The organism is Mesorhizobium sp. B3-1-9, assembly GCF_006439595.1.
Classification (GTDB): Bacteria; Pseudomonadota; Alphaproteobacteria; order Rhizobiales; family Rhizobiaceae; genus Mesorhizobium.
Window position 1 is genome coordinate 283,490 of record NZ_VFTJ01000001.1, and the last position, 56,196, is coordinate 339,685.

Genomic DNA, 56,196 nt, shown 5'->3' on the forward strand with positions numbered 1-56,196 from the left:
GCGCAGGCGTCGTCGTCTCCTGGCCGTCGGTATCTGTGGGCATGTGCATGTTCATGTGGCAACGCTAGCAGAAGTGGCAGCCCGGTTTAATGCCGGCGCCGCGAAAAGCAGGGGAAGACTGGCGGCGGCCTGCTGTGACGCGCTTGGTTGCGCCGGGCCGGCCTGGCACTCTATGGTTCCCGTGGGGAAAGGGCGGCGGGGGACTCGTGGATCAGGACAAGCAGGAGACGTTCGACGAGATGGTCGGCCAGGTCGGCTCGGCCGCCGAGCGCCTCTGGCTGCTGGCGACGCGGCGCGCCCATCGAACCGCGAACAAGCTCAGGGTTTCGGCGCGCAAGCGCTTTCCCTATATCCTGCCGGCGCGCGGTCCCTTGTTCGATCTCGACGGCGGCATCGAGATGTCGGCTCACATATTCAGCCGCGACCCGCTGGTGCTCTATATCCCGGTCGGCGGACCCCGTCCCCTGCATCCGCTGGCGGCCATCGGCCGGCGCCTTGCCGAGCGGCGCGCCACCTTTCTGCTGATGCCGATGTGGACGATGGAGAGGCCTGCCGTCGTCGCCCAGATGGGCCGTGATCTTGCCTGGTATGCGGCGCGCTTTCCTCTTCACGAGGTGATCTTCCTCTGCAACAACGAGGAAGAGCGCCGTCTCATCGCCGCGGTCGGCGGCAAAGCCATGTTCTCCAATCACAATCTGATGATATCGGAAGATGTTTTCCGGCCGCTGCCGGATGTGGCGGTCGAGTTCGACGCCGTCTACAATGGCCGCATCTCGCCGATGAAACGCCACTATCTTGCCTTCGAGGTCGACCGGCTGGTCCACGTCACCTATTCGATCGGCGAATTGACGCCACCCGCCGCCCGCGCCTTCATTCGCCGCCTCCAGGCGCAATCGCCGCGCCATCGCATCGCCAACCCGATCGTGGACGGTCTGCCCGGCCGGCTGGCCTCCGCCGAGGTCAACCGGGTCTACAACCAGGCCGCCGTCGGGCTGTGCCTGTCCGCCGTGGAAGGGGCAATGTATTCCAGCATGGAGTATCTGATGGCCGGATTGCCGATCGTCAGCACGCCGAGCCTCGGCGGGCGCGACGTCTATTTCGATCCGGACTATTGCCTGATCGTCGATCCGGAGCCGACGGCCGTTCGCCGCGCCGTCGAGCGGCTTCGAGATCGCGCCATACCGCGCGAGGAAATCCGCGGCAGGACGCTGGAAAAGGTTCGCGCCCAGCGGCAGGAACTCACCGCGTTCCTGTCGGCGCTTCTGCGGCGCAAGGGCAGCAGCGCTCCGCCGCTGGAGACGTGGCCGTTCTCAGGCACCGAGGGCTTGATGCGCTGGGCCACCGTGCGGGAAATTGCCGCGCTCGTCGGCGAACCGGACCGCGCCTGACCGCTTGGCCGTTTACAGCGCTGCCGTGTAGCCTTAATCCCAAGACACATAAACACGCACCTGCCTCAAGGGTGCGCGAAGGCGAGGAAATCAAAAGCATCATGGCCAGGAAAACCGAAAGCAGCGGCCCCTCCGTCAGTCCAGAGGAGGCGCTGGAATTCCACGCCATGGGACGGCCCGGCAAGCTGGAGATCGTCGCCACCAAGCCGATGGCGACGCAACGCGATCTGAGCCTCGCCTATTCGCCTGGCGTCGCCGTTCCCGTGCGTGCCATCGCCGAGGATCCGAGCCGCGCCTTCGATTATACGACGCGCGGCAATATGGTCGCCGTCATCTCGAACGGCACCGCCATTCTCGGTCTCGGCAATCTCGGCGCGCTGGCCTCGAAGCCGGTCATGGAAGGCAAGGCGGTGCTGTTCAAGCGTTTCGCCGATGTCGATTCCATCGACCTTGAAGTGGCGACCGAGGATGCCGACGAGTTCATCAACTGCGTACGCTTCCTCGGCCCCTCTTTCGGCGGCATCAATCTCGAGGACATCAAGGCGCCAGAATGCTTCATCATCGAGCAGCGGCTGCGCGAGCTGATGGACATCCCCGTCTTCCATGACGACCAGCACGGCACGGCAATCATCTCGGCCGCCGGCCTGATCAACGCGCTGGAGATCACCGGCCGCGACATGAAGACCACGAAGATGGTCTGCAACGGCGCGGGCGCCGCCGGCATCGCCTGCATCGAACTGATGAAGGCGATGGGTTTTGCGCCGGAAAACATCATCCTGTGCGACACCAAGGGCGTGGTCTTCCAGGGCCGCACCGAAGGCATGAACCAGTGGAAGTCGGCGCATGCGGTCAAGACCGAGGCGCGCAGCCTGGCCGAGGCGCTGGACGGCGCCGACGTCTTCCTCGGCCTGTCAGCCAAGGGGGCACTCACCACCGCCATGGTGCGGTCGATGGCGAAGAATCCGATCATCTTCGCCATGGCCAATCCCGACCCGGAGATAACGCCAGAGGAAGTGGCCGAGATCCGCACCGACGCCATCATGGCCACCGGCCGTTCGGACTATCCCAACCAGGTCAACAATGTGCTGGGCTTTCCCTATATCTTCCGGGGAGCGCTCGATGTGCGCGCCACCACCATCAACGACGAGATGAAGATCGCCGCGGCTCGGGCGTTGGCCGAACTGGCGCGCCAGGACGTGCCGGACGATGTCGCCGCCGCCTATCAGGGCAACCGTCCGAAATTCGGCCCCAACTACATCATCCCTGTGCCGTTCGATCCGCGCCTGATCTCGGCGATCCCGCTGGCGGTGGCGAAGGCGGCGATGGAATCCGGCGTCGCGCGCAAGCCGATCCTCGATCTCGACCGCTACGCGCAGGAACTGTCCGCCCGCCGCGATCCGATTGCATCCACCTTGCAGCGCATCTACGACCGCGTGCGCCGCCAGCCCAAGCGCATCGTCTTCGCCGAGGGCGAGGAGGAGCAGGTGATGCGCGCCGCCGTCTCCTATGTGAACCAGAAGCTCGGCACGGCGATCCTGCTCGGCCGCGACGACGTCATCAAGGACAATGCCCGCAATGCCGGCATCGACCTGAACAAGCCGGGCCTGGAGATCATCAACGCCAGGCTGTCGCGCCGCAACGGCATCTACACCGACTATCTCTACGAGCGCATGCAGCGGAAGGGCTTTCTGTTCCGCGACTGCCAGCGGCTGATCAACAACGACCGCAACCATTTCGCCGCCTGCATGGTGGCGTTGGGCGATGCCGACGGCATCGTCACCGGCGTCACCCGCAACTATTCGACCGCGCTCGACGACGTGCGCCGCGTCATCGACGCCAAGCCCGGCCACCGCGTCATCGGCGTGTCGATCGTGCTGGCGCGGGGCAGGACGGTGCTGGTCGCCGACACCGCCGTGCACGACATGCCGAACGCCGAACAGATCGCCGACATCGCCGAGGAGGCGGCCGGCTTCGCCCGCCGCATGGGCTACGAGCCGAGGCTCGCCATGCTTGCCTATTCCACCTTCGGCCATCCGCAGGGAGAACGTTCCGAGCGCGTGCAGGAGGCGGTGCGCATCCTCGACAAGCGCCGCGTCGATTTCGAATATGACGGCGAGATGGCAGCGGACGTCGCGCTGAACCCGCGCGCCATGGCGCAATATCCTTTCATCCGGCTGACCGGCCCGGCCAATGTGCTGATCATGCCGGCATTCCACTCGGCCTCGATCTCTACCAAGATGCTGCAGGAACTCGGCGGCTCGACCGTCATCGGCCCGCTGCTAGTCGGCCTCAACAAGCCGGTCCAGATCGTCTCGCTCAACGCCAAGGACTCGGACATCGTGAACATGGCGGCGATCGCCGCCTATACGGCAGGGAACTGACGAGACCGTTTCTTTGCTTGAGTCAAAACAAAAAAGGCCCGCGGCGATGCCGCGGGCCTTTCCTTTGCGATCTTTGCGTTCGATCAGAAGTTGCGCTGGAAACGGACGATACCGCCCCAGCTGTTTTCCTTGTCGGCTTTGGTGAAGTTGTAGTCGTCGGCCTGACCGAACTTGCCGTCGTGGTAGTAGTTGACTTCGGTCGTGACCGTGAAGCCCGGAACGAGCGTGTAGGCCACGTTTGCCGCGACGGCGAAGTTCTTGGCGTCGTCGGCCGAGACCTGGAGGTTGAAGGCGGTCTTCGGGTTGAACTTGTAAGTGCCGCCGCCCCAGACGGCCCAGTTGCCGCCCCAGGGCTTGTAGAAGCCGCGCCCGCTACCGTGCTCGACCAGATTGTCGTCGGTGCCGTAGCCGCCCATGATGAACAGCGACAGCTCCTTGGTGACGTTGACGTCCAGGCGAACCTTGCCGGCCACTTCCTCGTAGTTGCTGTCATAGGCGACGACGCCGGTGATCGCACCCCAGTCGCCCTTGTACTTCAGGCCGCCGACGACATGCGGGACATAGCTGTCGATCAAGCCGAGGATGCCGCCAGTGTCCGCACCTTCTTCGAGCGAGACCACGCCCGAGAAGCCGCTGCCGGCGTCGAAATAGTAGCTGACGACGTTGGTGACCTTGATGCCGTACGGGATGATCGTGTCCTGCACCACGTTGCCGGCATAGCCGATGAACTGGTCGTAAGGCGTCTCATCCACACCGACGCGCAGGCCGCCGAGCTGGACCCAACCGAATTCCAGGTTCACCGCCGACGCGCCGTTCTTGAAGTTGAAGCGGGTCTCGGTATAGGTCTTCAACGTGCCGAGCTCGGTTTCCTGGCCGGTCCAGGTCCTCAGCGCGAAACGGGCGTTCTTGTTCCAGCTGTTCTGCGAGTCGCCGTCCATGACGTCGGTCGTCTTGCGGCCGTCGAGGGTGCCGGGATCGCCGAAGCCGGCGTCATAGCGGATGTAGCCGCCGACGCGCAGGCAGGTCTCGGTGCCGGGGATGTAGAAGTAGCCGGCGCCATAGACGTCGCAGATCTTGACGTATTCGGCCGGTTCCGGCTCGGCAACGGTCACCGCGTCGGCGGCGCGCGCGCCCGAAACTGCGATCAGCGCCGCAGCGGAGCCGAGAAGAAGGCTCTTGATGTTCATTTTCTTGAATCTCCAGTCAAAGGTTCAAGACAGGCCTGACATGCCGTTCGGCTTTTGCCACCCCCGTCCCCATCGTTGAAAAAGTCGCGCACCGGCGCCGCTTCTTCACCTTGGACATGGCTTAATCGGTCGTCACGTACAACAGAGATTGTGTCTGAAAGGCGGCTTTTTGAATCTTATGAAGGTCTTGTTGCCCAAATATCACGTCATATATTTGTAAAAATGGAACATATTGCACAATCTATACAATCGAAACGCGAAGAAGGACGCGGAAACGTGCCAAATGTGCCAATATTACAGTTTTGTGACGAAAGATTTGCCGGCTAAAAGGAGCAGGCGAACGCGGAAAAAAGACTCCGGGTCAGGACAGTCCGCGGGCTGCGCGTACCACGTCCTCGACCATGTCATCCCTCAACATCTCGATGGGAACGCGGCCATTCAACTCCGGCGACGGCCGGCTCAGCCAAAACCAGGCAAGCCTCGGATTGGCGATCGCCGAAAGCACCTCGCTGATCCCCGGGACCGGCCTGCCGTCGATGAACTGGGCCAAGGGAAAGACATGTTTGCGGCCGCCCTTGCGCAGGGCAACGACCTCACCGCGTCTTTGCCAGCGATGAAGCGTGGAGCGCGGGATACGAAGCCTCTCTTCCAGATAGGTCGAGCCGGCGACCTCGCCGGCCCAATCCTCGATCAGCATGGATTGGAGGTCCGCGGCTCGCTTGGCGATCGGCTGGGGCGTCGGCCTCCCTGTCTCCGACTTCGGCGGCGAGCGCTCGAAGGCGCGGTCGGATATGGCCGCGCCGTCGCTCGCGACCTTATTCGTCATCACACGAAGAAAGTCGGACGCAAGGTCGGTCCACTCGCCCTTGAAGGAGCCGATGGCAAGGCGCTGCGCCGGCGGCAGGAAGGGCAGGGCGGCAGCCACATGGCCGGCGATCTTGCTTGCCGAAGTCAGCGCCTCGGCGTCCAGCATGACGCCATGCTGCATCAGCGCCTGTCGCACGGCTTCGGCCATAAGGCCCGCCAATGCCTCTTGTGAAATCCCGTCGGACGGGTTCTGGAATCTGGTCATGAATCTGTCTTGCGGCCCGCGCTCCTCCCCAGGCGCCGGCGGTTGCTGAAAATTCTATCGCGGAAAATAAAATATGCGACGGCAACGGGCCTCGCGGCCCGGCAACTTGCTGGTTTGCATCTTCACACCCCTGGTTTGGCGTGCCGAAATGTCAGTCGCGGAACGCCTCATTTTGCATCTTAGAAGTCCAACGTGACAGGTCCGCGACAGCCGGCCCTGTTTGGAGGCAGCCGGCGATGACGCAACGGCATCTGTTCCCACGCAATTGCGGGACCGAAAGCCGCCACTGCTTTGTCAGGATGTTCAAGAGCGGATCATCGTTTCGCGGGAGCGATGATCTGCTCCATCTGTTTGTTTCGGCACGATTTTCGACGGAAGGCTACAGCGAACACACCAAGCCCATCCGTAGGCCGATTAGAGAAGCCCGGCTTGCTCGGCCTCGCGGCGCAGGTTCTGGCGCGGGCGCGGGCCGATCTGCTGGATCACCAGCCCGGCCGCCAGCGAGCCGAGGTCGCCGCAATCCTTGAGGCTGCGCCCGGTCGTGTAGCCGTAGAGGAAGCCAGCGGCGTAGAGATCGCCGGCGCCGGTCGTGTCGACCAGTTCCTTGATCTTCGTCGCCTGGATGATGACGGTCTCGTCGCCGCGCACGATCACCGAGCCTTTTTCAGAACGGGTGACGGCGGCTATTCTGCAATCCTTGCGGATGGCGGCGAGCGCCTCCTCGAAGGAGGCGGTCTGGTAGAGTGACTTGATCTCGTGGCTGTTGGCAAAGACGATGTCGACGGTGCCCGAACGCATCAGCTCGAGGAATTCGTCGCGGTAGCGGTCGACGCAGAAGGAATCCGACAATGTCATCGACACTTCGCGGCCGGCCGCATGCGCCAGCTTCGCCGTCTGGCGGATAGCCTCCTTGGCGCGCGGCGGATCCCACAGATAGCCTTCGAAATAGGTCACCTTGGAGCCGGAGGCCTTGTCGGCCTCGACATCCTCGGGGCCAAGTTCGACGCACGCGCCGAGATAGGTGTTCATCGAACGCTCGCCGTCGGGCGTGACGAAGATCATCGAGCGCGCCGTCGGCGGTTCGCCCTCGAGCGGCCCGGTATCGAAGGCCACGCCCTGGGCATGGATGTCGTGCGTGTAGATTTCGCCCAGTGCGTCGTTCGACACCTTGCCGAAGAAGGCTGCCCGTCCGCCGAGGCTGGCGACACCAGCCGCCGTGTTGCCGGCGCTGCCGCCGGAAGCTTCGATCGCTGGTCCCATGCGGCTGTAAAGCAATTCGGCGCGCCTGGCGTCGATGAGGTTCATCGCGCCCTTGATGATGCCGTTGGTCTCGAGAAAAGCCTCGTCGCATTGCGCGATGATGTCGACAATGGCATTGCCGATGCAAAGCACGTCATATTCCGGCATCAAAATCTCCGCCAAGGACTGCCCGGCTATCTGGCATGCCGGCCGGGCGCGGGTCTAGCGAGTTGGCGCCGCTTTGCCTACCCTGAAAATCGCCATTGCCTTCCGTGACGCCGCCCTCGGCGCCGATTGTTCGCCGGCTGCGGCAGCGTTCGTATCGAACTGGCCCACAACAGTCACGACCCTGACAGCTATGGTTTCACCGCGATCCAAACATTTCCGCGGCGTCGCGGGCTAGAAGCGGATCGTTCCGGCGACAGGCTGAAGGGCGCGAACCACGAATGTCCGAAAAGACCGAAATGTCCACCGACTTGGCGCTGCTCGGCGTCCTGGCGGTGCTGTGGGGCGCTTCGTATACCTTCATCAAGATCGGCGTCGAGACGATCCCACCCGTGACCTTCATCGCCGCCCGGACGCTGATCGCCGGGGCTATTCTCTTCGCCATCATCCGCTGGCGCGGGCTTGCCATGCCCGCCGACGCGCCGACATGGCGCCGGTTCGCCTTCCAGGCCTGCCTCAACAGCGTCGTGCCGTTCACGCTGATCGCCGCCGCCGAGCGCTCGGTCGATGCCGGCCTTGCCACCATCCTCAATTCGACGTCGCCGATCTTCACCTTCCTGCTGACGGCATTGGTCACGCGCCATGAGCCCGTCACGGCGCGCAAGCTGGTCGGTGTCGGCGCCGGCATCGTCGGCATCTGTCTCATCATCGGCACGGAGGCGCTTGGCGGACTTGGCCATGAGCTGTGGGCTCAGCTTGCGATCGTCATTGCGACGATCTCCTATGCCGGGGCGGCGATTTTCGGCCGCGGCTTCAAGGGCCTCGATCCGATGATATCCGCCGCGGGTTCGATGCTTTGCGGCGCCGTGATGCTCGTGCCGCTCAGCCTGATCGTCGACCGGCCCTGGACGCTCGCGCCTTCGGCCGCGTCGATCCTGGCCCTGCTTGGACTGTCGGTCTTTTCGACGGCGCTGGCCTTCGTCATCTATTTCCGGCTGATCCACACGCTGGGCTCGGTCGGCACCACCTCCCAGGCCTATCTGCGCGTGCCGATCGGCGTCGGCATCGGCGCCATCGTCCTCGGCGAAAGCCTCGGGCCAGCGGCCTGGGTCGGCATGGCCTTTGTCGTTGCAGGCGTCGCGGCAATGACGATTCCGGCCAGGCAGGCCAGGCTCGCGCGATAATGCATGTCGCCCAAAAGTGTGAAGCGGTTTTGGGCCAAGCGACATGCTTCGAGACAAAACCCAAAGCGCGTCGACGCGACGCGCTTTGGTTGCGCCAGGGATCGAGCCGGCCTATCTGCGAAGCGTCGTTTCACGATGAGGGCCTGGACCTGCAGTGATCCTAGACGCCGCCCGCGCCGCCGCCAGCCGGCTGTTCTCGCCTGAATTCCGCTCCGTCTTCCTGAAGACGCTGGGGCTGACGCTGCTCGCTTTGGTGGCGCTCTGGCTCGGCCTCGACAGCCTGCTCGAATGGCTGGCCTGGCCCTGGCTGCAAGCGCTGCTGCCAGGTCTGCCGTCCTGGGCCGGATGGCTGGGCGGCATCATCGCCGGCATCGTTCTGGCTGTGGGCTTGGCCTTGCTCATCGCGCCGGTCACGGCGATCGTAGCCGGCCTCTTCCTCGACGAGGTCGCCGAAGTGGTCGAGCGTACCGACTATCCCAACGATCCGCCCGGCAGGCCCGTGCCCGCGCTGCATTCGCTCGTGCTGGCGATCAAATTCTTCGGCGTGGTGGTCCTCGGCAACATCGTCGCGCTGCTCTTGCTTCTGGTGCCGGGCATCAACATTGCCGTCTTCTTCATCGTCAACGGCTATCTGCTCGGCCGGGAATTCTTCGAGTTCGCCGCCATGCGTTTTCGTCCCGAACCCGAGGCCAAGGCGCTGCGCCGCAAATATGCCGGCACTGTGTTCCTCGCCGGACTGGTCATCGCCCTGTTCCTGGCGGTGCCGCTGCTCAACCTTCTGACGCCGCTTTTCGCGGCCGCCATGATGGTGCATCTGCACAAGGCGGTTTCGGCGCGGGAGCCGGTCTAGTTCTGCTCCTTGCCCTCCCGGAACAGCGCCTGCAGCTTGCCGAACGGCATCGCCGCCCGGGTGAAGCCGAAGGTGCCGTCCTGCTGGATCTCGCGGGCCGCCGTCTCCAGCATGCCATAGGCGAAATTGGTCAGCCATGGTCCGAGCGAGATGCGCTTGACGCCGCCCATGGCAAGGTCGGCGATGGTGAAGCCTGGCCGGGCCATCACATTGACCGGCCGGCTTACCGACGAGCAGATCGTGCGCACCATCCCGACGTCGCTAATGCCCGGCGCATAGAGTACGTCGGCGCCGGCTTTCTCGAAAGCCTGCAGCCGCTTGATGGTATCGTCGAGATCGCTCTTGCCCCACAGGAAATTCTCGGCCCGCGCGGTGAAGACGAAATCGTGCTTGAGCGCGCGGGCAGCCTCGACGGCCGCCGCGACGCGTTCGGTCGCCAGCGCGAAATCGTAGATCGGATTGGCGGCGTCGCCGGTGTGGTCCTCGATCGAGCAGCCGGCGAGGCCCGCGGCTTCGGCCGCGAAGATGGTTTCGGCCGCCTGCTCGGGGCTGTCGCCCTTGCCGCGCTCCAGATCGGCCGAAACCGGCAGGTCTGTCGCCGCAGTCACCTCGCGGCAATGGTGGATCATGGCGTCGAACGTCACGGCGCCGTCCGGCAGGCCGCGCGAGAAGGCAAAGCCGGCGCTGGTCGTCGCCAGCGCCTTGAAACCGAACGAAGCGAGAAGCTTGGTCGTGCCGATATCCCAGGGGTTGGGTATGACGAAGGTGGAGGCATGCAGATCGCGAAAAATCTTGCCCTTGTCCATGGCGGGTCCTCGATTGGGGGTCGTACGCGGAATTTATCGCGGTCGCTCGAACCGGGCAAACGAATGCGTCTGGCTCAGAAGCGCTCGGCGTTTTCTGCTGACAATTTCTCGAAGGCGCCAGAATCCTTGATGTAGCGCGACGCCTTGGCATCCCAGCGATAAGTGACGGAAATATCGTGCGAGACGGCCTTGGGCGCGGGTTCCTCGCAGCTTTCGCCGCTCGGCTTGGTGGCGTCGGTCACCGTCACCTTGATCGCCGAATAGGGTTTGTCGCCAGCATGCGTCTGGAAGGACAGGTCCTGCGTGCGCTTATAGGCGCAGACATTTTCGTCGAACGTGTTGATCTGGTCGATAGGCTCGAAGCGGCCGTCGCGGACCAGGATCAGGATTGTGCCGACATAGCCCTGGTTCGAATTGAAATGCGCGCTCATGGTTATGAGCGCGTCGTCATCCGGGCTGATCGCGAGCTTGCCCGGATCGCGAAAATAGGTGCTTTGGTCGGTTCCGACGTTGACGGCGTCGAGCAGCTTCGGCTTGCCCGTGATGTCGTAAAGCGCCAGCACGGCAAACCCTTCGGCGCTGTCCTGCGTCTGGCCGAGGTCGAAAAGCATCGCCAGCCGGTCCTTGCCGCCTGCCTTGACGGCGAGCACGGCGGCATTGGAAAGGCTGATGGTCTCGGGCGGCGAACCGCCCTCGTCGCCACCGAGGATGTCGCGCACCTCGATCGGCGCGCTGCCCTTGTAGAAACCGTCGTCGCCGGCCTTGAGATCGGGCACGATCATTTCGGCGAGGTCGAAATAGGTAACGTCCCGATATCCGGGAACGGCGCTGCTCAGTTCCGGAAAGCTGACGGCCTGGGCCGCCGCGGCCGTCCACAGGCACGGCAGCAGCAGGCATGCAAGCATGAAACGGCATAGTTTGGAAATCATGGACCGCGCCCCCTCGGATGCGCTCACGCTAGCACGGCGTTTTGCGGTGCGCAGCCGGGTCCGATCAGCGTATAGGCACGAGTCCGGCCAACTCCCGCATGTCATCGAACAATATGCCGCCGGCCGCCGCCAGGCCGTCGCGATCGGAGAACGGATCGGCGTGGTAGGAGAACACCCGCATGCCGGCGGCGATGCCGGCCTGGGTACCGGCGACGCTGTCCTCGATGACGATGCTGTCGGCCGGCGCGAAGCCCATCGTCTTTGCGGCATGCAGGAAGAGGTCCGGGAACGGCTTGCCGCGCCCGACCATGGTCGAGGAGAACATGGCATGCTCGAACAGCGGCAAAAGCCCGGTCTGCCCAAGCGTGATGTGCATCTTGAAGACCCGCGCCGAGGAGGCGACGCAATAGGCAATGCCGGCCTTGCGCACCGTCTCGATGAAGTCGCGCACATAGGGGATCGCCTCGACGCCATGCGTGAAAAGGTCCGGCAGGCCGGCATTCCAGCGATCGACGAAGTCGGAGCCGAGCCTGACCTCGGTCGTCTCTTCGATCTCCTTCTGCACCGAGGCCATGCTGCGGCCGGAGAAGTTCTTGCGGCAATATTCGAATGTCGTCGTAAAACCGGCGGCGGTCAGCCATTCGGCAAGGCGCCTGTTGGCAAGGTTCTCGGTGTCGACCAAGACCCCGTCGCAGTCGAAAATAACGAGTTTAGGGATTGCCATTCAAGCGGTGCCGGTCGACCCGAAACCGCCAGCGCCCCGCGTCGTGCCGCCGGCCAGCGCGCGCTCCTCGACCGCAACCTGGGTCACGGCGGCGAAGACGATCTGGGCGATGCGCAGGCCGCGCGTCACTGAAAAATCCTCGTCGCCGAGATTGACCAGCAGCACCTTCACCTCACCGCGATAGTCGCTGTCGACGGTGCCGGGCGAGTTGAGGACGGTGAGCCCATGCTTGAAGGCAAGGCCGGAACGTGGCCGCACCTGGCCTTCCATGCCCTCGGGGATTTCCAGGATCAGCCCGGTCGGCACCAGGGCTCGCTTTCCAGGCAGGATGAGCAGCGGCCGGTCTTCCGGCACCGCCGCGCGCAAATCCATGCCGGCGGCGCCCGCGCTCTCATAGGCCGGCAGAGGCAAGCCTTCACCATGCGGAAGCCTGACGAAACCGACGGTGGGGCCGATGACGGAGGAAGAATGGACAGCCGTGCGCATGAGCACACTCCTATCGGCGCGAAAGCCGATTCGGTCAACTCTGACGTAGGGCCTATCAACGGCTTTCTTTCGCGTCTGGTTCCAGGGCCCGTCAGCGCAGTTCCACCGGCACCACGGTCGTCTCCTTGATCTCCTCCATGACGAAGGAGGCCGAGACGTCCGACAGCGCCACCTTGGCGATCAGCCGCTGGTAGAGACGGTCATAGGCTTTCACGTCGGCGACACGGGCGCGCACCACATAGTCGAGATCGCCCGACATGCGGTAGACGCCGGTTATCTCCGGAAAGCCGGTCACCGCCGCGCGGAATTTCTGCAGCCAGTCCGGATCGTGGTTGGAAGTGCGGATCAGGATGAACACAGACAGGCCGAGGCCTAGCTTGTCGGCATCGACCAGCGCGACGCGACCGGTGATGACGCCATCTTCCTCCAGGCGCTTGACGCGCCGCCAGCAGGCATTGCGCGACAGCGCCACCCGCTCTGACAGCTGATCGACCGACAGCGTGCCGTCGCGTTGCAGCTCGGCCAGCAATCTTCGATCGATCTCATCAATTTCCACCGACATGTTGGGATGAATGTCCCATGAAGCCGGCAAAAGCAAGGACAATTTGGGACCGATGAACCAAACCCATGTGGCACGATACTCAGCATTCGGGGCTCATCCCGGCAGGAGGGATCACCATGACGACCAGGCTTGCGGCGCTCTTCACCTCTCACCCGGAGAAGGTCGGCGAGACCTATTTCGGCCACATGGCCTTCGCCGCCTGGTTCTGTTCGCGGCTGTCGATGGCGGCGGGCGCCGCGCTCGTTCACGCTTTCTTGCCATTTCTGTTCGAAACTACGGCGAGCCGAATCGTTCGCGAGCTCTATGAGCGCACGCACAACAGAGGCTCGCATGCGGTCAAGGAGCCGGCGGCTCTGATGGATCTCGCCTGATAGATGGTGGAAAGCGATGTGCCGGTGGGCGGCCTATCTTGGTGAAGCGGTCTTCCTCGAAGACATCATCACCGCGCCCTGCCACTCGCTGATTGCCCAGAGCCACTGCGCCCAGGAAGCCAAGTCGCCGACCAATGGCGACGGCTTCGGACTCGCCTGGTATGGCGACCGGCCCGAGCCCGGCCTTTATCGCGACATCCTGCCGGCCTGGTCCGACCCCAATCTGAAGAGCCTTTGCCGGCAGATAAAATCCGGCCTGTTTCTGGCCCATGTCCGCGCCTCGACCGGCGGCGCCACCAGCCGCATGAACTGCCACCCCTTCATCTCCGGCCGCTGGTCATTCATGCATAACGGCCAGATCGGCGGCTTCGAAAAGATCCGCCGCGCGCTGGAGAATTCGCTTTCCGACGCGGTCTTCGACCAGCGCGAGGGCACTACCGATTCCGAGCTCTTTTTCCTGCTGATGATCGATGAAGGATTGTCCGGCGATCCGCAGGGCGCGGTCTCGCGGGCGACCAGCCGCGTGCTCGAGACGTCGCGCCGGGCCGGCATCGAGCCCTCCCTGAAACTGACGGCGGCCCTTTCCGATGGCCAGGCGCTGTACGCGGTTCGCTATGCCACCGACGACCATGCGCCGACGCTCTATACCGGCGCCTTCGCCAAGCGCGACGGCCATTGCATCGTCTCGGAGCCCTTCGACCGCGACGGTGGCGAGTGGCAGGCGATACCCCCGGCGAGCTTCGTCACCATGACGAGGGACGGTACCGGGATCCGCCCGTTTGCGCCGGCGGCGAATAAGCTGGCGCTGGTCGGCTGACGCAAATCCCAAGCTGCCGCGTTCAGGCAGAGATCAGCAAAACGTAAGCACGGCGTAAGGACGCCAAAGCTCCCTCCTGTCATCTGTGGCGCCCGACGAGCCGCGAATTCATTCGCACGCTCAAAAACGCATCGATAAGAGGATCACAGGACAATGTGCCGGTGGGCAGCCTATCTCGGCGACGCGATCTTCCTGGAAGACGTCATCGCCGCACCCTCCCATTCCCTGATCGCTCAGAGCCGCCAGGCGCGGGAGGCGAAATCGCCGACCAATGCCGACGGCTTCGGCGTGGCCTGGTATGGCGATCGGCCGGAACCCGGCCTTTACCGCGATGTCCTGCCAGCCTGGTCCGATACCAATCTCAGCAGTCTCGGACGCCAGATAAAATCCGGCCTGTTCCTAGCCCATGTGCGCGCCTCGACGGGCGGCGGCACCGGCCGCGCGAACTGCCACCCCTTCGTCTCGGGCCATTGGTCCTTCATGCACAACGGCCAGATCGGCGGCTTTGAGCGGGTCCGTCGGGTGCTGGAGAATTCGCTCTCGGATGCGCTGTTCGACCAGCTCGAAGGGACCACGGATTCCGAACTCTTTTTCCGCGTGATGCTCGACGAAGGCCTCGCGCAGGATCCGCAAGGCGCGGTGTCCCGCGCCACCAGCCGCGTGCTCGAGGCTGCGCGCCGCGCTGGCATCGAGCCGGCCCTGAAACTGACCGCCGCCTTCAGTGACGGAAGGGCGCTTCACGCTGTTCGCTACGCCACCGACGGCCAGGCTCCGACGCTCTACACCGCCGCCTTCGCCAAGGGCGTTGGTCGTTGCATCGCCTCGGAACCGTTCGATCGCGATGGCCGCACCTGGCACGAGATTCCGCAATCGAGCTTCGTGACGATGACCCGCGACCGCACCAGCATCCGGCCGTTCACGCCAGCTGCCGCCGCGCTGGCGCTGGCAAGCTGAGGTCTCGGCATACTCTCTGCCGGCGGCTTCCGCCGCCAGCCGGCTACTGATCGAAGCGCGACAGGGCGTAAGGCGCGAGCAACGCATCGCGCTCGTCGTCGAGGATTTCGCGGGCGGCGAACAGCCCCACGGCCGGCGCCAGCGTGATGCCGGAATGGGTGACGGCGATGTAGAGGCCGCCGACACCGTCGGCGCGGCTGACGATCGGGAAACTATCGGCCGGCGTCGGACGGTAGCCGATCGTGTGGAAGTCGAGTTCCAGCCCGTCGGCGCCGCGCAGCATCGCTTTCATCGCCTCGAAAAGCGCGCGCGCGTCGGCCTGCGGATTCTCGCCCGGCTCGCCGCCGCCGAAGTCAGAGCCGGCGACGATGCGTCCCTCGGCCGTCTGGCGCATATGCAGTTTCTCGGCCAGCACCAGCCCGTTGAGCAGCTTCTTGTAGGGGCGAGAGTGCACGATCAGGCCGGGTGGGGTCCCGATCGGCAGCTTCACGCCCGCCGTCGAGGCGATCGCCGGAGCACCGGCGCCCGCTGCAATCACCACCTCGTCGGCGGCGATGCTCTCGCCCGAAACGACGACGCCCGTGACCTTGCCGTTGACCAGCGCCAACCTGTCGACGGTTCCCGTGACGATCCGTGCCCCGCGCCGTTCGGCATCGGCCAGCAGCGCCTTCGTGGTCGCCACAGGCTCGGCCACGCCTTCCTGCGCGAGATAAAGCGCAAACTCGGGAAGCTCCGCCAAATTGGGCTCGATGCGCGCTGCCTGTTCGCGCCCGACCCGCTCGATGCCGTAGCCCCAGGACGAATGCTCCGCCGCGTAAGCTTCGAGCTTGTCCGCGGGCAGGTCCCAGCACAGGCCGCCGCACCAGGCGAGCGGCAGGCCGGACAGGTCGTTCGCCAGCCGTTTCCATTCGGCCATGGCGCGGATGCGCAGCCGGAAATAGGGTTCCGGATTGCCCCAGCTTGCATTGATCCAGGCAAAGGAATTCGGCGTGGCGACGCCGCCGGCGCCACTTGTCGAGACGACCGTAACGCGCGCGCCGGCTTTCGTCAGATGCCAGGCGATCGAGGCGCCGATGATACCGGCGCCGACGACGATGACTTGTTTTGCGCTGCTCATGCCGGACCTTTTGAGGAGAATTTCCCGTCATGCCACCATGCCGGCTTGACCTCAAGTGGGAGGCGGCTAGGCACCGCCCACCGCTACCGCCTGCGCGCCGGCAATCAGGTCCTTCAGCTCTTCGCAGCGCCGCATGAGCCGGGAAGAGTCGACTTTCTTCGCGACCCCCAGCGCGGTGCCGAGCTCCAGCTCAGCGCCGGAGCGATCGCCGATCTTGATGAGCAGCGCCGCGAGCGACAGCCTGGCGTCGGCGACATTGATCGGCGAGCCGATCTCGTTCCAGCGCCAGCATGCGATCTGCAGCTCCCGGGCAGCTTCGGCGAGGCGCTCTTCCTGCATGAAAAGCTCCGCCTTGGCTTCCGCGGTCAGCGCCTGGATGGAGGCCATCGGCCAGCGCTGCGGCTGGGTCTCCAATTCGGCGATTACCTCTCTCGCCCGCTCGCGCCGATTGATGCGCGCCGCCACTTTGGCTAGCGTGGCAAGGACCATGCCTCGCCGCTGCAACGTCGGCCAGCCATTGCCCACCAAGGACCGTTCGAGAGCGCTGAAAGCGGCCTCCGCCTGTCCTTGCTCGAGTTGCAGCAGCGCAAACCCGGGCTGCGGATCCCAGCCCGCGGCGTGCGACGCGCGGTAGGCGGTTTCGGCTTCCGTGAATTCTCCAGCCGCGAGGTGAATATCGCCCAGCACGCGCAAGGCATCGCCCATCGCCCAGGGCGCGTCGAGGGCGAGCTGGTCCAGCGCCGCGCGCACCAACGCCTCCGCCTCCTTCAGCGTGCCATGAACGCCGAGCACTTCGGCGCGGTGCAGCCGGCACGAGCCCGAAAGGTCTTCCAGCCCATGTCCCCTGCACCAGTCCTCATAGCCAAGCGTCCATTGGTTGGCGCGTGACCAGTCGCCGAAATTCCGGCAGGCCCACAGGATGTTGCAGTAGAGGATGCCGCCGACAACCGGGTCGACGTCGCTGGACAGGCCGAGCGCCGCGGCAAAATCCTGATCCTCCTGCCCGGATTTGGTTTCGCCGAGGCAAAGCTTGAAGAAGCCGCGATAGATCAGGCCGAGGGACTCCACGACCGGATCGTCGAGATGCCTGCCGACCGCGAAGGCTTGCTCGGCGAGCGCAAGCGCCTGCTCCGGCTCGGCTTCCGCGCCCTTGATGCGCGCGCCCATCCAGCACCAGAGGCCGTGCTCCCTGCTGTCGTTGGCGGCATCGATCAATTGCGCGGCACGCTTGTGCCAGCCCTTGGCGACGGCAAGTTCGCCTCTCTCGAGATGGATTCTGGCCAGGGTTATTGCCGGCGAAGCCGCGCGCAGGCGCTCGCCGGCGACGCCATAGGCCGTCACCGCGCGCGCCAGAAGCGGGATCGCTTCGGCCGGCCGCCCCATGCATTCCAGTGCCAGCGCCCATTCCTCGAGGTCGGGCGTGAGCAACTCGTCGGCGGCGTCCGCTTTTGCGAAGGAAGCCGCGGCCTCATGCCATTTTCTGACTGCAACGGCCGCGCGTGCCGACAGGATTGATGAACCGGGGCTCGAAGGCCCGTTGCCAGCATCGGCCCGCACCGGCCCGTTTTCCGAAGCGGTCGCCTGGTCGAGGCAAATCCGGTAGCCAAAGCGGGGCAGGTTGCGCAGTGACGTCTCCATACCGCCCTGGCGAAGGATGCCGCGGGCAAGGCTCGCGACGCGCTGCAGCGAAGCCTCGGTCACCGTCACGCCGGGCCACAGCGTCTCAAGCAATTCGTCCTTGCTCATGGCACGGTCCTGGTGCCGCAGCAAAATGGCGATGAAATCGAAGACGAGGGGCTGCGCCTCGATCTCGTTTCCAGCGAGACGAAGGGCACGGGAGTCTTCATTGAGTTCGAAGTCGCCGAAGCAATAAATTCCCATCGGCAGCAATCCCTGTAACGGCAATAGGCAAAAGATCAGAAGAAGATAAGGGCGGCGTAAGGACCGTTGGCCGCCTGTTCCGTAATTCTCCGTCTGCCTGGCGGGCCAGACCGCAGTTTAGCGCAGCGGCCCCCGGCATGTCACCGGCACCGACCTGATCGGGTGCCCGGGGCATTTGAACCCAGATCAAGGAGATTGCAAAATGCAGAAATACATCATCGAACGGGAGATTCCCAAGGTCGGCACCTTCGAGCGCCAGCAGCTTCGCGACGCCTCCAAGGCCTCGAACGCCGTTTTGGCCGAGCTCGGTCCGGACATCCAGTGGGTCGAATCCTTCGTGGCCGACGACAAGACTTTTTGCGTCTATCTCGCCAAGGACGAAGCGATCATCCAGCGCCACGCCAAGATGAGCGGCTTCCCGGCGACGAAGATCACCGAGGTCAAGCGCCTGTTCGATCCGACGACGGCTTACGCCAGCGCCTGACCGGGAGGGATCGATCGTGAAGCGCTTTGCGGAAATCGTCCTTGCGGTCGGCGCCTTGGCGCTGTTTTACAGCACTGCAGTCGCCCATGACATGCCCGATCCCGTGCTCAACCGGTCCCGAGAAATGGCGGCCAAGTATCTCGACATCAAGGTCGCCAAGGCGGACGGCTACCAGCAGCTGTTCGAATGCACGACGCATGACGAGCACGGCACGATGGGCGTCCATTTCATCCATCCCGCCCGCGCCGGCGACGGCAAGCTGGTGCTCGGCGAGCCGGACGTGCTGACCTACGAGCCGGAGGCCGATGGCTCGATGCAGCTCGTCGGCATGGAATACATCGTCTTCGAAAAGGACTGGAAGGGGAAAAGCGTACCTGAATTCCTCGGCCGCACCCTGCAACGCAAGACGACGGTGGGCGTCCACCCGGTGGACCCCTACTACGAACTCCACGTCTGGCACTGGCGACACAATCCGGCCGGCATGTTCGCCGACTGGAACCCGTATGTGAGCTGCGAGCACGACCGGTCCTGACCTTTTGTCGGCAAAAGGCCTTTGGGAGGGCCACCGGTGGCCCTCCCTTCACCGTTTTATCGAAAGGAGATATGATCATGACTATCCTTGTGCAGGAGCGTGCGGCCAGTCCGTCCGTACTCCGGCGCGCCTTCGCCGTGGCCATCGATATCTGCCATGCCGGCGGAAGTTTCCTTGCGCGCATCATCCGCATCCGCAGGGATCGCGCCCTGCTGGACGAGTTGCCGGACTACCTGCTGCGCGACATCGGCATCGAGCGCTCGGAAATCTCGTCGGTCACCTGGTTCGGCAAAGGCCGGTAGCGACGGTCCGTGGATTTGAAGGCCAACGTCTTTTTCCCGTGGCGCTTCCCGGGTCGCGACCAGCACTCTGCCCAAAACCGTCGACAGGCCGGGAAAGCGCTGCTAGAAGCCCGCGCCACAGACAGGATTCCACGACTTGGCAGAAGACATCGAACAGGCCGTATCGCGCCGCCGCACCTTCGCGATCATCGCCCACCCCGACGCGGGCAAGACGACGCTCACCGAAAAGCTGCTGCTGTTCGGCGGCGCCATCCAGCTTGCCGGCGAGGTCAAGGCCAAGAAGGATCGCATCCAGACGCGGTCCGACTGGATGAAGATCGAGCGCGAGCGCGGCATCTCCGTCGTCACCTCGGTGATGACCTTCGAATATGAAGGCAATGTCTTCAACCTGCTCGACACGCCCGGCCACGAGGATTTTGCCGACGACACCTACCGCACGCTGTCGGCGGTGGATTCGGCCGTCATGGTCATCGACGCCGCCAAGGGCATCGAGCCGCGCACGCTGAAGCTGTTCGAGGTCTGCCGGCTGCGCGACATCCCGATCATCACCTTCGTCAACAAGATGGACCGCGAAAGCCGTGATCCGTTCGAGATCCTCGACGAGATCGAGCAGAAGCTGGCGCTCGACACGGCGCCCATCACCTGGCCGATCGGCCGCGGCAGGACGTTTTCCGGCACCTATCACCTGGCGCTCAATGCCGTGCGCAGGGGTGATGAGGAAAAGGAGCGCACGCCCGTCAATGGCCCGGATTCCAACCGCGTCGCCGGGCTCTTGCCGGACAATGAGCGCGAAGCCTTCATCGAGGAACTGGAGCTCGCGCGGGAAGCCTGCCGCCCGCTCGACGTGGACGCCTTCCGTGAAGGTCATCTGACGCCGGTCTATTTCGGCTCGGCGCTGCGCAATTACGGTGTGCGCGATCTGATCGAGGCGCTGGGCGCCTACGGCCCGCCGCCCCGCGCGCAGGAGGCCGATACCCGAACGGTCGAGGCAACGGAGGAGAAGATGACCTCCTTCGTCTTCAAGATCCAGGCCAACATGGACCCCAACCACCGCGACCGCATCGCCTTCGTGCGCGTCTGCTCGGGCACGCTGGAACGCGGCATGAAGGCCAAGCTTGTGCGCACCGGCAAGCCGATGTCGCTCTCGGCGCCGCAATTCTTCTTCGCCCGCACCCGCGTCACCGCCGACGAAGCTTACGCCGGCGACGTCGTCGGCATTCCCAACCACGGCACGCTGCGCATCGGCGACACGCTGACCGAAGGCGAGGAGATCCTGTTCCGCGGCGTGCCCAATTTCGCGCCGGAAATTTTGCGCCGCGTGCGGCTCGGCGACGCCATGAAGGCGAAAAAGCTCAAGGAAGCGCTGCACCAGATGGCCGAGGAGGGCGTCGTCCAGCTGTTCTCGCCCGAGGACGGCTCGCCGGCCATCGTCGGCGTCGTCGGCGCGCTGCAGCTCGACGTGCTCAAGGAACGGCTCAACATCGAATACACGCTTCCCGTGGATTTCGAAATGTCGCGTTTCTCGATCTGCCGCTGGATTTCGGCCGACGACAAGGCGGAAGTGCAGCGCTTCATCGAAGCGCATCGCGGCGACATCGCCCGCGACCTCGACAACGATCCGGTGTTTCTGGCCCAGCACGCCTTCTCACTGAATTACGAGGCCGAGCGCTGGAAGGCGATCCGCTTCGCCACCGTCAAGGACTACCAGGTCCGCGACAAGGCGGCGTGATTCTAGTGAGTAGTGAAGTAGTTGATTGGTAATTGGAAAGAGCTGGCATCGCTACTCACTACTCACTACTCACTACTCACTACTCACTACTCACTAATTCTCATCCCCTTGCCGCCGCTTCGATCTTGTCGATCTCGATCTTGCCCATCTTCATCATGGCGTCCATGACGCGGCCAGCCTTGGCACGGTCGGGGTCCATAAGCAGGCGCGGCAGCTGTTCCGGCACCACCTGCCAGGAAACGCCGAACTTGTCCTTCAGCCAGCCGCAAGGTCCGGGCTCGCCACCTTCGCTGAGCCTGGTCCAGAAATGATCGACCTCTTCCTGCGTCTTGCAGTCGATCGATTGCGATATGGCTTCGGTGAAATTGAATTCCGGTCCACCATTGAGCGCCTGGAACGGCACTCCGTCGAGCTCGAACGTGGTCACCAGCACCTTGCCCTCGTCACGATGGCCCTTGGGCCAGCGCATGATGCTCAGCACCTTCGAGTTCTTGAAGATGGAAATGTAATGGTTCATCGCCTCTTCGGCCTGGCCGTCGAACCACAGGCAGGTGGTGATCTTTTGCATGTGTTTGTCCTCCGAATGCTTCTTTTGCGGTTACCGTCAAACGGCTGGCCGCGAGAAATGGTGCCATGCCGTCTGCCCAAGGACGGCCGGGCGGGCCGCGATCCGACACAGGCTTGCTGTTTTTCCGCAAGAATCTGGCGCAGTGCAAAATGGTGGTCATGCCGGGCCGTGATCGCTATAACCGCTGCCGACTAAAATTTGAGCGCCGCCCGCCGCGCATCGGCGCGGCCAGCCAGCAAGGACAGTTCGATGCCTGCCTATCGTTCCCGCACCACCACCCATGGCCGCAACATGGCCGGCGCCCGCGGCCTGTGGCGCGCAACCGGCATGAAGGACAGCGATTTCGGCAAGCCGATCATCGCCGTGGTCAATTCCTTCACCCAGTTCGTGCCGGGCCACGTGCATCTGAAGGACCTCGGCCAGCTTGTCGCGCGCGAGATCGAGAAGGCGGGCGGCGTCGCCAAGGAGTTCAACACCATCGCCGTCGATGACGGCATCGCCATGGGTCACGACGGCATGCTCTATTCGCTGCCGTCGCGCGAGCTGATCGCCGACTCGGTCGAATACATGGTCAACGCGCATTGCGCCGATGCCATGGTCTGCATCTCCAACTGCGACAAGATCACCCCCGGCATGCTGATGGCTTCGCTGCGCCTCAATATCCCGACCGTCTTCGTCTCGGGCGGACCGATGGAGGCCGGCAAGGTGGTGCTGGCCGGCAAGGCGCAGGCGCTCGATCTGGTCGACGCCATGGTCGCGGCTGCCGATGACAAGATCTCCGACGAGGACGTCAAGGTCATCGAGCGGTCGGCCTGCCCGACTTGCGGTTCCTGCTCCGGCATGTTCACCGCCAATTCGATGAACTGCCTGACCGAGGCGCTGGGCCTGTCTCTGCCCGGCAACGGTTCGACCTTGGCCACCCATGCCGACCGCAAGCGCCTGTTCGTCGAGGCCGGCCATCTCGTCGTCGATCTCGCCCAGCGCTATTACGAGCAGGACGACGAAACGGCACTGCCGCGCAGCATCGCCTCCAAGGGCGCCTTCGAGAACGCCATGGCGCTCGATATCGCCATGGGTGGTTCGACCAACACGGTTCTGCACATCCTCGCCGCCGCCCATGAGGGCGAGGTCGATTTCACCATGGAGGACATCGATCGGCTGTCGCGCAAGGTGCCTGTGCTTTGCAAGGTCGCGCCAGCCAAGTCCGACGTCCACATGGAGGACGTCCACCGCGCCGGCGGCATCATGGCCATTCTCGGCCAGCTCGACGAGGCCGGTCTGATCAATCGCGACCTGCCGACTGTGCACACGGCGACCCTTGGCGAGGCCCTCGACCATTGGGATATTTCGCGCACCTCTGCCGAAAACGTCCGCGACTTCTTCCTGGCCGCTCCCGGCGGCGTGCCGACCCAGGTGGCCTTCAGCCAGGACCGCCGCTGGGACGAGCTCGACACCGACCGGGAGAAAGGCGTCATCCGCTCGGCCAAGACGCCGTTCTCGAAAGACGGTGGCCTTGCCGTGCTGAAGGGCAATCTGGCGCTCGACGGCTGCATCGTGAAGACCGCCGGCGTCGACGAATCGATCCTGAAGTTCACCGGCCCGGCTCGCGTCTTCGAAAGCCAGGACGCCTCCGTCAAGGCGATCCTCGGCAACGAGATCAAGGCCGGCGACATCGTCGTCATCCGCTATGAGGGACCGCGCGGCGGCCCCGGCATGCAGGAGATGCTCTACCCGACCAGCTACCTGAAGTCGAAGGGCCTCGGCAAAGCCTGCGCCCTGATCACCGACGGCCGCTTCTCCGGTGGCACGTCCGGCCTGTCGATCGGCCACGTTTCGCCGGAAGCCGCCGAAGGCGGCGCGATCGGGCTGGTCCAGGAAGGCGACACGATCGAGATCGACATCCCCAACCGCACGATCCGGCTCGCCATCAGCGACGCCGAGCTCGAAGCGCGCCGCACGGCGATGAATGCGAAAGGCCCGGATGGCTGGAAGCCGACCGAAAAGCGCAAGCGCAAAGTGACGACCGCGCTGCGCGCCTACGCCGCCTTCGCCACCAGCGCCGACAAGGGCGCTGTGCGGAAAGTGCCGGAGTAATGAACGCTTCTCCTTCTCCGGCAAGGGGAGAAGGAGAGGCGCCGCACTACGGCATCAGCTGATATTCATAAAGTTTCTGGTAGAGCCCGCCCTGCTTGAGCAGGGCCTTGTGCGGGCCGCTTTCCACCACCTTGCCCTTTTCCAGCACCACGATCGTGTTGGCCTGGTGCACGGTGGAAAGCCGATGCGCGATCACGATGGTCGTGCGGCCGACGGTGAGCTGCTGCAGCGCGTCGCGGAACAGCGCTTCCGACTCGGCGTCGAGCGCGCTGGTCGCCTCGTCGAGCAGCAGGATCTCGGCGTTGCGCAGCATGGCGCGCGCGATCGAGATGCGCTGGCGCTGGCCGCCGGACAAAAGCGAACCGTTCTCGCCGACCTCCGTGTCGTAACCCTTGGTCATGGCGCTGATGAACTCATGCGCGTTGGCGGCCTTGGCGGCGGCGATCACCTCTTCGTCGGTCGCGCCCTCGCGGCCGAGACGGATGTTGTGCATGACGGTGCCGGCGAACAGGAACGTGTCCTGGCTGACATAGGCGATCTTCTGCCTGAGCGAATCGAGCGTCGCGAACGAGATGTCCTGGCCGTCGAACATCACCTTGCCGGTCTGCGGGTCGTACATGCGCATGATCAGGTTGAGGATCGTCGACTTGCCGCTGCCGGATGGCCCGACCAGCGCCGTCATCTTGCCGGCCTTGAGCGTCAGGTTGAAGCCGTCGAACACGGGCGCGCTTTCCGGATAGGCGAAGCCGACGTCGTCGAAGCGGATTTCGCCCGGGCCGGGTTGCAGCGGAGTGGCGCCGGGTTTCTCGGCGAGCGTCAGCGGCCGGTCGGCGAGCTGGAACATCATGCGCACGCCGACGATGCCGGTCTCGAGCGAGATGCGAACGCGGGCCAGGCGCTTTGCCGGCTCATAGGCCAGGAGCAGCGACGCGATGAAGGCCATGATGTTGCCCGGCATTTGCCCGCCCTGCAGCACCAGGAACCCGCTGACGAAGACCGCCCCGGCGATCGCCAGGCCGGCAAGCGTTTCCATCACCGGGCTGGTGGCTGCCTCCAACGTCGCGATGTTGTTGGCGCGGTTCTCGACATCGGAGACGGCCTTGTACATGCGTTTGCGCATCGCGCCTTCGAGGTTGAAGGATTTGACGACGCGCACTCCGATCGCCGTCTCCTGCATCACATGCACGATCTGGCCAAGCGACATGAATTCCATGGACGCGATCTTGCGCACGCGTTTCAGGATGCGGTTGACGCCATAGATCGCTACTGGCCCGACGGCAAAGCAGATCAGCGACAGCCACGGCTGTTGCCAAACCATGACCGCGACCAGCACGATCAAGGTCACTAGGTCGCGCACATAAGAGGTGACGACGAGGTCGAGCACGCTGCGCGCGGCCTGAGCGTTGTTGGTCATGCGGGCGATCAGGTCGGCCGACGAGGTCGAATGGTAGAATTCGATGCCTTGCGCCAGGATGCGATCGTAGATTTTGCGCTGCCGGTCGGCGATGATGGCGTTGCCGACACGGCTCATGCAATAGGCCTGCACGAACGTTGCGAAGCCCTTGAGCAGGAAGATTCCCGCGACGCTCGCCGCTATCATGTTGACACGGTCGAGCCTCTTGAAGACGACGAATTCGTTGGTGATCTCGCGCAGGATCCAGGCGCTGGCACCGGTCATGGCGGCCACCACCAGCATCGACACTATGGCCGCGCCATAGCCGAATTTATGCTCGTGGAAGGATTCCCTCACCAGCCTTGCGATGAGGCGCTGGTTTTCCGTGGAACGGAAGAAGCGAAACAACGGCCGATCCTGTGTCTGGCTGCGAGATTTTCGGATTCGCCACGAGGGCGAGAGGCGGCTTATAGAGCGAGTTGCGGCGCGATGGAACCTTTCGGCTCCCGGGGAAAGAAAAGGCTGCGCCGGGCTGTCTTTTCGGCCACGATGATTGCCGATTCTTGAAAAGGGTGACGACAGATGGATTTCGACCTCATCGTGCGCGGCGGCACGCTGCCGGACGGCAGGATTGCCGATATCGGCATTGCCGGCGAAACCATTCGGGCGGTCGAGCAGAAACTGCCGGGCTCCGCGCCGAGCGAGATCGACGCCCGCGGCAATCTGGTCTCGCCGCCCTTCGTCGATCCGCATTTCCATATGGATGCGACGCTGTCTTACGGCACCCCGCGCATCAACGCTTCCGGAACGCTGCTCGAAGGCATTGCGCTCTGGGGCGAGTTGAAGCCGCTTCTGACGCATGAAGCGGTGCGCGAGCGCGCGCTCGCCTATTGCGACTGGGCGGTGTCGATGGGCCTGCTCGCCATCCGCAGCCATGTCGACGTCTGCGACGACCGGTTGCTCGCGGTGGAAGCGCTGCTCGATGTCAAGAAAACCGTCGCGCCCTATATCGACCTGCAACTGGTCGCGTTTCCGCAGGACGGCCTCTATCGCTCGCCGACGGCGCTGAACAACACCATCCGCGCGCTCGACATGGGCGTCGACATCGTCGGCGGCATCCCGCATTTCGAGCGCAGCATGGCGGATGGCACGCGCTCGGTCACGGAGCTTTGCGAGATCGCGGCCAAACGCGGCCTGATGGTCGACATGCATTGCGACGAGACCGATGATCCGCTGTCGCGCCATATCGAGCAACTGGCCTATGAAACGCAGCGCCTCGGGTTGCAGGGCAGGGTGGCCGGCTCGCACCTCACCTCCATGCATTCGATGGACAATTACTACGTCTCGAAGCTTTTGCCGCTCATCGCCGAGGCCGGCGTGTCGGCAATCCCCAATCCGCTGATCAACATCATGCTGCAGGGGCGCCACGACACCTTCCCGAAGCGGCGCGGCCTGACCCGGGTCAAGGAGATGCAGGCGCTCGGCATTCGCGTCGGCTGGGGCCAGGATTGCGTGCTCGACCCCTGGTATTCGCTAGGCACTGCCGACATGCTCGACGTCGCCTTCATGGGCCTGCATGTCGCGCAGATGTCGAGCCCGGCCGACATGGCGCGCTGCTTCGACATGGTGACCAACGTCAACGCCGCCATCATGGGACTGGACCATCTGGGTCTCGCGGTCGGCAAGCGGGCGAGCCTCGTCGTGCTCGATGCCGGCAATGCGATCGAAGCCGTTCGCCTGCGCCCCGAGCGCCTCTGCGTCATTGCCAGGGGCAGGGTTGTGGCCGAGCGGACCAGGCAGGAGACCAGGCTGTCGATCGCCGGCCGGCCGAGGCAAGTGAACAGGCGGCACAAGGCCGGCTAGCCGATTTCCGCCGCTGGTCTTACCGATTTCCCCGGATTTCCCTCGTCAAACCGGCTGCTTGCGGCTAGGGAGCCGGCATGGCCCTGTCCCTTGCGCGCAATTTCACGATCAGGAACATGTTGCTCGCCGGCATCCTCTTGATGCTGGCCGGCGACTTCATGTTCGCGCTGAACGACGCGATGGGCAAATGGCTGGTCGCGAGCTTCTCCGTCGGACAGGTGGTGCTTATCCGCTCGATCGGCGCCTTCATCGTGCTGGGTCCGATGATCGCCAACCAGGGCACGGCCAGGCTGTTTCACATGGACCGGCCGGTTTTGCAGTTCCTGCGTGTCGTGGCCACCACAACCGATACCGGACTGTTCTATGCCGCGGTCGTCTACCTGCCGCTGGCCGACGTGATGAGCTTCTACATGGCCGGGCCGATCTATGTCGCGGCGCTGTCGCATCTCTTGCTCGGCGAAAAGGTCGGCTGGCGCCGCTGGCTGGCGATCCTGGTCGGCTTCTGCGGCGTGTTGATCATCCTGAAGCCGTCCTCGGCGGCGTTCTCGTTGTCTTCGGCCTTCGCGCTCGTGGGCAGCATCGCCTTCGGATTCGCTATCATCCTCGGCCGTCTCCTGCGCGGCACCAGCGACACGACTTTGGTTACCTGGCAGACCATCGGCACGCTGATTGTCGGCGGCCTGCTCACCATCGGCGCTTGGCGCACGCCGTCGGCGCTCGATTTCGGGGCCATGCTTTTGCTCGGCGTCGTCTCTTGCGCCGCGCATCTGATGATCACAAGGGCGCTGAAGCTGGCGCCGGCCTCGACGCTGGCGCCGCTGCATTACACCCTGCTCCTGTGGGCTGTGGTCTTCGGCCTCGTGTTCTTCGGCGATGTCCCGGGGCCGCGTATCCTGGTCGGCGCGGTCATCGTCGTGCTCGCCGGGCTGTTCATCTTCCATCGCCAGAAGGTGGTGGAGACCGAGGTGCCGCCGGAGAACGTGCCGAAGGGCGTGAACTAACCCGCGCGTATCGCGGCCAGATGCCTAGAGAATTCCGTTGTCTCCATCAGCGCCTTGCAGCGGGCGAAGCGGCCGTCGGCATAGGCTCGGAAATCGTCGGCCGGATTGTCGTTGGCGAGCTGGATCAGTCCCCAGAGCGTCCAGAGCAGATCGCACATCGCCTTGTAGATGACGATACGTCCGCGCTCCGCCGGCCTCGCCTCGCCACCGAAATAGGCGTGCATCAGTTCCTCGTCCTGGCCGACATCGAATTTGCCCTCGACCGAAAGGTCGCCGAGGTCCCACAGCGGATCGTTCATGCCGGAATATTCCCAGTCGACGATCCACATCCGATCGCCCGTATCGAGGAAATTCTCGCACAGCGGGTCGCAATGGCAGGCGGCGAGCGGGATTGCGTGCGCGGCAAGGGCCGCGCGCACAGCTTCCGCCTCGCGCACCACGTCGTGATAGCCGGCGGGCAGCGCCACGTCCTTGGTCGACAAAACCTTGAGATAGTCGTCGATCATCGCGAACAATTCGAAGCGGAAGGGAAAGACCGCGCCGGAAGAGTGGAGCTTGTGGAAGGCCTGGCCGGCCCGCGCCGGGCTGCCCGGCCGCGCCTTGAATTTTTCGGGCGACATCGTCTCGGCGCCAGCAATAAAACGCGTCGCCATCAGGCCGGACGCCGGATCGGCATAGAGCACTTCGGGACTGACGCCGGCCCTGGCCGCCTCGCGCGCCGCCACCGCCTCGTTGGAGCGGTTGATATATTCTTGCGTGCCCTTGCCGGGAATGCGCAGACACGCTTCGCCGGCCCTGTAGACCATGTTGGTCAGACCGCCCAAACGCTGCAGCGGTCCGTCATAGCCTGCCAGCGCCGGAATGGCGGCCAACGCGGCGCGCGCCTCGTCCATCGTCATCCCCTTTACCATCACACGATGTTTTATAGCGGAACGGTTCCACAGTTTTTGCCGCTTGGCTACCATTGCGGATACGAATCGGCGGCGGGAGCAGAAATGGCGGACGGCAAGCACAGCGGCTCGCTAAGCGCGGCCTACGCCGCGAAGCGGCCTGAGGAAGTGGCGGCGATCTATGACAGCTGGTCCGAGACCTATGACGCCGACATGTCGGCCGCCGGCTACCGCCACCCGACGATATGCCTTGCGCTGCTTGCCCGGCACTTGCCGCGCGGCGCCGAACCGTTGCTCGACGCCGGCGCCGGCACCGGCCTGATCGGCGAATGGCTGGCCATCACCGGCTATCCCAGGGTCGAGGCGCTCGACATCTCGCAAGGCATGCTGGACAAGGCAGGCGCGAAGGGCGTCTACACGGCGCTGCATCGCCTGGCGATGGGCGACGCTTTGCCCTTCGCCGGCGGCGCCTATGCCGGCATTATTTCGGCGGGCGTCTTCACCTCGGGCCATGTCGGGGTCGAGGGACTGGACGAGCTGATCCGCATCTGCCGTCCAGGCGGCGTCATCGTGCTGACCGTCAAGAACACGCTTTGGCAGGCCGGCTTCGCCGAGCGCATCGCCGGGCTTGAGGCTCAAGGCAGGTTGAAGCGCGTCGAGGAAACTGCGCCCTATGCCTCGATGCCGGGCGAAACCGATACCGTGCCGAGCAGGGGGCTTGTGCTGCGCGTCAGCTGACCCGCTCTGCGTGGATCAGGCCCTTATCCTTGCTCCGGCCGGATCGTACATCGGCTCGAGATGGATTTTTGCCGGCGTGCGTTCCATCGCCACCACCAATTCGTAGTCGCCAGAGGTAAGGAACTCGTCGCCGACGCCGTCGGCATTGCGCACATAGCCGTAGCCGATGTTCTTGCCCACCGTGTAGCCGTGGCCGCCGCTGGTGAGGTAGCCCACCGATTCGCCATTGCGCAGGATCGTCTCGCGCCCGACCAGCACGATCTCGGGATCGTCCACGGTGAAGCCGGCAAAACGTTTCGTCGGCGCTTTGCCGGCTGCTTTCCCCAGCGCCCTGCGTCCGACGAAGTCGGTGTTCTTGCGAAGCTTCACCGCCCAGCCGAGCCCCGCCTCCAGCGGCGTGTCGTTCGGCGTGATGTCGGAACCCCAGGCGCGGTAGCCTTTCTCCAGTCTGAGCGATTCCAGCGCGCGGTAGCCGACCGGGCGAATGCCATGCGCCTTGCCCGCCGCCATCAGCACGTCGAAAACCTCGCCGGTGGCGGCGATCGGCGCATGCAGCTCCCAGCCGAGCTCGCCGACATAAGTGACGCGCAGCGCCTTCACGCTATGGCCGGCTATTGCGATCTCGCGCGCATGGCCGAAGGGGAAGGCGGCGTTCGAGACATCGGCCTCCGTCACCGCCGACAGCACGTCGCGGGCGCGCGGCCCCATCAGCGACAGCGTGCCGAAATCTTCCGTGACGTCCTTCAACCTGGCGTCGAGGCCCGAGCCGATATGGTCGCTTATCCAGGACAGATCATGCGTGCGGAAGCCGGTGCCGGTGACGATGTAGAACCGGTCCTCGCCGAGCCGCGACACGGTGAGGTCGGCCTCGATGCCGCCGCGCGTGTTGAGGAGCTGCGTGTAGGTCAGCCGTCCGACCGGCTTGTTGACGTCGTTGGCGCAGATCCAGTCGAGCGCCTTCAGCGCGTCCGCGCCGGTCAGCTCGTATTTGGCGAAGGAGGACTGGTCGAAGATGCCGACCTTCTCGCGCACATGACGGTGTTCGCCGCCGACCGGGCCGAACCAGTTCTGGCGGCCCATCGAATAGACGTCTTCGGCGGCCGCGCCGTCCGGTGCGAACCAGTTCGGCCGCTCCCAGCCGAGCTTGGAGCCGAACACGGCGCGGTGTGTCTTCAGCCGCTCATAGAGCGGCGAGACGATGCGCGGCCGTCCCGTCAGATACTCCTCGTGCGGGAAGCCGATCGTGTAGTGCTTGCCATAGGCTTCCAGCGTGCGGTCGCTGACCCAGTCGCGGTCGCGGTGCAGGCCGGAGAAGCGTCTGATGTCGACCACCCAGAGGTCGAGCGGCGCCTCGTCGTCGACCACCCATTGCGCCAGCACCCAGCCGGCGCCGCCGCCCGATGCGATGCCGAAGGCGTTGAAGCCGGCGCCGACGAACATGTTGGCGCATTCGGGCGCGACGCCCAGGATGAAATTGCCATCCGGCGTGAAACTCTCCGATCCGTTGATCATCTGCTTGATGCCGGCGGTTTGCAGAGCCGGAACACGCGCGATCGCCTGGGTCATATGCTGTTCGAAGTGATCGTAGTCGTCGTCGAACAGGCGGAATTCCCAGTCGTTGGGGACGTCACCCCCTGGGAGATTGGTTGTCCAGGCCTGCGGGTTGGGTTCATAGCCGCCCATCACCAGCCCGCCGACCTCTTCCTTGAAATAGGTGCGGCGGTCGGGGTCGCGGATCGTCGGCGCGTCGTTGGCCAGTCCCTCGATCTTCTCGGTGATGATGTACTGGTGCTTTACCGGCTGCAGCGGCACGTTGATGCCGGCCATCGCGCCGACCTGCCTTGCCCACTGCCCGGCGCAGTTCACCACCTTGCCGCAGGCGATGTCGCCTTTTGAAGTCTTCACCGCCGTGATGCGGCCGTCCTTCATCGCAAAGCCGGTGACGCGCACGTCCTCGAACAGTTTCGCGCCATGCATGCGCGCGCCCTTGGCGAGCGACTGGGCGATGTCGGAGGGGCTTGCCTGCCCGTCGGTCGGCAGCCACGAGGCGCCGACCAGATCGCCGGTCTCCATCAGCGGCCACATGCGCTTCACCTCCGCAGGCGACAGAAGCTGCATGTCCATGCCGAAGCTTTTTGCCGTGGTCGCCAGCCGCTTGAATTCGGTCCAACGGTCGGCGTTCGTCGCCAGCCGCAAACAGCCGGTCATCTTCCAACCGGTCGCCAGGCCCGTCTCGGCCTCCAGTCCCTTGTAGAGATCGACGGAATATTTGAGCACGCGCGTGATCGAGGCCGAGGAGCGCAACTGCCCGACCAGTCCGGCGGCGTGCCAGGTCGAGCCCGAGGTCAGCTTGCCCTGCTCGAGAAGCACCACATCGGCCTTGTGGTCGCGTGCCAGATGATAGGCAGTGGAGCAGCCGATGATGCCGCCGCCGATGACGACGATTTCGGCATGGCTGGGCAAAGTCATGACTTGGTCCCGCATTTCGTCCAGTAATTCTCAAGCGCCGCGTCGAGCCGGACGAGGTTTTCCTCGGTATAGGCGACATAGTCGATGCCGGGCGCGTCGAGATAAAGCTCGGAGACCATGCTCCACATCGCCTCGCGCAGCAGCGAGGCGCATTGCATGGCGGCATGCGAACGGCGGATTTCGCCGTCCGGCTCCTTCATGAAATAGGCGGTCAGGAAGGCGAAGGATTCGTCGTTGCTCATGCCGGCATTGGACGCGACGCCGGCGAGGTCGAACATCGCCGTGTTGAAGCCGGCATACTCGAAGTCGATCAACCACAGCCGCTTGCCGTCGTCGAGAATATTGGCCGGCAAAAGATCGTTGTGGCCGAAGACGATCGGCAAAAGCTTCTGCGCCCGCTCGAGCTCGTCGGCGAGCGAAAGATAGCGCGGCAACTGATCCTTCTTTCGGCTGCCGCCTTCGTCCAGCGTGCGCGCATAGTCGCGGATGACGTGGAACACCCAGAACATGAAGCCGGCGCCGGAGACGTGGTTCGGCATCTCGCGATGGAAGCCGCGCAGCAGAGCCGCCACGCTGCCGAGATTGGCGCGCACATCCTCTCCGAGGAAAGTCTTGGCTCCAAGAAATTCCGTCACCAATATGCCGGGCTCGGCATAATGCACGGCCGGCGCGAAGCCCGCCGCATGCGCTGCCCGCGCCGTCATCACCTCGCGCTCGCGAAAGACATGGTGGAACGGGAAGTCCTGGCCGAAGCGCACGACATGGCGCCCGGCCGCATCCGTGACGACAAAATTGGCGTTGCTGAGGCCGCCCGGCAGCGGCTCGATCTCGATGCCGCCGTTCCAGCACGGCAGGGCGCGGATGCGGTCTTCGGCGTTCACGGCTTCGTTCCGGCCTCAGCCGGCCCCGCCCAAAACAAGGATGGCAAAAAATGAAAAAGCCTCGTCGGTGCGAGACGCCAGGATCGGTATCCCGCACCGCACCGACGAGCCCCTTGGCCAGGTATGATATCCCGGCATCCGCCCCCGCGGATTCGACAAAAGCTCGCGCCTGGCTGGTTCCAGGCGATCTGGTCACTAGGCTGCGGCTCTGCCATCACCCTCCCGCGGCAGTTCCGAGCCTGTCACAAGGTTAATGTCATGCCAGGGTGGCAGAGCTGTCAATCAAAAGCTGTGACTTTTTTTGGGTGTTTTGCCCGAAAATATTAAGCGTCTCCTTTCAAAGCGTTGCCAAAGCCTTAAATTCGGTCAAAGTGCCGGACATCCACATGATCCATTCGAAACGGCATGGCGAAATCCTGCGGCTCCTCAACGAGGAGGGCACGATCACCATAGCCAGCCTTGCCGAACGTCTGGGCGTCTCGCTGGAAACGGTGCGGCGCGACGTCAAGCCGCTGGCCGACGACGGGTCGGTGCTGAAGATGCATGGCGCCGTGGGCCTTGCCTCGATGGTGGGCGAGGCGCCGTTCGAGCGGCGCATGCGCGAAAATGCCGAAGCCAAGCGCCTGATCGCCAGGATGGTCGCGGCCACGATCCGCGATGGCGAGGCGATCATGCTAGACACCGGCACGACCACATCCTTCCTCGCGCGAGAGTTGCTCGGCCATCGCCGGCTGACGGTGGTCACCAATTCCTCCGACATCGCCCGCACGCTGGCGACGGTGAACGGCAACAAGGTCTATATGGCCGGCGGCGAGCTGCGCAGCGATTCAGGCGCGGCTTTCGGCATCTCGGCGATCGAGTTCGTCAGCCGCTTTTCGGTCGATCACGCGGTGATTTCGATCGGCGCGGTCGACGCCGCCGCCGGCCTCACCGACTACGAGCTGGAAGAGGCGGAATTCGCCCGCATGGTGCTGTCGCGTGGCCAGCGCTCGCTGGTCATCACCGACCACACCAAGTTCGGCCGCCAAGGACTGGTCCGGGTCTGCGGCTTCGACGGCTTTTCCGAGCTCGTCACCGACCAGCCGCCGCCACGCGACATAGCCGCCGCGCTGAGCCAGGCCGGCGCCCGGCTCAGTATTGCCGCAGCCTGACGCGCCCAAGGAACGAGAGCTAACCGAACACCAGCGACTGGTGCGCCGCAACCCCGGCCATCGCGCCGCCCGACACCGCGAAGGCGATGTTGTGCATCAGGCGCGCGGCGTCTCCAGCCGCGAAGACGCCGGGCACCGATGTCTGCTGCTTGTCGTCCACGACGATCGCCCGGCCAAGCGGGCCTTCGTTGAAGGCGCAGCCCAGCTGCTCGGCGAGCGGACTTGCCATTTCGTTGCGCGGCGCGGTGAACAGCGCCCGCACGCTTGCGCTGCGATTACCATCCAGCCTGACGACCAGACCGTCGGCGCCGTTGTTGTGCACTTCCGCCACTTTAGCCGGCTCGAACCTGATGTTGCGCTTCTCCAATGCCCGCGCCTGGTCCGTGTCCGGTTCGAACAAGCCGTCAGCGAACAGCGTGACGTCGCCCCAGTCGGAAATCAGCTCGGCCTGGTGCAGCGACATCGGTCCGGTCGCCAGCACGCCGAGCGGCCCGCCGGCCACTTCGTAGCCGTGGCAATAGGGGCAATGCAGCACCGTCTTGCCCCACTGCGCGGCAAGTCCTGGAACGTCCGGCAGGATGTCGCGGACACCGGTGGCGAGCACCAGCCGTGTCGCGCCGAAGCCCTCGCCATCGTCCATCCGGACCTCGAAGCCGGCGCCGGCAGCGGCGGCCCGCTCGGCGCGGCCGTCCATCACCTTGACGGTGGGATAGGCAAGCAACTGTGCCCTGGCCTCGTCGAGGATGTCCGACGGCGCCCGCCCGTCCTGGCCGAAGAAGCCATGCGAATGCTCGGCAAAGCGGTTCCGCGGCTGCCCGGCATCGATCACCAGCACCTTGCGCCGCCCGCGCGCCGCATACATGGCGGCGGAGAGGCCGGCAAAGCTGCCGCCGACGACGATCACATCATACTGCATGGCTGGATACTCCAATCAGGTCATAACGGCGGCGGAAGTCGGCCGTTAGGTCGGCCAGCGTGATATGGCTGAGCCGCTCAGTGAGCAGCCTTTCCGCCTCCAGGCGAAAATCGTCGAGCACGGCGATCACCGCCTGCTCGACCAGGCACCCGGGACTTTCCGGCTCGGTGCTGAACGGCAGCAGCGTTTCGCCGAGCGCGGCGCTGATCTCGGCCAGCGAGATCTTGTCCGGCGCGCGGCCGAGCTGCCAGCCGCCGCCATGGCCGCGCGACGAGGTGACGATGCCGGCCTCGCGTAAGCCGGCGATGGTGCGGCGCACGACCACCGGATTGGTGTGGATGAAGCCGGCCAGTTGCTCCGAGGTCAGCGCCCGGTCGGGCGCGTCGGCCATGTGGACGAGGATATGCAGGGTCGAGGACAGTCGGCTGTTGCGTTTCATGTAACTTAAATAGTTACGAATAGAGCGGCCGTCAAGTTTTGGACCTTGCCCACTTCCCAGCACCGCATTGGCCGGTGTTTAGTCCGGCCATGGCTTTCACCATCCGCCAATTGCAGTTCTTCATCGCCGTCGCCGAGCAGGGCACCGTCTCGGGCGCCGCGCAGAACCTGTCGATTTCCCAGTCCTCGGTCACCGAGGCGATCAAGGAATTGGAGAGCGATCTCGGCGTCGAGCTCTTCGAGCGCCATCCGCGCGGCCTCAACATCACCCACAAGGGCCACCAGTTCCTGCGCCACGCGACCAAGATCCTGGCCGATGTCTCCGATGCGCGCCGTTCCTTCTCCAGCGAGCAGGCCGCCGCGGGCGGCCGCCTGCAGCTCGGCGTCACCTCGCTGGTCGCCGGCTATGTGCTCTCCGATCTGCTCGCGCGCTACCGCCGCGCCTATCCCGGCGTCGAGGTTTCGGCCATCGAGGACAATGGCGACTATCTCGAGCACCTTCTGGTCGGCGGCAAGCTCGACATCGCCGTCATGGTGACGTCCAACCTGCGCGACCGAACGGCGCTGCAGTCGGAAATCCTGGAAGTTTCGGCCTACCGGCTGTGGATTCCGCTCAGCCACAGGCTCGCCAGCGCCGACATCATCTCGATCGGCGATATCGCGTCCGAGCCGCTGATCATGCTCACCGTCGACGAGATCGAGGAGAACACCGGCAAGCTGCTGTCGGCGATCGGCGCCCGGCCGCATGTCGCCTTCCGCACCCGCTCGGTCGAGGCGGTGCGCAGCCTTGTCGCCACCGGCGCCGGCGTGGCGCTGCTGCCCGACCTCGTCTACCGGCCCTGGTCGCTGGAAGGCGACCGCATCGAATCGCGCGACGTTTCCGGTTCGCTGCCAGTGGTCCAAGTCGGCACCGTCTGGCGCCGCGGCTCGGGCCTGCCGCAGGCCGCGCGCGACTTCATCGGCCTCGCGCAGTCGCAGCGGATGGTGCGCCAGCGACTGTGATACCTATCGGTAAAACCGATATCGGCTTTCTGATAAATGAATTTGCGAAACCGGATTTTTCACAGCACCTTTCGTTCAGGGAACAAAGCCGCGCCCTGAGAGCGCTGCCCCTAGCAATGGGAGATCGACGATGAATGCATTCCTGAAGTCGTGCACGGCGCTGACAGTCGCGCTGACTTTTTCCAGTCAGGCCATCGCCCAGGTCAAGGAACTCGGCAAGGGCGAGGGTGAGGTCAACATCGTTGCCTGGCCGGGCTATATCGAGCGTGGCGAGACCGACAAGGGCTATGATTGGGTGACGGCTTTCGAGAAGGAAAGCGGCTGCAAGGTCAACGTCAAGACCGCCAACACCTCGGACGAGATGGTCTCGCTGATGAACGAAGGCGGCTTCGACCTCGTCACCGCTTCGGGCGATGCTTCACTGCGCCTCGTCGCCGGCAAGCGTGTCCAGCCGATCAACACCGATCTGATCCCAAGCTGGAAGACCGTCGACGACCGCCTGAAGGATGCGCCGTGGTTCACCGTCGACAAGGTGCATTACGGCGTTCCCTATCAGTGGGGCCCGAACATCCTGATGTACAGCACCGACGTCTTCAAGGAAGCGCCCAAGAGCTGGAACGTCGTCTTCGAGGAAATGAAGCTGCCCGACGGCAAGTCGAACAAGGGCCGCGTCCAGGCCTATGACGGCCCGATCCACATCGCCGACGCCGCCAACTATTTGATGTTCCACAAGCCGGAACTCGGCATCAAGGACCCTTACGAGCTCAATGAGGACCAGTACAAGGCGGCGCTCGATCTTTTGCGCACGCAACGCACGCTGGTCGGCCGCTACTGGCACGATGCCGCGATCCAGGTCGACGACTTCCAGAACGAAGGCGTGGTCGCCTCCGGCTCATGGCCCTATCAGGTCAACACGCTGGTCGCCGCCAAGAAGCCGGTCGCCTCGACCGTGCCGGAAGAAGGTGTCACCGGTTGGGCCGACACCACCATGATGGAAGCCGACGCCGCTCATCCGAACTGCGCCTATATGTGGCTCGAGCATTCCCTGTCGCCGAAGGTCCAGGGCGACGTCTCGGCCTGGTTCGGCTCGCTGCCGGTCGTGCCCGCCGCCTGCAAGGGTAACGAACTGCTCGGCGAGGAAGGCTGCAAGACCAACGGCTACGAGAATTTCGACAAGATCAAGTTCTGGAAGACGCCGGTATCGAAATGCGCCAGCCAGAACGACCAGTGCGTGCCTTACTACCGCTGGGTGTCGGACTATATCGGCGTCATCGGCGGCCGGTGATCTCCTAGTCCTCCCCTCCGGGGGTAGGTTCGAGATGCAGTGTCGGGGTGGGGGCGATCCCCACCCGAGGCTGAACCGCGACCTCTCGCGGGGAGGTGGTTCGCCGCGCGAATTTCCCAGACCAGGCTATAGACAGCCCGGCTATAGACAGACAGGCCCATGACCTCTGCCGTTTCCTTCAAACAAGTCTCGCGCCATTTTGGCAACGTGCGCGCCGTCGACGCCGTCGATCTCGACATCGTACCGGGCGAGTTCTTCGCCATGCTGGGGCCGTCAGGGTCCGGCAAGACGACCTGCCTGCGTCTCATCGCCGGCTTCGAGCAGCCGACGGCCGGCTCGATCTCCATCTTCGGCGCCCGCGCCGAGGGCGTTCCGCCCTATCGCCGCAACGTCAACACCGTCTTCCAGGACTATGCGCTGTTCCCGCATCTCAACGTGCTCGACAACGTCGCCTACGGCCTGATGGTCAAGGGCGTCGGCAAGGCCGAGCGGCTGAAGGCGGCGGAGGAAGCGCTGTCGCTGGTGCGTTTGCCGGGCTATGGCGCGCGCCGCCCCGGCCAGCTATCCGGCGGCCAGCGCCAGCGTGTCGCGCTTGCCCGTGCGTTGGTCAACCAGCCCAAGGTGCTGCTGCTGGACGAGCCGCTCGGCGCGCTCGACCTCAAGCTGCGCGAGAACATGCAGGAGGAATTGAAATCGCTGCAGAAGGTGCTCGGCATCACCTTCGTCTTCGTCACCCACGACCAGGGCGAGGCGCTTTCCATGGCCGACCGCGTCGCCGTCTTCAACGATGGCAGGATCATGCAGATCGGCACTCCGGAAGATATTTACCAGCGCCCAAACACACGCTTCGTCGCCGATTTCGTCGGCTCGTCCAACGTGCTGCCGCCGGATTTCGTCCAGCGCTATTCCGGCCAGCATCGCTGGGGGAGTCTGCGCCCGGAGTCCATCCGCATCTCCAGCGCGGCCAGCGGCGACGGCGTCGCCGCGCGCCTGGTCGGGACCAACTACCTCGGCGCCACGACAAGGCTGGCGCTCGACGCCGACGGGTTGAGGCTGCACGCGGTGGTGCCGGCGGGCATGGCGCTGCCGGCGGAAGGCGAGGCGGTGATGCTCACCTTCAACCGCGAGAGCCTGCATCTGATGGATGAGCCGGCATGACCGTGCTCGGGATAGTGGCCAGTCAGGCAGGCGAGGCGCTCTACGGCGCCCCCCTCTGGCCTGCCGGCCATCTCCCCCACAAGGGGGGAGATTGGCTGTTTCGGCGCCCCACGCATCCTTCCGACGTTGGTGACTGGCGAAATCGCAGGCGACGGCTGATCTCCCCCCTTGTGGGGGAGATGTCCGGCAGGACAGAGGGGGGCGCGAAGGATCTCGGCTTCCCCCACAATGCCCTTCAGCACGCGGTGTCCCCATGACCGTCGCCGCTGTTCAATCCAACCCCACCCCCGCCATCCTGCCCGGCAGCGGCGGCATGCGCGGCGCGCTGTCCGATCTCTTCTGGCGGCAGCCGAAGCTTCTGCTGCTGCTCATGCTCCTGCCACCCGTGCTATGGCTCGGCATTGTCTATATCGGCTCGCTGTTCGCACTGCTGGCGCAGAGCTTCTTCTCGATCGACGAGTTTTCCGGCCTCATCAACCGCGAGTTCACGCTGAAGACCTATGGCGACCTGTTCCAGGCAGCCAATCTCGACATCATCCTGCGCACGGTGACGATGGCGGCGCTGGTCACGCTTGCCTCGGCGATCATTGCTTTCCCCATCGCCTATTACGCGGCGCGCTATGCGCGCGGCCGCTGGAAGGCGCTGTTCTATCTCGGCGTCATGCTGCCGCTGTGGTCGAGCTATCTGGTCAAGATTTACGCCTGGAAGCTGATCCTGGCCAAGGAAGGCATCCTCACTTGGCTGCTCGCCAAGCTGAACCTGCTCTGGCTGCTCGATGCCTGGCTGTCGCTGCCGATCGTCGGCGGCAACTCGCTGTCGGTCTCCTTCACCGGCACCTTCATCGTCTTCGTCTATGTCTGGCTGCCCTTCATGATCCTGCCGGTGCAGGCCGCGCTCGAACGCGTGCCCGGCAATCTGGTCGAGGCCTCGTCCGATCTCGGCGCCTCGCCCGGCCAGACCTTCCGCAACGTGCTGTTCCCGCTGGCGCTGCCCGGCATCGTCGCCGGCTCGATCTTCACCTTCTCGCTGACCTTGGGCGACTACATCATCCCGCAGATCATCGGCACCTCGCGCCTGTTCATCGGCCAGGCCGTCTATTCACAGCAGGGCACCGCCGGCAACATTCCGTTGGCCGCCGCCTTCACCGTGGTGCCCATCGTCATCATGGGCTTCTATCTATGGGGCGCCAAGCGCATGGGGGCTTTCGATGCGCTCTGACCGTGGCCAATCCGCTCCGCTCGGCCTGAAGATCGCCGCCGCCTGCAGCCTGCTCTTCCTGCACCTGCCGATCCTCCTGATCTTCGTCTATGCCTTCACGACGGAAGAGAAGAGTTTCGTCTGGCCGCCGCCGGGGTTCACCACGCAATGGTTCGCCGTCACCTGGAACCGGCCGGACGTCTGGGATGCGTTGTCGCTCTCTGTCCGCGTCGCCGCCATCTCGACGGCGATCGCGCTGATGCTCGGCACGCTCTGCGCCGCCGCCGTCTCGCGGACGCGCTTCTTCGGCCGCGAGGCCATCTCGCTGCTGGTCATCCTGCCGATCGCGCTGCCCGGCATCATCACCGGCATTGCGCTGCGCTCGGCCTTTGCGCTGGCCGACATCCCGTTCTCGTTCTGGACGATCGTGCTCGGCCACGCCACCTTCTGCGTGGTCGTCGTCTACAACAACGCCGTCGCCCGCTTCCGCCGCACCTCCGGTTCGATGATCGAGGCCTCGATGGACCTCGGGGCTGACGGTTTCCAGACGTTCCGGCATGTCGTGCTGCCCAACATCGCAACCGCATTGCTCGCCGGCGGCATGCTCGCCTTCGCGCTCTCCTTCGACGAGGTCATCGTCACCACCTTCACCGCCGGCCAGCAGCAGACCGTGCCGATCTGGATGCTGGAGGAACTGATCCGCCCGCGCCAGCGCCCGGTCACCAATGTCGTGGCCATGGTCGTCGTGCTGGTGACGCTGCTGCCGATCCTCTTTGCCTATTACCTGACCCGCGACGGCGACCAGATCGCCGGTTCGGGCAAATAACCGAATTGATTAGGGAGTGACGTCCATGGACACCCAGATGCTGATCGGCTCGAAATTCGAGAAGGGCACCGAGACGGAGGAGCCGATCCTCAATCCGAAGACCGGCGCGACGATCCTCAACTTGCCTGAAGCGAGTCCGGCGCAGATCGAGGCTGCCGTCGCTGCGGCCGAACGAGCGTTCGTCAGTTGGTCGCGCACCACGCCGGCGCAGCGCTCGGGCTATCTGCTCAAGATCGCCGACCGCATCGAGGCCGAGGCGAAGGACTTCGCGGCGCTCGAAGCGCTGAATTGCGGCAAGCCGATCAACGCCGTGCTCAATGACGAGATTCCGGCGATCGTCGACTGCTACCGCTTCTTTGCCGGCGCGGTGCGTTCGATGCCCGGCCAGGTTGCCGGCGAATATATTCCGGGCCACACCTCGATGGTGCGGCGCGACCCGGTCGGCATCGTCGCTTCCATCGCGCCCTGGAACTATCCGCTGATGATGATGGCCTGGAAGCTGGCGCCGGCGATCGGCGGCGGCAACACGGTCGTCTTCAAGCCGTCGGAGCAGACGCCGCTGACGGCGCTGAAGCTGGCGAAGATCCTCGCCAAGGTGCTGCCCGAGGGCGTCGTCAATGTCGTGCTCGGCCGCGGCGACAGCGTCGGCAACACGCTGATCAACCACCCCAAGGTGAACATGATCTCGATCACCGGTGACGTCGCCACCGGCAAGAAGGTGCTGCAGGCGGCCGCCAAGTCGGTCAAGCGCACGCATCTGGAGCTTGGTGGCAAGGCGCCGGTCATCGTCTTCGACGACGCCGATCTCGGCGCGGTGGTCAACGGCCTGCGCGCTTTCGGCTATTACAATGCCGGCCAGGACTGCACCGCCGCTTGCCGCATCTATGCCGGCAAGAAGATCTACGACAAGCTCGTCGCCGACCTCTCTTCCGCCGTCTCGACCATCAAATACAACCAGCCGGACGACACCGAGAACGAGATCGGGCCGCTGATCTCGCGCCGCCAGCGCGACCGCGTGTCGAGCTTCGTCGAACGCGCTTCGGAACTGAAGCACATCGAGATCACCACCGGCGGCAAGCCGGGCGAGGGCTCCGGCTTCTACTACCAGCCGACCGTCGTCGCCGGCGCGCTGCAGGAAGACGAGATCGTGCGCCGCGAGGTGTTCGGTCCGGTCGTCTCGGTCACTCGCTTCTCCGACGTCGATGAAGCGGTGAACTGGGCGAACGACAGCGACTACGGCCTGGCCTCGTCGGTGTGGACGAAAGACGTCTCGCGCGCCATGGCGACGGCCGCCCGCCTGCAATATGGCTGCACCTGGATCAACACGCACTTCATGCTGACCAACGAGATGCCGCATGGCGGGTTGAAGCAGTCCGGCTACGGCAAGGACATGTCGCTCTACGCGCTGGAGGACTACACCGCCGTCCGCCACGTGATGGTGGCCCACGGCTAGGCGCCTTCTGCCTCTTCCCTTGTGGGAGAGGTCGGATTGCACCGAATTGCGAAGAGCAATTCGGAGGCAGTCCGACCTCGGCGCGACGATCCCTGTGTCGGCGGGATCAGCATAAGAATTAAGCGGCTGTCCTGCCTTCCGTCATCGAAGTCGCGGGCTTGATGTTCTGGTTGACCCGGAAGACGTTGAAGGGGTCATAGGTGCGCTTCACCTGGCTCAGCCGCTCGTAATTTGCGCCATAGCTCGCCTGCACGCGCGCTTCTCCTTCGTCGTCCATCATGAAATTCACGTAACCGCCTTCGCCGTTATGGGGGTGGATGCTCGTCCAGTAGGTCTTGGCCCACCTGGTGAGGTCGGCGGCCTTGCCCGGATCGGGATCGATGGCGGCGATGACCATCGACCAGGTTGCGTCGCGCGCGTTCCATGCGGTCTCGTTCTTGCCGACGCGGCGAACGGCGCCGTCGATCGGGTAAAGATGCATGAGCGACAATTCGCTCGGCGCCGCGGCGGCCTGCGCGATATGGGTGGCGATGGCTTCGTCGGGAAGCGACTTCACGAAATCGCCCTTCCAATACCATTGCAGGCCTTTCGGAAGCAGTGGATCGAACAACGCCTGCAAGGCCGGGAATGGCATCATGCCCATCCAGTTGAAAATCGGCGGCGGCAGATTGTCGAGCAGCGGCGCCATGGCCTTGCGCCCGTCCTCCTCGGTGCCGTTGTAGCAGGAGATGATGGCGCAGGCGCGTTTGCCCCAATATTCGCGCGGGAAGGGATCGGTCGAGGGAACGGTTTTCAGGCCGACAAAGGCGCCAAGATCTTCCGGCGCCTCCGGCAGGTAGTCGCGATAGGTCTGCATGACGGCCAACGCATCCTTGGCCTCCCAGAACACCGGGCCGCCGAAGATCATGTTCACGGGATGGGCCTGGAACAGGAAGCTGGTCACGACGCCGAAATTGCCGCCGCCGCCCCGGAGCGCCCAGAACAGGTCGGGATTCTCGGCTTTGCTGGCTGTCACCACGCTGCCGTCGGCCAGCACCAGATCGGCTTCGACCAGATTGTCGATGGTGAGACCGTATCTGCGCGTGAGATAGCCCGTCCCTCCGCCGAGGGTCAGACCGGCAACGCCCGTGGTCGAGACGATGCCGGCCGGAACAGCCAGCCCGAAAGGATGGGTGGCATGGTCCACGTCACCCGACGTGCAGCCTGGCCCGACCCTCACGGTGCGCGTTTTCGGATCGACATGGACCCCTTTCATCATCGACAGGTCGATGACGAGGCCGTTGTCGCAAATCCCCAGCCCGGCGCCGTTGTGCCCGCCGCCGCGCACGGCGATCAGCAGGTCGTTGTCGCGCGCGTATTTCACGGCGGTGATCACGTCGGCGACATCGGCGCAGCGTGCGATCAGCAGCGGGCGCTTTTCGATCATGCCGTTATAGACCTTGCGGGCCTCGTCGTAGCCGGCATCGTCACGCAGGATCACCTCCCCGCGCAGGCTTTCACGCAGTTTTGCATGGGTTTCGTCGGTCATCGGTTTGCTCCCTTGATTGCGCCCACCGCCATGCGGCGTCGGCGCGACGCATTTGTTGCTTCGTTATGCCGCCTCGACGGGCGGGTGCGTTCGACGGTGCAGGAAGAGCACATTGCACCAATCCGGTGCGCGCCGCTTCGCCCGAAAGGGCCAGCGGGGCATGGCCCGGGAGAGCCATGACATGGCAGCCAACCCGGCCGGGGCCGGCCGTGCCGGGATGCTCGGTCCCTGGCCCTGTCGATCTGATGCTGACGAGCGGCCGCCCGCGTCGCGGCCACTCGCGCCTTCGTGCTCGCCGGCGGCCTCTCAGCCCCGGCTCTTCGACGGTGCAGCTATTCCACGATGCGGAAGATCTGCCACTGGCTGGTGCCCGACACCACATAGGGCTCTAATTCCTTGCCCCATTTGGCGTGCGCGTCGATCTTGGCGATCTTGGCAAAGAACGCTTCCAGCTGGGCCAGGCTTTCGACCTCGTGATGGGACTCGATCGTCGCTTCACGTGCGCCGATCGAGCCGGTCATGAGGCGAAAATTCAAGTCAGCGAGCCCGACCTGCGAGCCGATCTCGCGCTCCCATTTCCGCATCAGCTCGAGTGCGGTCTGCTTCTGGCCGAACTTCGCGTCGATCTGCCATCTGGCGCTGAACATGTTTGCTCTCCCTCATGATTGCGGCCAGGCCGCTGTTTGATTTGTCCGCGACTTGTTATTCGTCCCAGGCCTGCACGACGGTCTGCCGCGCGATCAGGCCGTTTTTCAGCTCCACCATCGCCGCGCAGTACACTTTTGTGCCGTCCGGATAGGCGCAGGCTTGCATGAAGGCGAGGTTGTCCCCCTCGGCGATGGTGGTATCCACCTTGTGGGTCATCGCCCGGCTGCAGATATCGTCCCAGAAGGTGCTGATCGCCGCGCGGCCGCGGATCTCGCGCGGCTTGCTCGGCGGATTGTTCCGGTCGATCACCCGCACCAGCGCATCGTCATTGTAGAAGCTCGACAAGAGCTTGCCGTCACGGCCCTCGATCGCCTTCTTGATCGCGGCGCCATCCACTGTCTTTGTCTTGGTCAACATTTCTTGCCTCCATGGCCCGTCTGATCGGGCGTTCCGTTGCTCGGGACGCAGCCCGGCGTGACCGCCGGGCCGAGGGTCTTTCACTGCGACTTCGCCTTGACGGCGGCGAACAGGTCGTCGGTCTGCTTCTTGAATGTGGCGAGGTCGACCTGGCTGCCGTTGAGCATCGTCGACCAGTGGCGCACGATCGCCGCCATGGCGATGGCCTCCTTGATCTCCTCGTCGCTCGCGCCGTTCGCCTTGGCCGCCAGCGTGTGGAAATAGATGCAGTACTGGCAGGGGATCTGCGAAGCGACCGCCAGGCCCATCAGCTCCTTGGTCTTGCCATTGAGGGCGGTGTTCGGATTGAGCTGCACGCCCTTGATCTCGGCCCACGCGCCGGCCACCGCGACATCGGGCAGCGTCTTGAACATGTCGGGCACCGTGCCGAGCGTGGCCTGGATATCTTTGTAGGCCGCGGTTGCCGAGGCGTCCTCGGCCCGCGCCGGAGTGATGGCCAGCAACGCGCCCGCGGCAAATGCCAGCAATCCGATCTTGCGATTCAATTTCAGCATTTCATCCTCCATTCGCAGTGCTTTCGTGGCTGCATCGCCTAGCCTGCATGGGGAGAATTGATACCTCTTAGGGCGCCCCGACCGCTTCGCCCGAAAGCGCCATGGCTCTCATGGCCCGTCCGGGCCAGCATGTCTGGCCGAGAAGGCCGCCGCCGCCGCCCGCGACGGCAGGTCGAGCTTGAGCAATATGTTGGCGACGTGGCGCTTGACCGTGTGCTCGCTGAGGCAGAGTTCGGCGGCGATCGCGGCATTGCTCTTGCCGTCGGCGATCAGGTTCACCACCTCGCTCTCGCGCGCCGTCAGCGCGGCCGGCTCGGCGGGCCTTGCCTTGGGCCGGCAGGCCGGCTCCAGATGCTGCTCCGACGTCGCCAGAACTGCCGGCATGGGCTCGTCCACCTCATCGAGGCTGACGCGGCCGGCATCGACGAAATGCAGGCCGGAACCTATTGCGAGATCGGCGACTAGCCGCGAGGCGAGGATGTCGCCGCGCCCGGCATGCGCGGCGAGCTGCATCGTCACCCGCGCCGTCAGCCCGACCGGCTGGCCGCGCATTTCGATCTCGCCAACATGCACGCCTTGCGCGCTGGCCACGCCGATCTGCTGTGCCGCCTCGCGCAGCGCCGCGGCGCAGCGCACGGCGCGCGCCGGCCCATCGAAGCGCGACATCATCAATTCGCCATGCGTGCCGGCCGTACGGCCGCCATGGCGGCCGACCAGAAGCCGCCAGGTTTCCTGGAAGCGCTGGCTGCGCTCGCTCCACATGCGGTCGCCGAGCTTGGCCGTGTCGTAGATGCGCGTCCCCAGCAGCGCCGCCAGCACGCGCTCGGTGTCGGCCACCGCCGGTTCTCCGGTCAGGAATTCCTCGATCAGATCGGCCACTCGGTCGACGTCGCCGGTCCAGATCGGGTGGTCGCGCCCAGAGATCTCGACCAGGCGAGCGCCGGGGATCTTCCTGGCCAGGAAGCGGCTGGCATCGGGGTCGACGCGGGCGTCGTTGCGGCGATGGATCAGGAATGCCGGCACCCTGATCATCCCGAGTATATCGCGCACGTCGATATCGGCGTTCATGCGGGCAAGCGCTGCGGCCGCCGTCGGACTGGCCGACAGCCGCTCAAACCGGGCCCACCACTGGGTGAAGTGGGTATCGTCCACCCGGCCAGGCGCGAAATTCGGCAAGGTGGCGCCGGTGCCCCACGATGTCTCCGCCGTCTCAATGAAAGCTTCCAGCCGTTCCGGCGGCATCACCCATCTGTGGAAATGCGCATAGGCGCCATAGAGGACGAGCGCGCGCGTCCGCTCCGGATAGGTGGCGGCGAACAGCATCGCCATCGGCGCGCCCTCCGAGGCGCCGAGGATCGCCGCCCGGCCGCTGCCGGCGGCGTCCATCACCGCGCGCACATCGTCCATGCGCGTTTCGAGACTGGGCAGATTGTGGTTGTCGACGCGGTCGGAAAGCCCGGTGCCGCGCTTGTCGAACAGGATCAGGCGCGAGAAGGCCGAGAGCCGTTTCAACAGGCGGCTGTAGCCTTCGTCTTCCCAATGCAGATCGAGATTGGAAATGAAGCCCGGCACGAAGACCAGATCGAACGCGCCCTGGCCGACCACCTGATAGGCGATCCGCACCTCTCCGCTGCGCGCGTATCTGGTCTCGATCGGCCTCACGAGTTCTTCCGCCTGGCCTGACGATTTCCGATCGTCAAACATAGCAGAGCCGACCAGGTAGCGGCAGCTTAAACTTTAGCAAAAAGAAATGTAAGACCGCCGGTCGCTGCGACTATTTCTGGGAAGCGACGATGTCGGCCGGGAAAGCCTTGAGTCCAAGCTTCGTGTCGGCCTCCGCTGGGCTGATCGGTCGCTTGATCTTGGCCGAGGCGGCGATCACAAGGTCGTCGAAATTCTCCGTGCCGGCGTCCAGCATCTCGAAGAATTGGCGCCGCATCCGAGGCTCCCAGAACTTGTTGATGTGCTCGGCAACGCCGGTAATGCCTTCCTCGCGCGGCTTCGAATGGAAGAAGGTGGCGATCTGGTTGGCCATGCGCACCAGCTTTTCCTTGGTGCTGGCGATGTGGTCCTCGTCATGCGACATGCTTGGCAACTCCGGAAGCCACCCGTTCGGGGTGGGTGAAGATATCGAAATCGTCGCCGCGAACCAGCGCCACCAGCGTCATGCCGGCGGCCTCGGCCGTGCGAATGGCAAGGGCGGTCGGCGCCGAAACCGCCATGATGATCGAAGCGCCGATGGCGGCCGTCTTCTGCACCATCTCCACCGACACGCGCGAGGTCACCACGACGGCGCCGCTCGCGCCGTCGATGCCGGCCTTGGCCAGCGCACCGGCGAGCTTGTCCAGCGCATTGTGGCGGCCGACATCCTCACGCGCCATGACGATGCCCTTGCCGGGAACGTAGAAGCCGGCGGCATGCACAGCGCCGGTTTCGGTGTGCAGCGGCTGGACCTTCGACAAAAGCCTGACCGAACGGGTAACGTCCTCGGCGTCGAGCGTAAGCTTCGACGAACCGACCGCGTCGACCGAACGCATCGCCTCCTCGATGGATTCGATGCCGCACAGGCCGCAGCCGACCGGCCCGGCAAGCCGGCGCCGCCGCGCCTGGAAGCGCGTGTTGGCCTGGTCCTTCAGCCGGATCTGGATATCGATGCCGGCGCCGAGATCCTCGACCTCGATCGCCTCGATCCCCTTTGGGTCGGCAATGATGCCCTCGGTCAGCGAGAAGCCGAGCGCGAAATCCTCGAAATCGGCAGGGCTTGCCATCATCACCGCATGCGTCGTGCCGGCAAAGGAGAACGCCACCGGCGTCTCCTCCGGCACCATGCGGTTCGCGGCCGAGGTGCCGCCGGCGCGATGCGCGAGGCGAGAGATTTGGGAGATAGGAGGGCGGTTCACGAGGCGCCAGCCCCTGGCCTGCCGGCCATTTCGCTCACGATATGTCGAAGGCCTCTTACGTCAATCGGCAATTGCTCTCCAACGCCTTCCCCCGCTCCGTCGCTGCTTCGCAGCGCCACCTCTCCCCCCTCCGGAGGGAGAGGAAAGGAGCCAACTGGGATCGCCGCGCGCCTTTCCTCTCCCCCGTCGATCGGGGGAGAGGTGTCGAGCGAAGCTCGACGGAGTGGGGGTCGATCAGCCGTCAAGATTGAGCTCTGTCCTCGACACACCTACTCCGCCGCCTGCAACGGGGCGATGCGCCGGCTCTGCTTGGCCTGTTCGTTATAGTCCTTCTGCCAGTCGCTCGGGCCGTTGGACGGCGCCACCTGCACGGCGGTGACCTTGTATTCCGGACAATTGGTCGCCCAGTCCGAGAAGTCGGTGGTGATCACGTTGGCCTGCGTGTCCGGGTGGTGGAAGGTCGTGTAGACGACGCCGGGCGAGACGCGGTCGGTGATCAACGCGCGCAGCGTGGTTTCGCCCGAACGGCTCGCCAGCCGCACCCAGTCGCCTTCGCGCACGCCGTGGACCTCGGCGTCGTGCGGATGGATCTCCAGCCGGTCCTCGGCGTGCCACATCGAATTCTCGGTGCGTCGGGTCTGCGCGCCGACATTGTACTGCGACAGGATACGGCCGGTGGTGAGCAGCAGCGGATAGCGCGGACCTGTGCGCTCGTCGGTCGCCACATATTCGGTGCGGATGAACTTGCCCTTGCCGCGCACGAAGCCGTCGACATGCATGATCGGCGTGCCGAGCGGCGCCTTCTCGTTGCAGGGCCACTGCACCGAGCCGACGCGGTCGAGCAGCTCGAAGGAGACGCCGGCAAAGCTCGGCGTCGTCTTGGCGATCTCGTCCATGATCTGCGACGGATGCGTGTAATTCCAGTCGAGCCCGATGGCGCGGGCGAGCTCCTGCGTCGCTTCCCAATCGGCATAGCGCGCCTTCGGTTCGATGACTTTGCGCACCATGTTGATGCGGCGCTCGGCATTGGTGAAGGTGCCGTCCTTCTCGAGGAAGGTCGAGCCCGGCAGGAAGACATGTGCGTAGTTCGCCGTCTCGTTCAGGAAGAGGTCGTGCACGACCACGCATTCCATGGCGGCGAGGCCGCCGGCGACATGCTTGGTGTCCGGATCGGACTGCAGGATGTCCTCGCCCTGGATGTAGATGCCCTTGAACGAACCGTCGACGGCTGCGTCCAGCATGTTGGGAATGCGCAGGCCGGGCTCGTCGTCCAGCTTCACGCCCCAGAGGCTTTCATAGATGTCGCGCACCGCCTCGCCCGAGATGTGGCGGTAGCCCGGCAATTCATGCGGGAACGAGCCCATGTCGCAGGAGCCCTGCACGTTGTTCTGGCCGCGCAGCGGGTTCACGCCGACGCCTTGCCGGCCGATATTGCCCGTGGCCATGGCGAGGTTGGCGATGGCGATCACCGTGGTGGAGCCCTGGCTGTGCTCCGTCACGCCGAGGCCGTAATAGATCGCGCCATTGCCGCCCTTGGCATACATGCGCGCGGCACCCCGGATCAGTTCCGGATCCACGCCCGATAGCTTGCCGACGGTTTCGGGGCTGTTCTCCGGCAGGGCGACGAAGGATGCCCAGTCCTGGAACTCGGCCCAGTCGCAGCGCTCGCGGATGAAGGCCTCGTCGAACAGGCCTTCGGTGACGACGACATGCGCCAGCGCCGTCAGCACCGCCACGTTGGTGCCGGGCTTCAAAGGCAGGTGGTAGTCGGCCTCGATATGCGCCGACTTGACCATCTCGGTGCGGCGCGGATCGAGCACGATCAGCTTGGCGCCCTGGCGCAGCCGCTTCTTCAGCCGCGAGGCGAACACCGGATGGGCCGAAGCCGGATTGGCGCCGATGATAACGGCGACGTCGGTGAATTCGACCGAATCGAAATCCTGCGTGCCGGCGGAGGTGCCGTAGGTCTGGCCGAGCCCGTAGCCGGTCGGCGAATGGCAGACGCGGGCGCAGGTGTCGACATTGTTGTTGCGGAAGCCCTGCCGCACCAGCTTCTGGACGAGATAGGTCTCCTCGTTGGTGCAGCGGGACGAGGTGATGCCGCCGATCGCGGTGCGTCCGTACTGATACTGGATGCGGCGGAATTCCTTGGCGGTGTGGGCGATCGCCTCTTCCCAGCTCACTTCGCGCCACGGATCGGAGATCTTCTCGCGGACCATCGGCGACAGGATGCGGTCCTTGTGGGTGGCGTAGCCATAGGCGAAGCGGCCCTTGACGCAGGAATGGCCGTGGTTCGCCTTGCCGTCCTTGTAAGGCATCATGCGGATGACCTCGTCATCCTTCACCTCGGCCTTGAACGAGCAGCCGACGCCGCAATAGGCGCAGGTGGTGACGGCCGAGCGCTCCGGCATGCCCTTTTCGAGCACGGTCTTCTCGCGCAGCGCGTCCGTCGGGCAGGCCTGCACGCAGGCGCCGCAGGAGACGCATTCGGAAGCGATGAAGTCCTCATGCATGCCGGCGACCATGCGCGACTCGAAGCCGCGGCCCTCGATGGTCAGCGCGAAGGTGCCTTGCACCTCCTCGCAGGCGCGCACGCAGCGCGAGCAGACGATGCACTGCGCCGGATCATAGGTGAAATAGGGATTGGATTCGTCACGCGCGATGTAGTCGACCGCCAGCGAGCCATGGCCAGGCGCAACGCCGTTCTCTTCCTTGACGTGGTTGCGGCCTTCGACGCCGTAGCGGTTCTCGGCGAGGCCGACCGACTTCGCCACCGCGTCGAATTCGCTGGCGCCGGTTCCGGCCTTCTCGTTCCAGCCGGTCGGATGGTCGGAGACATAGAGCTCCATGACGCCGCGGCGGATGGCGTCGAGCCGGTCCGACTGCGTGCGCACCACCATGCCTTCGCCGACCGGCGTCGTGCAGGAGGCCGGCGTGCCGCCGCGTCCTTCGATCTCGACCAGGCAGACGCGGCACGAGCCGAAGGAGTCCAGCATGTCGGTGGCGCAGAGCTTCGGGATCTCGACCCCGCCCTCCATCGCCGCGCGCATGATCGACGTGCCTTCCGGCACGGTGATGCTTTGCCCGTCGACGGTCAGCGTGATCTGCTTCGTCGCTTTCGACTCCGGCGTTCCGTAGTCGATCTCTTCGATGAGTGTCGGGAAGTCGGCCTTGATGTTCATCTTCTGCCAGCTCCTATTCAGCCGCCACGCGCGCAGGCGCGGGTTTGAAATCCTCGGGGAAATGCGTGATCGAGCTCATCACCGGGTAGGGCGTGAAGCCGCCCAGCGCGCAGAGCGATCCGAACTTCATCGTGTTGCAGAGATCGGTGACCAGAGCGAGGTTCTTCTCCGCCTCGATGCCGGCGGCGACCTTGTCGAGAACCTCCACGCCGCGCGTCGAGCCGATGCGGCAGGGCGTACACTTGCCGCAGCTTTCGATGGCGCAGAATTCCATGGCGAAGCGCGCCTGCTTCAGCATGTCGGCGCTGTCGTCGAACACGGTGATGCCGGCATGGCCGATCAGCCCGTCGCGCTTGGCGAATTCCTCGTAGTCGAAGGGTGTGTCGAACAAGGCGCGCGGGAAATAGGCGCCGAGCGGGCCGCCGACCTGCACCGCCTTGACCGGACGCCCCGAAGCCGTGCCGCCGCCGATGTCGTCGACGATCTCGCCCAGCGTCAGGCCGAACGCCGTCTCGAACAGGCCGCCATTCTTGACGTTGCCGGCGATCTGGATCGGGATCGTGCCGCGCGAGCGGCCCATGCCGAAATCCTTGTAGTAGGCGGCGCCCCTGTCCATGATTACAGGCACAGAGGCCAGGCTGATCACATTGTTGATCACCGTCGGCTTGCCGAACAGGCCCTGGATGGCCGGCAGCGGCGGCTTGGCGCGCACCACGCCGCGCTTGCCCTCGAGGCTGTTCAAGAGCGAGGTTTCCTCGCCGCAGACATAGGCGCCGGCGCCGACGCGGATCTCCATGTCGAAGGCGTTGGGCGAACCCAGCACATTGACGCCCAGCACGCCGGCCTTGCGGGCGATCGCCACGGCCTTGTTCATCGTCGCCACCGCATGCGGATATTCCGAGCGGATATAGACGAAACCCTTGGTCGCGCCGGTCGCGATGCCGGCGATCGCCATGCCTTCGATCAGCACGAAGGGATCGCCTTCCATGATCATGCGGTCGGCGAAAGTGGCGCTGTCGCCTTCGTCGGCGTTGCAGACGATGTATTTCTGCGCGCCCGCCGTATCCAGCACCGTCTTCCACTTGATGCCGGTCGGGAAACCCGCGCCGCCGCGGCCGCGCAGGCCGGACTCGGTAACCTGCTTGACGACGTCGGCCGGCGCCATGGCGACCGCGTTCTGCAGCCCGCGCAAGCCGCCCAGCGACTTGTAGGCGTCGAGCGACAGCGGGTCGTTGATGCCGCAGCGTGCGAAGGTCAGCCGCGTCTGCTTGGCGAAGAAGGGGATCTTGTCGGGCGAGCCCAGCCAGCGCTTGTGATGGCCGCCCTTGAGGAAGCCGCTGTCGAACAGGCTCTTGACGTCGGACGGCTTGACCGGCCCGTAGGCGACGCGGCCCTCGGCCGTGGCCACCTCGACCATCGGCTCCAGGAAATAGGCGCCGCGCGAGCCGTTGCGCACGATCTTGGCCTCGATGCCGCGCTCCTTGAGTTCCTTCTCGATCGCTTTGGCGACCTTTTCGGCGCCGAGCGCCATCGCGCCGGAATCTGCCGGGACATAGATGCGCGGGATCATGAACGTACCTCCGCGACGATCTCTTCGATCTTCTCGTCATCGAGCCGGCCGATGACTTCGCCGTCGAGCATCGCCGACGGCGAGCAGGCGCAAAGCCCGAGGCAGTAGACCGGCTCCAGTGTAACGGATCCGTCGCGCGTGGTCTCGTGGAAATCGATGCCGAGCAACTGCTTGACCTTGGCCGCGACGGTGTCCGAGCCCATCGACTGGCAGGCTTCCGCCTGGCAAAGCTTCAGCACATGCCGTCCGGCAGGCTTGGCGCGGAAATCGTGATAGAAGCTGACCACGCCGTGCACCTCGGCTCGGGAGAGGTTCAGCCCGTCGGCGATCACCGGCAGCGCGTCCTTCGGAACGTGCCCGAACTCTTCCTGTATGCTGTGCAGGATCGGCAGCAACGGGCCTTCGAGGCCCTTCATCTCGTCAATGATCGCCGCCGTGCGCGACGCGATCTCGGTACTTGCGGCCTGCATGGTCACGCAGCGCCCTCCCTGGTCGTGGCGGCCAATGTATGTCACCCCAGGATATAGAGCGGTTTCGGGGCAACGACATGCATAGGGCGCAATATCGCTAAGTCCTTACGAAATCAGAGGAAACCTCCGAAATCAATAAAGCGCTCCCGTCGCTCGATAGAAATTTTCTATCAAAATCAGGCAGCTCGCATTGTCTAGCCTAGCGGTGGCGGCGGAAATCGTCCGCCAGCGCCATCGCCTCGTCCAGCAGCGCCTGCACCAGCGGCGTGTGCGGCTCGCGCGGCGCCGCCACCAGCCCGACCGTGTGGCTGGCATCCGGCTCGACGATGGGGATGGCCCGGATGGGCTCGGAAAAGCCGAACGTTTCCGCAAGGTTGAGCGGCATGATCGATGACCATTTGCCTGTACGGATATGCGAGAAGAGAACGATCATCGAATTGGATTCCAGCGTCGGCCGCACCTGCACGCCGGCTTCCGCCAGGTGCTGGTCGATGATGCGCCGGTTCTGCATGTCCGGCGTCAGCAGGCAGAGCGGCAGCTGGCTGATCTCGGCCCACGACACTTTGTCGCGGTCGGAATAGGGGTTCCCGACCGCCGTGATCAGCTGGTAGCGCTCGTCATAGAGCGGCACGCTGGTGACGCGCCCGAGCGGCTCGTTGTCGAGATAGGTGATGCCGGCATCGACATCGAAATTACCGAGCAGCGACAGCACTTCGATGGATGTGCGCGACAGCACCGAAAAGGTGACGCCCGGATGCTTTTCGCGGAATGGCGTCGTCAGCCGCGCCACCATGGCCAGCGCCGTCGGGATCGCCGCGATCCGGATGCGCCCGGACAGACCGTGGCGCGCCGCCCGCATCTCCTCGCGCATGGTGCGCGAGTCGCCGACGATGCGGCGCGCCCAGCCCAGCACCTGCTTGCCTTCCGGCGTCAGGCCCTGGAAGCGGGAGCCGCGCAGCACCAGCATGACGCCGAGTTGCCCCTCGAGCTGCTTGATGCCGGCCGACAGCGTCGGCTGCGTGACGCCACACACCTCCGCGGCCCGGCCGAAATGCTCCTCCTTGGCCAAAGCGATGAAGAATTCCAGTTTGTCGATCATCGACGCAAACTATCGAGCGCCGAAAGCCTGCGCCAGATAGGCTGTTGCGATCGGGCACAATCTTGACGTCGGCCGACAACCCCGGCGCTTTTATCCAACCAGGTTGAGGATATTGCCGTCGGGGTCCTTGAACCAGGCGACCTTCATGCCGTCGCCGACATGGATGTCGCCTTCAAGCGTCAGGCCCGGCATCTCATAGTGCTCGAAGCTGACGCCTTTCGATTTAAGCGACTTGACGATCGGCTCGATCTGGTCGCCGACCGTCCATGTCACCGCTGTCGCCTTGTTGGTGCCGGCGAACTGCGAATGATAGACGTTGATGAGCGTGTCGCCGCTTTTGTAGACGATCAGTTCGCCGCCCATGTCGTCCACTTGGCTGAGGCCTAGCGTTCCTTCATAGAAAGCCTTGGCCCTTTCCAGGTCCTTCACTGCGAGATTGGCTGTCGCATTGCTGTTTTGGAGCATGACGGTCTCCTTCACAGATTATCGTGATGGCAATCGAGATAGCGCGGATAGTTCGTTTGACCATGGCCGAGGCCCGGACCTCGACCCCGGTGGCAAATCCGACACCATCCGTCGCTTTCCGGGGCACGCCGGGCGAGCCATTGCGCCACGGCTTGGTTCTGCCGGGAAACTGCACTATCTGGAACGCCAAAGCTCCGAGGAAAGATCATGACCGTTACCAAGGAATCCGTCGTCGAGCGCCTGAAGACGGTGAATGGGCCGGACTTCGCTGGCAACATCGTCGATCTCGGCATGGTCTCGGAAATATTCATCGCCGATTCGAAGGTCTTCTTCTCGATCACCGTTTCCGCCGCCCGCGCCCAGGAGCTGGAGCCGCTGCGCGCCGCCGCCGAACGCGCGGTGAAGGCCATCCCCGGCGTCGCCAGCGCCGTCGTCGCGCTGACGGCGGAGAAGAAGGGCGGCGGCATGGAAGCGCCCGTTCCGCCACGCCCGGCTGCTCCACGGCCCGCCGCTCCGCCGCCAGCGCCGCAGCGACCCGCGCTGCACGCGCCCGCATCGCAGAGCCACGGCAGGCGCGGCGTGCCCGGCATCGACGCCATCATCGCGGTCGCCTCCGGCAAGGGTGGCGTCGGCAAATCGACCACCGCGGTCAATCTGGCGCTCGGCCTTGCCGCCAACGGGCTGAAGGTCGGCGTGCTCGATGCCGACATTTACGGCCCGTCGATGCCTAGGCTGCTCAACATCCACGGCCGGCCGCAGACCGTCGACGGCAAGGTGCTGAAGCCGATGCAGAATTACGGCCTCAAGGTGATGTCGATGGGCTTCCTCGTCGATGAGGAGACGCCGATGATCTGGCGCGGCCCGATGGTGATGTCGGCG

53 protein-coding genes (2 of these 53 only partly in view) are annotated in these 56,196 nt (G+C 64.6%); 23 read left to right on the top strand and 30 right to left on the bottom strand.

The annotated features are described in order from the left end of the window. Positions 1–43, bottom strand: the 5' end (the start) of a protein-coding gene (gene mutS / locus FJW07_RS01300; protein ID WP_246680624.1) for a DNA mismatch repair protein MutS. 2,684 nt of this gene lie to the left of the window's left edge; 43 of the gene's 2,727 nt are visible here — the first part of the coding sequence; it begins with the start codon at positions 41–43; the stop codon falls past the left edge of the window. A 163-nt stretch (positions 44–206) separates the two neighbouring features. Here mutS and FJW07_RS01305 point away from each other — a divergent pair, with 163 nt between their 5' ends. Continuing rightward, entirely contained in the window at positions 207–1,388 is a 1,182-nt protein-coding gene (locus FJW07_RS01305) for a glycosyltransferase (RefSeq protein ID WP_140853942.1), read from the top strand. 101 nt (positions 1,389–1,489) lie between these two features. Next, entirely contained in the window at positions 1,490–3,769 is a 2,280-nt protein-coding gene (locus FJW07_RS01310) for an NADP-dependent malic enzyme (protein WP_140853944.1), read from the top strand. A gap of 83 nt (positions 3,770–3,852) precedes the next feature. Here the strand turns inward: FJW07_RS01310 and FJW07_RS01315 are convergent, their stop codons facing one another. The 3 genes from FJW07_RS01315 to FJW07_RS01325 form a co-directional block, all read right to left on the bottom strand. After that, entirely contained in the window at positions 3,853–4,956 is a 1,104-nt protein-coding gene (locus FJW07_RS01315) for a porin (protein WP_140853946.1), read from the bottom strand. Positions 4,957–5,317: 361 nt separating this feature from the next. Then, on the bottom strand, positions 5,318–6,028 hold the full coding sequence (locus tag FJW07_RS01320) for an antitoxin Xre/MbcA/ParS toxin-binding domain-containing protein (protein WP_140853948.1): 711 nt from the start codon (positions 6,026–6,028) through the stop codon (positions 5,318–5,320). 414 nt (positions 6,029–6,442) lie between these two features. After that, positions 6,443–7,435, bottom strand: a complete 993-nt coding sequence (locus FJW07_RS01325; protein WP_140647332.1) for an adenosine kinase — start codon at positions 7,433–7,435, stop codon at positions 6,443–6,445. A 278-nt stretch (positions 7,436–7,713) separates the two neighbouring features. On the opposite strand from FJW07_RS01325, the gene FJW07_RS01330 reads away from it, so the two are divergent. Then, complete coding sequence (locus tag FJW07_RS01330; protein WP_140853950.1) at positions 7,714–8,616, top strand: EamA family transporter; 903 nt, start codon at positions 7,714–7,716, stop codon at positions 8,614–8,616. A gap of 154 nt (positions 8,617–8,770) precedes the next feature. Continuing rightward, entirely contained in the window at positions 8,771–9,466 is a 696-nt protein-coding gene (locus FJW07_RS01335) for a sulfate transporter family protein (RefSeq protein WP_140853952.1), read from the top strand. Here the strand turns inward: FJW07_RS01335 and FJW07_RS01340 are convergent. The 5 genes from FJW07_RS01340 to FJW07_RS01360 all read right to left on the bottom strand — a co-directional run bounded on the left by FJW07_RS01340 (position 9,463) and on the right by FJW07_RS01360 (position 12,973). Further along, a complete protein-coding gene (locus tag FJW07_RS01340; protein WP_140853953.1) occupies positions 9,463–10,272 on the bottom strand; it encodes an oxaloacetate decarboxylase in 810 nt (269 codons plus the stop codon). The two genes, FJW07_RS01335 and FJW07_RS01340, sit on opposite strands and share 4 nt — an antisense overlap. Before the next feature lie 74 nt (positions 10,273–10,346). Continuing rightward, complete coding sequence (locus FJW07_RS01345) at positions 10,347–11,201, bottom strand: hypothetical protein (protein WP_140853955.1); 855 nt, start codon at positions 11,199–11,201, stop codon at positions 10,347–10,349. 64 nt (positions 11,202–11,265) lie between these two features. Continuing rightward, a complete protein-coding gene (locus tag FJW07_RS01350; protein WP_140782559.1) occupies positions 11,266–11,925 on the bottom strand; it encodes an HAD family phosphatase in 660 nt (219 codons plus the stop codon). Further along, a complete protein-coding gene (dut, locus tag FJW07_RS01355; protein WP_140702534.1) occupies positions 11,926–12,411 on the bottom strand; it encodes a dUTP diphosphatase in 486 nt (161 codons plus the stop codon). 91 nt (positions 12,412–12,502) lie between these two features. Continuing rightward, complete coding sequence (locus FJW07_RS01360) at positions 12,503–12,973, bottom strand: Lrp/AsnC family transcriptional regulator (protein ID WP_140647325.1); 471 nt, start codon at positions 12,971–12,973, stop codon at positions 12,503–12,505. Positions 12,974–13,089: 116 nt separating this feature from the next. On the opposite strand from FJW07_RS01360, the gene FJW07_RS01365 reads away from it, so the two are divergent. The 3 genes from FJW07_RS01365 (at position 13,090) to FJW07_RS01375 (ending at position 15,115) form a co-directional block, all read left to right on the top strand. Beyond that, on the top strand, positions 13,090–13,344 hold the full coding sequence (locus tag FJW07_RS01365) for a DUF6356 family protein (RefSeq protein WP_140782560.1): 255 nt from the start codon (positions 13,090–13,092) through the stop codon (positions 13,342–13,344). A gap of 16 nt (positions 13,345–13,360) precedes the next feature. Beyond that, positions 13,361–14,161, top strand: coding sequence for a class II glutamine amidotransferase (locus FJW07_RS01370; RefSeq protein ID WP_140853957.1), 801 nt, complete (start codon positions 13,361–13,363; stop codon positions 14,159–14,161). 153 nt (positions 14,162–14,314) lie between these two features. Then, positions 14,315–15,115, top strand: coding sequence for a class II glutamine amidotransferase (locus FJW07_RS01375; protein WP_140853959.1), 801 nt, complete (start codon positions 14,315–14,317; stop codon positions 15,113–15,115). 43 nt (positions 15,116–15,158) lie between these two features. Here the strand turns inward: FJW07_RS01375 and FJW07_RS01380 are convergent, their stop codons facing one another. Continuing rightward, complete coding sequence (locus tag FJW07_RS01380) at positions 15,159–16,232, bottom strand: FAD-binding oxidoreductase (protein WP_140853961.1); 1,074 nt, start codon at positions 16,230–16,232, stop codon at positions 15,159–15,161. 66 nt (positions 16,233–16,298) lie between these two features. Next, a complete protein-coding gene (locus FJW07_RS01385; RefSeq protein WP_348640172.1) occupies positions 16,299–17,978 on the bottom strand; it encodes a hypothetical protein in 1,680 nt (559 codons plus the stop codon). A 337-nt stretch (positions 17,979–18,315) separates the two neighbouring features. Between FJW07_RS01385 and FJW07_RS01390 the strand changes: the two genes are divergently transcribed. The 4 genes from FJW07_RS01390 to FJW07_RS01405 all read left to right on the top strand — a co-directional run bounded on the left by FJW07_RS01390 (position 18,316) and on the right by FJW07_RS01405 (position 21,160). Then, the gene (locus FJW07_RS01390) at positions 18,316–18,597 is read left to right on the top strand and encodes a DUF4242 domain-containing protein (RefSeq protein WP_140853965.1); all 282 of its coding nucleotides are present in this window, start codon (positions 18,316–18,318) and stop codon (positions 18,595–18,597) included. A 16-nt stretch (positions 18,598–18,613) separates the two neighbouring features. Beyond that, positions 18,614–19,129: a hypothetical protein gene (locus FJW07_RS01395; protein WP_140853967.1), complete on the top strand. Its 516-nt coding sequence runs from the start codon at positions 18,614–18,616 to the stop codon at positions 19,127–19,129. Positions 19,130–19,206: 77 nt separating this feature from the next. Further along, positions 19,207–19,431 (top strand): DUF1127 domain-containing protein, encoded by a 225-nt coding sequence (locus tag FJW07_RS01400; RefSeq protein ID WP_181182530.1) that lies wholly within the window; start codon positions 19,207–19,209, stop codon positions 19,429–19,431. Between the two features lie 136 nt (positions 19,432–19,567). Beyond that, on the top strand, positions 19,568–21,160 hold the full coding sequence (locus tag FJW07_RS01405; protein WP_140853970.1) for a peptide chain release factor 3: 1,593 nt from the start codon (positions 19,568–19,570) through the stop codon (positions 21,158–21,160). Positions 21,161–21,260: 100 nt separating this feature from the next. Here FJW07_RS01405 and FJW07_RS01410 read toward each other — a convergent pair whose 3' ends face one another. Continuing rightward, positions 21,261–21,728: a VOC family protein gene (locus FJW07_RS01410; RefSeq protein ID WP_140782567.1), complete on the bottom strand. Its 468-nt coding sequence runs from the start codon at positions 21,726–21,728 to the stop codon at positions 21,261–21,263. Between the two features lie 249 nt (positions 21,729–21,977). On the opposite strand from FJW07_RS01410, the gene ilvD reads away from it, so the two are divergent. After that, entirely contained in the window at positions 21,978–23,822 is a 1,845-nt protein-coding gene (gene ilvD, locus FJW07_RS01415) for a dihydroxy-acid dehydratase (protein WP_140853972.1), read from the top strand. 46 nt (positions 23,823–23,868) lie between these two features. Here ilvD and FJW07_RS01420 read toward each other — a convergent pair whose 3' ends face one another. Next, entirely contained in the window at positions 23,869–25,623 is a 1,755-nt protein-coding gene (locus tag FJW07_RS01420; protein WP_140853973.1) for an ABC transporter ATP-binding protein, read from the bottom strand. 174 nt (positions 25,624–25,797) lie between these two features. Here FJW07_RS01420 and FJW07_RS01425 point away from each other — a divergent pair, with 174 nt between their 5' ends. Together FJW07_RS01425 and FJW07_RS01430 are read left to right on the top strand one after the other, a co-directional pair. Next, the gene (locus tag FJW07_RS01425; protein WP_140853975.1) at positions 25,798–27,078 is read left to right on the top strand and encodes an amidohydrolase family protein; all 1,281 of its coding nucleotides are present in this window, start codon (positions 25,798–25,800) and stop codon (positions 27,076–27,078) included. A 77-nt stretch (positions 27,079–27,155) separates the two neighbouring features. Continuing rightward, entirely contained in the window at positions 27,156–28,079 is a 924-nt protein-coding gene (locus tag FJW07_RS01430; RefSeq protein WP_140647312.1) for a DMT family transporter, read from the top strand. Here FJW07_RS01430 and FJW07_RS01435 read toward each other — a convergent pair. Then, on the bottom strand, positions 28,076–28,978 hold the full coding sequence (locus FJW07_RS01435) for a phosphotransferase family protein (RefSeq protein ID WP_140853977.1): 903 nt from the start codon (positions 28,976–28,978) through the stop codon (positions 28,076–28,078). The genes FJW07_RS01430 and FJW07_RS01435 overlap by 4 nt on opposite strands. Positions 28,979–29,074: 96 nt before the next feature. On the opposite strand from FJW07_RS01435, the gene FJW07_RS01440 reads away from it, so the two are divergent. Next, the gene (locus tag FJW07_RS01440) at positions 29,075–29,707 is read left to right on the top strand and encodes a class I SAM-dependent methyltransferase (protein WP_140853979.1); all 633 of its coding nucleotides are present in this window, start codon (positions 29,075–29,077) and stop codon (positions 29,705–29,707) included. 15 nt (positions 29,708–29,722) lie between these two features. Here FJW07_RS01440 and FJW07_RS01445 read toward each other — a convergent pair whose 3' ends face one another. Together FJW07_RS01445 and FJW07_RS01450 are read right to left on the bottom strand one after the other, a co-directional pair. Beyond that, complete coding sequence (locus tag FJW07_RS01445; protein WP_140853981.1) at positions 29,723–32,176, bottom strand: FAD-dependent oxidoreductase; 2,454 nt, start codon at positions 32,174–32,176, stop codon at positions 29,723–29,725. Beyond that, the gene (locus tag FJW07_RS01450; RefSeq protein ID WP_140853983.1) at positions 32,173–33,057 is read right to left on the bottom strand and encodes a phosphotransferase family protein; all 885 of its coding nucleotides are present in this window, start codon (positions 33,055–33,057) and stop codon (positions 32,173–32,175) included. The genes FJW07_RS01445 and FJW07_RS01450 overlap by 4 nt, the downstream gene beginning before the upstream one ends. 386 nt (positions 33,058–33,443) lie before the next feature. Between FJW07_RS01450 and FJW07_RS01455 the strand changes: the two genes are divergently transcribed. Then, complete coding sequence (locus tag FJW07_RS01455) at positions 33,444–34,208, top strand: DeoR/GlpR family DNA-binding transcription regulator (RefSeq protein ID WP_140647059.1); 765 nt, start codon at positions 33,444–33,446, stop codon at positions 34,206–34,208. Positions 34,209–34,227: 19 nt separating this feature from the next. Here the strand turns inward: FJW07_RS01455 and FJW07_RS01460 are convergent, their stop codons facing one another. Continuing rightward, the gene (locus FJW07_RS01460; protein WP_140853984.1) at positions 34,228–35,124 is read right to left on the bottom strand and encodes an NAD(P)/FAD-dependent oxidoreductase; all 897 of its coding nucleotides are present in this window, start codon (positions 35,122–35,124) and stop codon (positions 34,228–34,230) included. Beyond that, complete coding sequence (locus FJW07_RS01465) at positions 35,114–35,563, bottom strand: Rrf2 family transcriptional regulator (RefSeq protein WP_140650228.1); 450 nt, start codon at positions 35,561–35,563, stop codon at positions 35,114–35,116. Before FJW07_RS01465 ends, FJW07_RS01460 begins: the two co-directional genes overlap by 11 nt. 89 nt (positions 35,564–35,652) lie before the next feature. On the opposite strand from FJW07_RS01465, the gene FJW07_RS01470 reads away from it, so the two are divergent. The 6 genes from FJW07_RS01470 (at position 35,653) to FJW07_RS01500 (ending at position 42,484) form a co-directional block, all read left to right on the top strand. After that, a complete protein-coding gene (locus FJW07_RS01470) occupies positions 35,653–36,564 on the top strand; it encodes a LysR substrate-binding domain-containing protein (protein WP_140853986.1) in 912 nt (303 codons plus the stop codon). Between the two features lie 130 nt (positions 36,565–36,694). Beyond that, positions 36,695–37,849 carry an ABC transporter substrate-binding protein gene (locus FJW07_RS01475; protein ID WP_140702572.1) on the top strand — a complete coding sequence of 385 codons (1,155 nt, stop codon included), beginning with the start codon at positions 36,695–36,697 and terminating at the stop codon, positions 37,847–37,849. Positions 37,850–38,008: 159 nt separating this feature from the next. Beyond that, positions 38,009–39,007, top strand: coding sequence for an ABC transporter ATP-binding protein (locus tag FJW07_RS01480; RefSeq protein ID WP_140853988.1), 999 nt, complete (start codon positions 38,009–38,011; stop codon positions 39,005–39,007). Between the two features lie 313 nt (positions 39,008–39,320). After that, positions 39,321–40,226 carry an ABC transporter permease gene (locus FJW07_RS01490; RefSeq protein WP_181182148.1) on the top strand — a complete coding sequence of 302 codons (906 nt, stop codon included), beginning with the start codon at positions 39,321–39,323 and terminating at the stop codon, positions 40,224–40,226. Continuing rightward, the gene (locus FJW07_RS01495; RefSeq protein ID WP_140853989.1) at positions 40,216–41,031 is read left to right on the top strand and encodes an ABC transporter permease; all 816 of its coding nucleotides are present in this window, start codon (positions 40,216–40,218) and stop codon (positions 41,029–41,031) included. Before FJW07_RS01490 ends, FJW07_RS01495 begins: the two co-directional genes overlap by 11 nt. A gap of 25 nt (positions 41,032–41,056) precedes the next feature. Beyond that, positions 41,057–42,484 carry a gamma-aminobutyraldehyde dehydrogenase gene (locus FJW07_RS01500; protein ID WP_140782581.1) on the top strand — a complete coding sequence of 476 codons (1,428 nt, stop codon included), beginning with the start codon at positions 41,057–41,059 and terminating at the stop codon, positions 42,482–42,484. 118 nt (positions 42,485–42,602) lie between these two features. Here the strand turns inward: FJW07_RS01500 and FJW07_RS01505 are convergent, their stop codons facing one another. The 12 genes from FJW07_RS01505 to FJW07_RS01565 all read right to left on the bottom strand — a co-directional run bounded on the left by FJW07_RS01505 (position 42,603) and on the right by FJW07_RS01565 (position 55,317). Next, positions 42,603–44,012: an FAD-binding oxidoreductase gene (locus tag FJW07_RS01505; RefSeq protein WP_140782582.1), complete on the bottom strand. Its 1,410-nt coding sequence runs from the start codon at positions 44,010–44,012 to the stop codon at positions 42,603–42,605. Positions 44,013–44,344: 332 nt separating this feature from the next. Then, a complete protein-coding gene (locus tag FJW07_RS01510) occupies positions 44,345–44,659 on the bottom strand; it encodes a hypothetical protein (protein ID WP_140647069.1) in 315 nt (104 codons plus the stop codon). 55 nt (positions 44,660–44,714) lie between these two features. Then, positions 44,715–45,077, bottom strand: coding sequence for a nuclear transport factor 2 family protein (locus FJW07_RS01515; RefSeq protein WP_140647070.1), 363 nt, complete (start codon positions 45,075–45,077; stop codon positions 44,715–44,717). 80 nt (positions 45,078–45,157) lie between these two features. Continuing rightward, complete coding sequence (locus FJW07_RS01520) at positions 45,158–45,631, bottom strand: carboxymuconolactone decarboxylase family protein (RefSeq protein ID WP_112128489.1); 474 nt, start codon at positions 45,629–45,631, stop codon at positions 45,158–45,160. A gap of 108 nt (positions 45,632–45,739) precedes the next feature. Further along, positions 45,740–47,293: an alpha/beta fold hydrolase gene (locus FJW07_RS01525; protein WP_140853991.1), complete on the bottom strand. Its 1,554-nt coding sequence runs from the start codon at positions 47,291–47,293 to the stop codon at positions 45,740–45,742. Positions 47,294–47,405: 112 nt separating this feature from the next. Further along, positions 47,406–47,717, bottom strand: coding sequence for a formate dehydrogenase subunit delta (locus tag FJW07_RS01530; protein WP_140853993.1), 312 nt, complete (start codon positions 47,715–47,717; stop codon positions 47,406–47,408). Then, positions 47,707–48,531, bottom strand: coding sequence for a formate dehydrogenase accessory sulfurtransferase FdhD (gene fdhD / locus FJW07_RS01535; protein ID WP_140853995.1), 825 nt, complete (start codon positions 48,529–48,531; stop codon positions 47,707–47,709). Before fdhD ends, FJW07_RS01530 begins: the two co-directional genes overlap by 11 nt. A gap of 269 nt (positions 48,532–48,800) precedes the next feature. Then, positions 48,801–51,713: a formate dehydrogenase subunit alpha gene (fdhF, locus tag FJW07_RS01545; RefSeq protein WP_140853997.1), complete on the bottom strand. Its 2,913-nt coding sequence runs from the start codon at positions 51,711–51,713 to the stop codon at positions 48,801–48,803. Positions 51,714–51,726: 13 nt separating this feature from the next. Continuing rightward, a complete protein-coding gene (locus FJW07_RS01550; protein WP_140853999.1) occupies positions 51,727–53,283 on the bottom strand; it encodes an NADH-quinone oxidoreductase subunit NuoF in 1,557 nt (518 codons plus the stop codon). Beyond that, positions 53,280–53,759 carry a formate dehydrogenase subunit gamma gene (locus tag FJW07_RS01555; protein ID WP_140702593.1) on the bottom strand — a complete coding sequence of 160 codons (480 nt, stop codon included), beginning with the start codon at positions 53,757–53,759 and terminating at the stop codon, positions 53,280–53,282. The genes FJW07_RS01550 and FJW07_RS01555 overlap by 4 nt, the downstream gene beginning before the upstream one ends. Positions 53,760–53,952: 193 nt before the next feature. Further along, positions 53,953–54,852, bottom strand: a complete 900-nt coding sequence (locus FJW07_RS01560) for a LysR family transcriptional regulator (protein WP_140647077.1) — start codon at positions 54,850–54,852, stop codon at positions 53,953–53,955. 90 nt (positions 54,853–54,942) lie between these two features. After that, positions 54,943–55,317, bottom strand: coding sequence for a VOC family protein (locus FJW07_RS01565; protein ID WP_140647078.1), 375 nt, complete (start codon positions 55,315–55,317; stop codon positions 54,943–54,945). 207 nt (positions 55,318–55,524) lie between these two features. Between FJW07_RS01565 and FJW07_RS01570 the strand changes: the two genes are divergently transcribed. After that, positions 55,525–56,196, top strand: the 5' portion of a protein-coding gene (locus FJW07_RS01570) for an Mrp/NBP35 family ATP-binding protein (protein ID WP_140854001.1). Its footprint extends 504 nt past the window's final position; the window shows 672 of its 1,176 coding nt (coding positions 1–672); it begins with the start codon at positions 55,525–55,527; the stop codon falls past the right edge of the window.

Excerpts from the sequence above, each read along its gene's own strand:
- FJW07_RS01310 (WP_140853944.1), top strand. The coding sequence starts at position 1,490 with ATGGCCAGGAAAACCGAAAGCAGCGGCCCCTCCGTCAGTCCAGAGGAG.
- FJW07_RS01315 (WP_140853946.1), bottom strand. The coding sequence starts at position 4,956 with ATGAACATCAAGAGCCTTCTTCTCGGCTCCGCTGCGGCGCTGATCGCA.
- FJW07_RS01320 (WP_140853948.1), bottom strand. The coding sequence starts at position 6,028 with ATGACCAGATTCCAGAACCCGTCCGACGGGATTTCACAAGAGGCATTG.
- FJW07_RS01325 (WP_140647332.1), bottom strand. The coding sequence starts at position 7,435 with ATGCCGGAATATGACGTGCTTTGCATCGGCAATGCCATTGTCGACATC.
- FJW07_RS01330 (WP_140853950.1), top strand. The coding sequence starts at position 7,714 with ATGTCCGAAAAGACCGAAATGTCCACCGACTTGGCGCTGCTCGGCGTC.
- FJW07_RS01340 (WP_140853953.1), bottom strand. The coding sequence starts at position 10,272 with ATGGACAAGGGCAAGATTTTTCGCGATCTGCATGCCTCCACCTTCGTC.
- FJW07_RS01345 (WP_140853955.1), bottom strand. The coding sequence starts at position 11,201 with ATGATTTCCAAACTATGCCGTTTCATGCTTGCATGCCTGCTGCTGCCG.
- FJW07_RS01350 (WP_140782559.1), bottom strand. The coding sequence starts at position 11,925 with ATGGCAATCCCTAAACTCGTTATTTTCGACTGCGACGGGGTCTTGGTC.
- dut (WP_140702534.1), bottom strand. The coding sequence starts at position 12,411 with ATGCGCACGGCTGTCCATTCTTCCTCCGTCATCGGCCCCACCGTCGGT.
- FJW07_RS01360 (WP_140647325.1), bottom strand. The coding sequence starts at position 12,973 with ATGTCGGTGGAAATTGATGAGATCGATCGAAGATTGCTGGCCGAGCTG.
- FJW07_RS01365 (WP_140782560.1), top strand. The coding sequence starts at position 13,090 with ATGACGACCAGGCTTGCGGCGCTCTTCACCTCTCACCCGGAGAAGGTC.
- FJW07_RS01370 (WP_140853957.1), top strand. The coding sequence starts at position 13,361 with ATGTGCCGGTGGGCGGCCTATCTTGGTGAAGCGGTCTTCCTCGAAGAC.
- FJW07_RS01375 (WP_140853959.1), top strand. The coding sequence starts at position 14,315 with ATGTGCCGGTGGGCAGCCTATCTCGGCGACGCGATCTTCCTGGAAGAC.
- FJW07_RS01380 (WP_140853961.1), bottom strand. The coding sequence starts at position 16,232 with ATGAGCAGCGCAAAACAAGTCATCGTCGTCGGCGCCGGTATCATCGGC.
- FJW07_RS01385 (WP_348640172.1), bottom strand. The coding sequence starts at position 17,978 with ATGAGCAAGGACGAATTGCTTGAGACGCTGTGGCCCGGCGTGACGGTG.
- FJW07_RS01390 (WP_140853965.1), top strand. The coding sequence starts at position 18,316 with ATGCAGAAATACATCATCGAACGGGAGATTCCCAAGGTCGGCACCTTC.
- FJW07_RS01400 (WP_181182530.1), top strand. The coding sequence starts at position 19,207 with ATGACTATCCTTGTGCAGGAGCGTGCGGCCAGTCCGTCCGTACTCCGG.
- FJW07_RS01410 (WP_140782567.1), bottom strand. The coding sequence starts at position 21,728 with ATGCAAAAGATCACCACCTGCCTGTGGTTCGACGGCCAGGCCGAAGAG.
- ilvD (WP_140853972.1), top strand. The coding sequence starts at position 21,978 with ATGCCTGCCTATCGTTCCCGCACCACCACCCATGGCCGCAACATGGCC.
- FJW07_RS01425 (WP_140853975.1), top strand. The coding sequence starts at position 25,798 with ATGGATTTCGACCTCATCGTGCGCGGCGGCACGCTGCCGGACGGCAGG.
- FJW07_RS01430 (WP_140647312.1), top strand. The coding sequence starts at position 27,156 with ATGGCCCTGTCCCTTGCGCGCAATTTCACGATCAGGAACATGTTGCTC.
- FJW07_RS01435 (WP_140853977.1), bottom strand. The coding sequence starts at position 28,978 with ATGACGATGGACGAGGCGCGCGCCGCGTTGGCCGCCATTCCGGCGCTG.
- FJW07_RS01440 (WP_140853979.1), top strand. The coding sequence starts at position 29,075 with ATGGCGGACGGCAAGCACAGCGGCTCGCTAAGCGCGGCCTACGCCGCG.
- FJW07_RS01445 (WP_140853981.1), bottom strand. The coding sequence starts at position 32,176 with ATGACTTTGCCCAGCCATGCCGAAATCGTCGTCATCGGCGGCGGCATC.
- FJW07_RS01455 (WP_140647059.1), top strand. The coding sequence starts at position 33,444 with ATGATCCATTCGAAACGGCATGGCGAAATCCTGCGGCTCCTCAACGAG.
- FJW07_RS01460 (WP_140853984.1), bottom strand. The coding sequence starts at position 35,124 with ATGCAGTATGATGTGATCGTCGTCGGCGGCAGCTTTGCCGGCCTCTCC.
- FJW07_RS01465 (WP_140650228.1), bottom strand. The coding sequence starts at position 35,563 with ATGAAACGCAACAGCCGACTGTCCTCGACCCTGCATATCCTCGTCCAC.
- FJW07_RS01470 (WP_140853986.1), top strand. The coding sequence starts at position 35,653 with ATGGCTTTCACCATCCGCCAATTGCAGTTCTTCATCGCCGTCGCCGAG.
- FJW07_RS01475 (WP_140702572.1), top strand. The coding sequence starts at position 36,695 with ATGAATGCATTCCTGAAGTCGTGCACGGCGCTGACAGTCGCGCTGACT.
- FJW07_RS01480 (WP_140853988.1), top strand. The coding sequence starts at position 38,009 with ATGACCTCTGCCGTTTCCTTCAAACAAGTCTCGCGCCATTTTGGCAAC.
- FJW07_RS01490 (WP_181182148.1), top strand. The coding sequence starts at position 39,321 with ATGCGCGGCGCGCTGTCCGATCTCTTCTGGCGGCAGCCGAAGCTTCTG.
- FJW07_RS01495 (WP_140853989.1), top strand. The coding sequence starts at position 40,216 with ATGCGCTCTGACCGTGGCCAATCCGCTCCGCTCGGCCTGAAGATCGCC.
- FJW07_RS01500 (WP_140782581.1), top strand. The coding sequence starts at position 41,057 with ATGGACACCCAGATGCTGATCGGCTCGAAATTCGAGAAGGGCACCGAG.
- FJW07_RS01505 (WP_140782582.1), bottom strand. The coding sequence starts at position 44,012 with ATGACCGACGAAACCCATGCAAAACTGCGTGAAAGCCTGCGCGGGGAG.
- FJW07_RS01510 (WP_140647069.1), bottom strand. The coding sequence starts at position 44,659 with ATGTTCAGCGCCAGATGGCAGATCGACGCGAAGTTCGGCCAGAAGCAG.
- FJW07_RS01515 (WP_140647070.1), bottom strand. The coding sequence starts at position 45,077 with ATGTTGACCAAGACAAAGACAGTGGATGGCGCCGCGATCAAGAAGGCG.
- FJW07_RS01520 (WP_112128489.1), bottom strand. The coding sequence starts at position 45,631 with ATGCTGAAATTGAATCGCAAGATCGGATTGCTGGCATTTGCCGCGGGC.
- FJW07_RS01530 (WP_140853993.1), bottom strand. The coding sequence starts at position 47,717 with ATGTCGCATGACGAGGACCACATCGCCAGCACCAAGGAAAAGCTGGTG.
- fdhF (WP_140853997.1), bottom strand. The coding sequence starts at position 51,713 with ATGAACATCAAGGCCGACTTCCCGACACTCATCGAAGAGATCGACTAC.
- FJW07_RS01550 (WP_140853999.1), bottom strand. The coding sequence starts at position 53,283 with ATGATCCCGCGCATCTATGTCCCGGCAGATTCCGGCGCGATGGCGCTC.
- FJW07_RS01560 (WP_140647077.1), bottom strand. The coding sequence starts at position 54,852 with ATGATCGACAAACTGGAATTCTTCATCGCTTTGGCCAAGGAGGAGCAT.
- FJW07_RS01565 (WP_140647078.1), bottom strand. The coding sequence starts at position 55,317 with ATGCTCCAAAACAGCAATGCGACAGCCAATCTCGCAGTGAAGGACCTG.